Source organism: Albimonas donghaensis (assembly GCF_900106695.1).
GTDB classification, from domain to species: Bacteria; Pseudomonadota; Alphaproteobacteria; order Rhodobacterales; family Rhodobacteraceae; genus Albimonas; species Albimonas donghaensis.
The window spans coordinates 682931-738700 of the sequence record NZ_FNMZ01000001.1; the positions used below are offsets into that span (position 1 = coordinate 682931).

48 protein-coding genes and 1 tRNA gene (1 of these 49 running past the window's edge) are annotated in these 55770 nt (G+C 74.3%); 16 read left to right on the forward strand and 33 right to left on the reverse strand.

All coding sequences use genetic code 11. From position 1 onward, the window contains the following. The 5 genes from BLV24_RS02835 to BLV24_RS02855 all read right to left on the reverse strand — a co-directional run. Positions 1-100 carry the beginning of a thiolase family protein gene (locus tag BLV24_RS02835; protein ID WP_092679607.1) on the reverse strand. 1067 nt of this gene lie to the left of the window's left edge, so the window shows 100 of its 1167 coding nt (coding positions 1-100); it begins with the start codon at positions 98-100; its stop codon lies beyond the left edge, outside the window. Next, the gene (locus BLV24_RS02840) at positions 97-477 is read right to left on the reverse strand and encodes a MaoC family dehydratase (RefSeq protein ID WP_092679608.1); all 381 of its coding nucleotides are present in this window, start codon (positions 475-477) and stop codon (positions 97-99) included. The genes BLV24_RS02835 and BLV24_RS02840 overlap by 4 nt, the downstream gene beginning before the upstream one ends. Positions 478-490: 13 nt before the next feature. Further along, positions 491-907, reverse strand: coding sequence for a hypothetical protein (locus tag BLV24_RS02845; RefSeq protein WP_092679609.1), 417 nt, complete (start codon positions 905-907; stop codon positions 491-493). Continuing rightward, positions 904-3045 carry an acetate--CoA ligase family protein gene (locus tag BLV24_RS02850; RefSeq protein WP_092679610.1) on the reverse strand — a complete coding sequence of 714 codons (2142 nt, stop codon included), beginning with the start codon at positions 3043-3045 and terminating at the stop codon, positions 904-906. Before BLV24_RS02850 ends, BLV24_RS02845 begins: the two co-directional genes overlap by 4 nt. A 114-nt stretch (positions 3046-3159) precedes the next feature. Continuing rightward, positions 3160-3993: an IclR family transcriptional regulator gene (locus BLV24_RS02855; protein WP_092679611.1), complete on the reverse strand. Its 834-nt coding sequence runs from the start codon at positions 3991-3993 to the stop codon at positions 3160-3162. Positions 3994-4153: 160 nt separating this feature from the next. Between BLV24_RS02855 and BLV24_RS02860 the strand changes: the two genes are divergently transcribed. Continuing rightward, a complete protein-coding gene (locus BLV24_RS02860) occupies positions 4154-5032 on the forward strand; it encodes an SMP-30/gluconolactonase/LRE family protein (RefSeq protein WP_176954597.1) in 879 nt (292 codons plus the stop codon). A gap of 16 nt (positions 5033-5048) precedes the next feature. Here BLV24_RS02860 and BLV24_RS02865 read toward each other — a convergent pair whose 3' ends face one another. The 3 genes from BLV24_RS02865 to BLV24_RS02875 all read right to left on the reverse strand — a co-directional run bounded on the left by BLV24_RS02865 (position 5049) and on the right by BLV24_RS02875 (position 7682). Then, positions 5049-5747: a TetR/AcrR family transcriptional regulator gene (locus tag BLV24_RS02865; protein WP_176954598.1), complete on the reverse strand. Its 699-nt coding sequence runs from the start codon at positions 5745-5747 to the stop codon at positions 5049-5051. Positions 5748-6162: 415 nt separating this feature from the next. After that, positions 6163-6939, reverse strand: a complete 777-nt coding sequence (locus BLV24_RS02870) for an SDR family NAD(P)-dependent oxidoreductase (protein WP_092679613.1) — start codon at positions 6937-6939, stop codon at positions 6163-6165. Positions 6940-7076: 137 nt separating this feature from the next. After that, positions 7077-7682 carry a pyridoxamine 5'-phosphate oxidase family protein gene (locus BLV24_RS02875; protein WP_092679614.1) on the reverse strand — a complete coding sequence of 202 codons (606 nt, stop codon included), beginning with the start codon at positions 7680-7682 and terminating at the stop codon, positions 7077-7079. Between the two features lie 180 nt (positions 7683-7862). Here BLV24_RS02875 and clpS point away from each other — a divergent pair, with 180 nt between their 5' ends. Beyond that, positions 7863-8246, forward strand: coding sequence for an ATP-dependent Clp protease adapter ClpS (gene clpS, locus BLV24_RS02880; protein WP_092679615.1), 384 nt, complete (start codon positions 7863-7865; stop codon positions 8244-8246). A 13-nt stretch (positions 8247-8259) separates the two neighbouring features. Here the strand turns inward: clpS and BLV24_RS02885 are convergent, their stop codons facing one another. Then, positions 8260-9339 (reverse strand): DUF2927 domain-containing protein, encoded by a 1080-nt coding sequence (locus BLV24_RS02885; RefSeq protein WP_092679616.1) that lies wholly within the window; start codon positions 9337-9339, stop codon positions 8260-8262. Positions 9340-9450: 111 nt separating this feature from the next. Between BLV24_RS02885 and BLV24_RS02890 the strand changes: the two genes are divergently transcribed. Beyond that, positions 9451-10668, forward strand: a complete 1218-nt coding sequence (locus BLV24_RS02890; protein ID WP_143040195.1) for a ChaN family lipoprotein — start codon at positions 9451-9453, stop codon at positions 10666-10668. A gap of 205 nt (positions 10669-10873) precedes the next feature. Here the strand turns inward: BLV24_RS02890 and BLV24_RS02895 are convergent, their stop codons facing one another. Continuing rightward, positions 10874-13492: a calcium-binding protein gene (locus BLV24_RS02895; protein WP_092679618.1), complete on the reverse strand. Its 2619-nt coding sequence runs from the start codon at positions 13490-13492 to the stop codon at positions 10874-10876. 369 nt (positions 13493-13861) lie between these two features. Next, positions 13862-14131: a sulfurtransferase TusA family protein gene (locus BLV24_RS02900; RefSeq protein WP_092679619.1), complete on the reverse strand. Its 270-nt coding sequence runs from the start codon at positions 14129-14131 to the stop codon at positions 13862-13864. A 228-nt stretch (positions 14132-14359) separates the two neighbouring features. On the opposite strand from BLV24_RS02900, the gene BLV24_RS02905 reads away from it, so the two are divergent. Continuing rightward, positions 14360-15376, forward strand: a complete 1017-nt coding sequence (locus BLV24_RS02905; RefSeq protein ID WP_092679620.1) for a cytochrome c family protein — start codon at positions 14360-14362, stop codon at positions 15374-15376. A gap of 188 nt (positions 15377-15564) precedes the next feature. Further along, entirely contained in the window at positions 15565-16455 is an 891-nt protein-coding gene (locus BLV24_RS02910; protein WP_092679621.1) for a cytochrome c biogenesis CcdA family protein, read from the forward strand. A 474-nt stretch (positions 16456-16929) separates the two neighbouring features. On the opposite strand, the gene alaS is transcribed toward BLV24_RS02910, so the two are convergent. The 3 genes from alaS to BLV24_RS02925 form a co-directional block, all read right to left on the reverse strand. Next, positions 16930-19587 (reverse strand): alanine--tRNA ligase, encoded by a 2658-nt coding sequence (gene alaS / locus BLV24_RS02915; protein WP_092679622.1) that lies wholly within the window; start codon positions 19585-19587, stop codon positions 16930-16932. A gap of 392 nt (positions 19588-19979) precedes the next feature. Beyond that, positions 19980-20552 carry a transglycosylase SLT domain-containing protein gene (locus tag BLV24_RS02920; protein ID WP_092679623.1) on the reverse strand — a complete coding sequence of 191 codons (573 nt, stop codon included), beginning with the start codon at positions 20550-20552 and terminating at the stop codon, positions 19980-19982. 130 nt (positions 20553-20682) lie between these two features. Next, positions 20683-21861 carry a pyridoxal phosphate-dependent aminotransferase gene (locus BLV24_RS02925; RefSeq protein ID WP_092679624.1) on the reverse strand — a complete coding sequence of 393 codons (1179 nt, stop codon included), beginning with the start codon at positions 21859-21861 and terminating at the stop codon, positions 20683-20685. Positions 21862-23048: 1187 nt separating this feature from the next. On the opposite strand from BLV24_RS02925, the gene BLV24_RS02930 reads away from it, so the two are divergent. The 5 genes from BLV24_RS02930 to BLV24_RS02950 all read left to right on the forward strand — a co-directional run bounded on the left by BLV24_RS02930 (position 23049) and on the right by BLV24_RS02950 (position 26490). Further along, the gene (locus BLV24_RS02930) at positions 23049-23594 is read left to right on the forward strand and encodes an urease accessory protein UreE (protein ID WP_245710350.1); all 546 of its coding nucleotides are present in this window, start codon (positions 23049-23051) and stop codon (positions 23592-23594) included. Next, positions 23591-23875, forward strand: coding sequence for a YrhK family protein (locus tag BLV24_RS02935; protein WP_092679626.1), 285 nt, complete (start codon positions 23591-23593; stop codon positions 23873-23875). Before BLV24_RS02930 ends, BLV24_RS02935 begins: the two co-directional genes overlap by 4 nt. Beyond that, positions 23872-24603: an urease accessory protein UreF gene (locus BLV24_RS02940; protein ID WP_092679627.1), complete on the forward strand. Its 732-nt coding sequence runs from the start codon at positions 23872-23874 to the stop codon at positions 24601-24603. Before BLV24_RS02935 ends, BLV24_RS02940 begins: the two co-directional genes overlap by 4 nt. Next, entirely contained in the window at positions 24600-25277 is a 678-nt protein-coding gene (ureG, locus tag BLV24_RS02945) for an urease accessory protein UreG (protein ID WP_245710352.1), read from the forward strand. The genes BLV24_RS02940 and ureG overlap by 4 nt, the downstream gene beginning before the upstream one ends. 433 nt (positions 25278-25710) lie before the next feature. After that, positions 25711-26490: an MBL fold metallo-hydrolase gene (locus tag BLV24_RS02950; protein ID WP_092679628.1), complete on the forward strand. Its 780-nt coding sequence runs from the start codon at positions 25711-25713 to the stop codon at positions 26488-26490. Between the two features lie 126 nt (positions 26491-26616). On the opposite strand, the gene msrA is transcribed toward BLV24_RS02950, so the two are convergent. After that, positions 26617-27303 carry a peptide-methionine (S)-S-oxide reductase MsrA gene (gene msrA / locus BLV24_RS02955; RefSeq protein ID WP_092679629.1) on the reverse strand — a complete coding sequence of 229 codons (687 nt, stop codon included), beginning with the start codon at positions 27301-27303 and terminating at the stop codon, positions 26617-26619. A 276-nt stretch (positions 27304-27579) separates the two neighbouring features. Between msrA and glpK the strand changes: the two genes are divergently transcribed. Continuing rightward, entirely contained in the window at positions 27580-29070 is a 1491-nt protein-coding gene (glpK, locus tag BLV24_RS02960) for a glycerol kinase GlpK (protein WP_092679630.1), read from the forward strand. Between the two features lie 645 nt (positions 29071-29715). Here glpK and BLV24_RS02965 read toward each other — a convergent pair. Continuing rightward, on the reverse strand, positions 29716-30216 hold the full coding sequence (locus tag BLV24_RS02965) for a very short patch repair endonuclease (RefSeq protein ID WP_092679631.1): 501 nt from the start codon (positions 30214-30216) through the stop codon (positions 29716-29718). A gap of 470 nt (positions 30217-30686) precedes the next feature. Between BLV24_RS02965 and BLV24_RS02970 the strand changes: the two genes are divergently transcribed. After that, positions 30687-31949 carry a flavin-dependent oxidoreductase gene (locus tag BLV24_RS02970; protein ID WP_092679632.1) on the forward strand — a complete coding sequence of 421 codons (1263 nt, stop codon included), beginning with the start codon at positions 30687-30689 and terminating at the stop codon, positions 31947-31949. A gap of 61 nt (positions 31950-32010) precedes the next feature. On the opposite strand, the gene BLV24_RS02975 is transcribed toward BLV24_RS02970, so the two are convergent. Beyond that, positions 32011-32907 carry an AEC family transporter gene (locus BLV24_RS02975; protein WP_092679633.1) on the reverse strand — a complete coding sequence of 299 codons (897 nt, stop codon included), beginning with the start codon at positions 32905-32907 and terminating at the stop codon, positions 32011-32013. Positions 32908-33248: 341 nt separating this feature from the next. Between BLV24_RS02975 and hspQ the strand changes: the two genes are divergently transcribed. Then, the gene (gene hspQ / locus BLV24_RS02980; protein ID WP_092679634.1) at positions 33249-33587 is read left to right on the forward strand and encodes a heat shock protein HspQ; all 339 of its coding nucleotides are present in this window, start codon (positions 33249-33251) and stop codon (positions 33585-33587) included. A 577-nt stretch (positions 33588-34164) separates the two neighbouring features. On the opposite strand, the gene BLV24_RS02985 is transcribed toward hspQ, so the two are convergent. Both BLV24_RS02985 and BLV24_RS02990 read right to left on the reverse strand, forming a co-directional pair. Continuing rightward, positions 34165-35217 carry a dipeptidase gene (locus BLV24_RS02985; protein ID WP_092679635.1) on the reverse strand — a complete coding sequence of 351 codons (1053 nt, stop codon included), beginning with the start codon at positions 35215-35217 and terminating at the stop codon, positions 34165-34167. A 32-nt stretch (positions 35218-35249) separates the two neighbouring features. Further along, positions 35250-36320, reverse strand: coding sequence for a DMT family transporter (locus BLV24_RS02990; protein WP_092679636.1), 1071 nt, complete (start codon positions 36318-36320; stop codon positions 35250-35252). 523 nt (positions 36321-36843) lie between these two features. Here BLV24_RS02990 and BLV24_RS02995 point away from each other — a divergent pair. After that, a complete protein-coding gene (locus tag BLV24_RS02995; protein ID WP_092679637.1) occupies positions 36844-37644 on the forward strand; it encodes an aldolase in 801 nt (266 codons plus the stop codon). Positions 37645-38992: 1348 nt separating this feature from the next. Here BLV24_RS02995 and BLV24_RS03000 read toward each other — a convergent pair. The 10 genes from BLV24_RS03000 to infA form a co-directional block, all read right to left on the reverse strand. Further along, positions 38993-39382, reverse strand: coding sequence for a response regulator (locus BLV24_RS03000; RefSeq protein ID WP_092679638.1), 390 nt, complete (start codon positions 39380-39382; stop codon positions 38993-38995). Between the two features lie 137 nt (positions 39383-39519). Continuing rightward, positions 39520-40764 (reverse strand): TIGR03862 family flavoprotein, encoded by a 1245-nt coding sequence (locus BLV24_RS03005; RefSeq protein WP_092679639.1) that lies wholly within the window; start codon positions 40762-40764, stop codon positions 39520-39522. A 385-nt stretch (positions 40765-41149) separates the two neighbouring features. Beyond that, a complete protein-coding gene (locus tag BLV24_RS03010; RefSeq protein ID WP_218133327.1) occupies positions 41150-42310 on the reverse strand; it encodes an amidohydrolase/deacetylase family metallohydrolase in 1161 nt (386 codons plus the stop codon). A 551-nt stretch (positions 42311-42861) separates the two neighbouring features. Further along, the gene (locus tag BLV24_RS03015; protein WP_092679640.1) at positions 42862-43809 is read right to left on the reverse strand and encodes a 2-hydroxyacid dehydrogenase; all 948 of its coding nucleotides are present in this window, start codon (positions 43807-43809) and stop codon (positions 42862-42864) included. Between the two features lie 17 nt (positions 43810-43826). Beyond that, on the reverse strand, positions 43827-44780 hold the full coding sequence (locus BLV24_RS03020; protein WP_092679641.1) for an AEC family transporter: 954 nt from the start codon (positions 44778-44780) through the stop codon (positions 43827-43829). A gap of 312 nt (positions 44781-45092) precedes the next feature. Next, a tRNA-Phe gene (locus BLV24_RS03025) sits at positions 45093-45168 on the reverse strand. A gap of 160 nt (positions 45169-45328) precedes the next feature. Then, positions 45329-45532: a DNA gyrase inhibitor YacG gene (locus tag BLV24_RS03030; protein WP_092679642.1), complete on the reverse strand. Its 204-nt coding sequence runs from the start codon at positions 45530-45532 to the stop codon at positions 45329-45331. Between the two features lie 50 nt (positions 45533-45582). Continuing rightward, the gene (locus BLV24_RS03035; RefSeq protein WP_092679643.1) at positions 45583-46674 is read right to left on the reverse strand and encodes a ribonuclease E/G; all 1092 of its coding nucleotides are present in this window, start codon (positions 46672-46674) and stop codon (positions 45583-45585) included. Continuing rightward, positions 46671-47264: a Maf family protein gene (locus BLV24_RS03040; protein ID WP_092680244.1), complete on the reverse strand. Its 594-nt coding sequence runs from the start codon at positions 47262-47264 to the stop codon at positions 46671-46673. Before BLV24_RS03040 ends, BLV24_RS03035 begins: the two co-directional genes overlap by 4 nt. A gap of 210 nt (positions 47265-47474) precedes the next feature. Next, positions 47475-47693, reverse strand: a complete 219-nt coding sequence (gene infA, locus BLV24_RS03045; RefSeq protein ID WP_092679644.1) for a translation initiation factor IF-1 — start codon at positions 47691-47693, stop codon at positions 47475-47477. A 573-nt stretch (positions 47694-48266) separates the two neighbouring features. Here infA and BLV24_RS03050 point away from each other — a divergent pair. Continuing rightward, on the forward strand, positions 48267-48791 hold the full coding sequence (locus tag BLV24_RS03050; RefSeq protein WP_176954599.1) for a DUF992 domain-containing protein: 525 nt from the start codon (positions 48267-48269) through the stop codon (positions 48789-48791). A 210-nt stretch (positions 48792-49001) separates the two neighbouring features. On the opposite strand, the gene BLV24_RS03055 is transcribed toward BLV24_RS03050, so the two are convergent. The 4 genes from BLV24_RS03055 to BLV24_RS03070 form a co-directional block, all read right to left on the reverse strand. Beyond that, complete coding sequence (locus tag BLV24_RS03055; protein WP_092679646.1) at positions 49002-49688, reverse strand: thiamine diphosphokinase; 687 nt, start codon at positions 49686-49688, stop codon at positions 49002-49004. A gap of 26 nt (positions 49689-49714) precedes the next feature. Then, positions 49715-50398 (reverse strand): glutathione S-transferase family protein, encoded by a 684-nt coding sequence (locus tag BLV24_RS03060; protein WP_218133328.1) that lies wholly within the window; start codon positions 50396-50398, stop codon positions 49715-49717. 424 nt (positions 50399-50822) lie between these two features. Then, positions 50823-51671 carry an RlmE family RNA methyltransferase gene (locus BLV24_RS03065; RefSeq protein ID WP_092679647.1) on the reverse strand — a complete coding sequence of 283 codons (849 nt, stop codon included), beginning with the start codon at positions 51669-51671 and terminating at the stop codon, positions 50823-50825. Between the two features lie 260 nt (positions 51672-51931). Next, entirely contained in the window at positions 51932-53080 is a 1149-nt protein-coding gene (locus tag BLV24_RS03070; protein WP_092679648.1) for a Ppx/GppA phosphatase family protein, read from the reverse strand. A gap of 684 nt (positions 53081-53764) precedes the next feature. Here BLV24_RS03070 and BLV24_RS03075 point away from each other — a divergent pair. After that, entirely contained in the window at positions 53765-55603 is a 1839-nt protein-coding gene (locus tag BLV24_RS03075; protein WP_092679649.1) for a M14 family metallopeptidase, read from the forward strand. The last annotated feature ends 167 nt before the right edge of the window (positions 55604-55770 follow it).

Consider the following 55770-nt stretch of genomic DNA (forward strand, 5'->3'; position numbering starts at 1 on the left):
TCATCAGGGAGACGGTCGACGACCCCTCCAGCTTGCCGAAGGGCGTGACATGGGCGCCGAGCACATGGGACGCGCGGATATGGGAAGCGGGCGCGGTCATGGCGCGGGCTCCGCGGTCAGGGTTCCTTCGGTGGTGCGGGTCCCGTCGGGAAGCTCCACCCACAGCGCGTAGGTCCCGGTGGCGGCGTCGGTCAGCGTGGCGCCGGCGGTCAGCGTCTCGCCCACCGGGGCCGGGCGCGAGAAGCGGATCTTCACGTCCCGCACCGCATAGGCGGGGGCGAGCGCGCGTTCGGCGGCCTCGATGGCGAGGTTCAGGCCCATGGTGCCGTGGCAGATCGCGCGGCCGAAGGGGGATTTCGCGGCGAAATCCGGATCGCAATGGATCGGGTTGAAATCGGCGGTCAGCTCTCCGTAAGCCATGGCGGTGGCGTGGGAGGAGACAAGCGCGAGCGGGCCGAGGGTCTCGGGATAGGTCATGGTCGGGATCTCCTTACGCGGCCCAGATCGACAGGATCTCGCCCGAGAGCGCGGGGCGCGTCCCCTCGAACATCTCGACGCCGAGCGTGATCCAGAAGCGGCCCTTCTTCTCCTCCTTCGCGCGGCAGGCGAAGCGGGCGGTCAGCGTCGCGCCGACGGCGGGCGCGGGGCCGTGGAAGCTCAGCGTCTGGCCGGCATGGACGTTGCCGGGCGGGCGCGGCTGGAGGGCGCGGATATAGGTCTCCATCATCGCGGCGACCATCAGGGCGCGCGGGGCGGGGGCGCCGGCGGCCGGAGTCTCGGCGCCGGAGATGGAGGCCCAGAGCGCGGCTTTCTCCGGGGTCAGGGCGATCTCGACCTCGGCCATGGTCTCGCCGACGGGGAAGTCGGCGAAGGTCCAGGGGGTTTCCTTCAGGGCGGGTCCCATCATGCGGGCGTCTCCTCGGCGGTCAGGGGCGTGAGCAGGGCGTCGAGCGCCACGACCCCGTCGGGGCGGGCGAGCAGGGGGTTGATCTCGAGGCTGTCGAACCCGTCCGGGTTGGCGGCGGCGATGACCGAAAGGCGGGAGATGGCGTCGGCGGCCGCGTCCAGGTCCACCGGCTGCGCGCCGCGGGCGCCGTGCAGCAGGGCCGCGCCGCGCAGGGAATTCAGCGCCGCGCGCGCCTCCGAGCGGGTGACGGGGGCGAGCCGCACGGCCACGTCGCGCAGCACCTCGGTGAACACCCCGCCGAGGCCGATCAGCACCACCGGACCCATCACCGGATCGCGGCGCGCGCCCACGATCAGCTCCACCCCGCCCGAGATCATCGGGCCGACCAGCAGCCCCTCGATCCGGGCGTCGGGGGCGTGGGCGGCGACGGAGGCGAGCATGGCCTGCGCCGCCGCCAGCATCGCCGGGCCGCCGGAGACGTTCAGGGCGACGCCGCCGACCTCGGTCTTGTGGGCGATGTCGGGGGAGACGATCTTCAGCACGCAGGGACCGCCCAGCGCGGCGGCGGCCTCGGCGGCCTGCTCGGGCGTGGCGGCCAGCGTCTCCTGCGGCACGGGGATGCCGGCGGAGGCGATCAGGGCCTTGGCCTCCCGCTCCGACAGGGCGTGGGCGGGAAGCGCGAAGCCCTCGGGCAGCTCGGGCAGGGGCTCGGGGTCGGCCTCCTCCGCCTCGGCGCGGGCGAAGCCCTCGCCCAGCGTCGCCAGCGCGGCCAGCGCGCGGATGGCGCGGGACGGGTCCTCGAAGATCATCATGCCGTCGGGCTCGTAGGCGTCGTTCACTTCCGGCCCGCCCTGGCAGATCATGGCGAAGGGGGTGGTCACGCCGCCGGGCAGCCCCGCGAGAATGGCCGCGCGCAGCTTCGGCCCCACCACCGGCGAGGCGGTCCAGGAGGTGAAGAAGGCCGCGGTCATGTCATAGCCGCCGCCGGCTTCCTCCAGGGCCTGCAACCCCTCGGTGACGATGGGAAAGTCGTTGAGCACGGTGGCGGTCAGGTCCACCGGGTTGCGCGCCGCGGCCAGCGGATTGCGCGCGAGGATCCTGTCCTGCGCGTCCTGGGGGAGCGCCGGCATCTCCAGCCCGTATTCCTCGGCCGCGTCCGACATCAGCACCCCGGCCCCGCCGGAGACGGTAACCACCGCCAGCTTGCGCCCGCGCGGGAGGGGGGAGATGGAGGCGGCGTAGAGCACGTCCAGCATCTCCTCGGTGGTCCTGGCGCGCAGCACGCCGAAGCGGCGCAGGGCGGCGTCGAAACTGGCGTCGGAGCCCGCCAGCGACGCGGTATGCGAGGCCGCGGCCTCCGCCCCGATGGCGGAGGAGCCGACCTTCATCATCACCACCGGCTTGCGCGCGGCGCGGGCGGCGGCGAGCGCGCGGAACAGGGCCTCGCGGTCGTTCACGCCCTCCATGTAGGCGCCGATGACGTCGACGCTGTCGGATTTCACCAGGTACTCGATGCATTCGGGCGCGGTGACGTCGGCCTCGTTGCCGGTGGAGACCCAGACCTTCACCCCGATGCGCCGGTCGCGGGCCATCGACAGAAGATGCGTGCCATAGGCGCCCGATTGCGTGACCAGCCCGACGCGGCCGGGCAGGGGCATGCCGGATTCGAGGCCGGAGGTGAAGGTGGGCGTGTGGCCGACTTCGGTGTTGAACATGCCCAGGCAGTTGGGGCCGAGCAGGCGGATGCCATGCGCCCGCGCGGTGGCGACCAGCTCGGCCTGCATCGCCGCGCCCTCCGCCCCCACTTCGGCGAAGCCGGCGGTGAACAGCACCGCGCCCCGCGCCCCCTTGGCGGCGGCGGCGGCGAGCGCGGCGGGCACGGCTTTCGCCGGGATCGCCAGCAGCACGAAGTCGATCTCATCGGGGATGGCGTCGAGCGAGGGATAGGCCTTCAGCCCCTGGATCTCCTCCCGGTTGGGGTTCACCGGATAGATCCTGCCCTTGAACCCGGCGCGGAGCGCATAGGCGATGGGCCGGCCCCCGATGCGCGACGGGTCGGCGGAGGCGCCGACCACGGCCACCGATTTCGGCTCGAAGATCGCGGAAAGCCCCGGGCGGGGCGCGGATGCGTCGGTCATGGCGGTTTCCTCCGGGGGGGCGCCGGCTGCGGGCCTGCGAAGGCGCGCGCGCGGTCTGGTATGGGGGGTCGGGTCGGGTCGTGCTTGTGCGGTGCGGCGGCGGCGGGCGGTCTCTCAGGCGACGGGCGTCCCGCGGGGCGGGGCGCCGAACAGGGTGGCGGAGATGCGGTCGGCCTCGTCGCGCAGCGCCTCGGCCATGCGCTCGAATTCGGGGGGCGCGATCAGCCCGGCCACGGTGATGCCCGAAAGCCCGTAGCGCGGCCGCCCGCGATGGTCGCGGATCACCGCCGCGGCGATGTCGACGGAGGGGAACAACTGCCCCCGGTCCACCGCCAGCCCGGAGACGCGGGCCGCCTCCACATCCGCCGCGAAATCCTCGAAGGCCGGCGCGCGGTGCCAGCGCAGGGGGGCGAGGCGGGCGCGCAGGGCCTCCCGGTCCAGGTCGAGACAGGCGGCGTAGCAGCGCCCCACCGCGCCCAGGAAGGACGGCAGGCGGGATCCGGGCACGATGTCCACCCGCACCATGTCATGGGCCATGACCCGGTCGGTGGCGACCATGCGTTCCCCCTCGATGAAGCGCCAAAGGGTCATCAGCACGCGATGCTCGTCCGACAGCCGGGTCAGCGCGGGGCGGATCAGGTCGGCCTGGTTGGCGCCGAGCAGGGGGGCGGAAAGCTCCAGCACCCCGAGGCCGAGACGGTAGGTCTTGGCGTCGGGATCGACGGAGACCAGCTCCTCCTTCACCAGCGTGCGCAGGATGTTGAAGGCGGTGGAGGCGTTGATCCCGGTGGCGCGCGCGATGGCGGCGGCCCCTTCGGGCCGGTGCGCGGCGGCGAGATGGCGGAGGATGCGCAGGGCGTTCTCCACGGCGCCCACATATTTGGGGCCGCTGGCTTCGGGCGCCGGCGGGGCCTCGCTCTGTTCTCCTGTGAGAATGCCATTCTGCATGGGGAATGCTTCTAGCGGCTCGGCGCGCGGATGGGAAGGGGGGAATGCGGATGATATGACGCTGGGCGGACCCGGCGCTTGCGCCGCTCGGCGCAAGCGCCGGGAGGGCGCGGGACGGCAAGACCGGGGGTCAGGAACTCAAGAGGCGGGGAGGCCCGGAATGGTCGAGGCGATGCAGGCGGAGCGTCCGCAGGACATGCGGATCGAGGCGGAAGGCTGCGCCTTCGTCGAGGGGCCGGTGGCGCTGCCGGACGGGGCCGTGGCCTTCGTGGACCTGGTGGACGCCTGCGTTCGGGTGACGAAGGACGGCGAAACCCGGGTGCTGGCGGACCTGCCCGGCGCGCCCAACGGGATGCGGCTGGGGCCGGACGGTGCGCTGTGGATCGCCAATAACGGCGGGCTCGGGCTGCTCGCCAAGGGCGCGGTGCATCTGGCCGACCCGCAGATCCCCGGCTGCATCATGCGCCTGGCGCTGGACGGGACCTGGGCGGTGGTCGCCGACAAGCTGCCCGCCCCCGACCGCAACCGGCCCAACGACCTGGTGTTCAGCCCCGAGGGCGACGTGGTCTTCACCAATCCCCGCAACTGGGAGACGGTCGGCCGCGACGACGCCGCCTATGCCGGCGGGCAGCTGGTGCTGGCGAAGCCCGAGGGCGGGGCGACGACGCTGCTGGCCTCTCCGACCTTTCCCAACGGGCTGGCCTTCCATCCCGACGGGTCGCTGCTGGTCGGGCTGACCACCGGGCACAAGGTGGTGCGCTACGCCTGGAAGGGCGGCGCGGCGCTGGGCGAGCCGGAGCTGTTCTGCCAGCTCCACGACATGTTCCATTCCGACGGCATGGTGGTGGAGGGCGAGCGGATCTATGTCGCGGGTTCGGTCTGCAACGAGATCGCGGTGCTGGACCTGTCGGGCGCCTGCCTGCGGCTGATCGATTTCGGCCGCGGCTCGGGGCCGACCAATCTCTGCGTGCGCGGGGATCGGCTGTGGGTGACGCTCGGCAAGGCGGGGCAGGTGGTCTCGATCCCGTTGCCGGAGTGACGGCGCGGGCTCAGCCCTACGGGGACGCGGGCGGCGATGCGGACTGGGATGCGGGGGGGCGCGCGTCGGGCTCGGGGCCGAAGGCCGCGACCAGGTAGTCCAGCAGCTCCGCCCGGGTCCGGGCCGCGTCTTCCTGCGGCGTCTCCCCGGTCGCGAGCCGGGACACCCGGCTCGGCAGGATCGGCTCGACCGTCGCCAGCAGCGCGCTCGACACCATGAAATAGAGCCGCCAGCGCAGGACATCGGCGGACAGATGCGGCGCGGCCTTGCCCAGCGCGCGCAGGAAGGCCTGGGCGAGCTCGTCCAGTTCGTCGCTGACCACCGAGGCGGACCAGGGCGTCGGCCGCCGCTGATGGCGCAGGATCAGCCGCGCCAGCGTCGGGCCGTTCTTCGGGTCGAAATAGGGGACGCAGAAGGCTTCGACGATGGCGCGCAGGGCGGGCGGGCGTCCGGCGGCGTCGGCCTCGCGCTCGACCCGCTTCAGCGCCTCCCGCGTCACCCGGGCCGCGCGGCGCGTGACGACGCGCAGAAGCTCGTTGATCAGGTCCTCCTTCGCGGCGAAGTGCCAGTCGAGCTCGGAGGGGGCGACGCCGGCGCGCTCGGCGATCTCGGTCAGCGGCACGTCGACCCGACCCTGCTGCTCGAAAATCCGCTGGGCCGCGTGCAGGATCCGGTCGCGGGGCGCGTCCGGCACGGGACGCGGTGAGAACCGCATGAGCCTGTCCCCCGACGCGCCGCGCTCCGTGGCGGCGGCGGCGCCGGCCCCGGGCGGGATCCGGGGCGTGGCCACGGGCCTCTCCGCCGTCGGGATCGCGCCCTGAGCCTCCGTGCCCCCGACGTCCGCCGGCGCGTCGGGAGACGGCGCGTTGGGGTGGGGCTCGGCCGCGGCGACGGGCGTCCCTTCCCGCGTGTGTTTGTCGGTGAGGCCTGACATGGTTAACAATTAGCGCGAAGTGAACGTTAAATCAATCTAAAGTTGATATTCACCAAGGGCGAGCTTCGTATGGATTACGAATGTATTTCATGGCTTTGCCGGAATGCGCTGACTTGAAGGTTGAAGCCTGGCGCCCCGACAGTCTCGAAGTTGAGTTGCGAAACGCTATGAACTATGGCCCCCGGGCGCCCGGCCATCACCCCGCGGTGAAGCCGCCATCCACCGGCAGCGCGGCGCCGGTGATGTAGCTCGCCTCGTCCGAGATCAGGAACAGCGCCGCGGCCGCCACCTCCTCGGGCCGGCCCACGCGGCGCATGGGGGTGCCGGCGGCGGCGGTGGCGCGCACCTCGTCCTCGGCGCGCTGGGGCAGGTCGGGGCGGTTGGCGAAGCGGACCATCATCGGGGTCTCGATCGGGCCCGGGCAGACCACGTTGGAGCGGATGCCGTCCCCCGCCAGCTTCAGCGCCAGCGCGCGGGCGAAGCCGACCACCCCGTGCTTCATCGCCGAATAGACCGGTGAATGGCGCGAGCCGACCAGCCCTCCGGTGGAGGCGGTGAACAGGAAGGCCCCGTTCCCGGCGGCGCGCAGATGCGGGATCGCGGCCTCGGTCGTGGCGATGACCGAGCGCAGGTTGAGGTCGATGGCGAGCTCCAGCAGGTCGGGGTCGATCCCCTCCGCCGCGCCGGGGCCGGGATGGCCGAGATGGTTCCACGCGAAGTCGAGCCGCCCGAACGCCTCCGCCGCCTGGTTCGCGACGCGGCGCGCGGCGACGGGATCGCGCAGGTCGGCGACCAGCGGCAGCGCCTCGCCGCCCGCGTCCCGGATGGCGGCGACGACCGCTTCCACGGCCGGGCCGTCATGGTCGCAGACCGCGACCCGCGCGCCCTCGGCCGCGAACATCTCCGCCCCCGCGCGCCCCATGCCCGAGCCCGCGGCGGTGATCAGCCCGGCCTTGCCCTTCAAGCGGTCCATGTCGCGCGTCCTCCCCTGGGCGGCCTCTGGCGGGCCGCGTTTCAGGGGCCTTCATAGCGCGGATGGAGGGGGGCGAGACTTGCGCCGGGCTCGGGCAGGGCTTCTTTCCGGTCAGGCTCGGGAGGCGGGCGGCGGCGTCAGTCCTCGTCCTTCCGCTCCGCCTCGAACACGTCCGACACCCACTCGAAGCTCTTCCAGGGCGGCTCCGGGGGCGTATGGCCGGGGGCGGGAACGTAATCCGAGGTCTCGGCCCCGCCCATGCGGGGGATATAGCGGGGGCAGTTGGGAAAGATGTGCTCCGCGGTCACCCGCACCACGCGCTTGGCGCCGTGATGGCGGGCGGCGGCCTCCGGGCTCTCGTCGATCTCGGCCAGCCCGTTGATCCGCATCCGCGCCGCCGAGCCATCGAACTTCCCCCCCCCGAAGTCGAGGAACAGCAGCCCCACCCGGGCCGAGCGCTTGATGTTGCCCAGCGAGCGATACATGCGGTTGCCGTCGTAGTCGGGAAACTCCACCGTCGCCGGCCCGGTGATCTTCACGAAGCCCGGCGCGCCGCCCTTGAAGGAGCAGTCCACGCTGTCCTCGGAGGCGGTGGCGAGGAAGAAGAACCCCGCCCCCTCGATCAGCGCCCGGTCGGCCTCGGAGAACGCCCGGTGCATGCGGTGGGTTTCCAGCCGGTCGGCGACGGCGCGGCCCTCGTAGCGGTCCTGCAGGGCCCTCATGTCGTCGTGGTAATAGGCCATGGTCTCTCCCCGGGTTCGGGCGGTTGCCCCGCCCTCCTGTTCGCGCGCGTCCGGTGCGCGTCCGGTGCGCGGCGTGATGGACGCGGCGCCATGGACGTGCGCCGCGGGGCATGAGACCCTATATGGGACCGGTTCGCCAGACCTCCGGCTCCTGCCGCCCCTGCCAAGCGGAGCGCCGCCATGCCCCGATCGCCCGACCGCCGCCGCCCTGCGACCCCGCTCCGGGCCGCGGGAGCCGGGACGCCGACCCCCGATGCGCCCACGACCGACGCGCCTGTTCTCAAGCCGGGGACCGAGATCAAGGCCGAGCGGCCCAGGATGTGGAAAGTCGTGCTGCTCAACGACGATTTCACCCCGCGGGAGTTCGTGTCGGCGGTGCTGCGCGCGGTGTTCCGGCTGACCGAGGACCAGGCGCATCGGGTGATGATCACCGCGCATCGCCGCGGGGTCTGCGTGGTGGCGGTGTTCACCCGCGACGTGGCCGAGACCAAGGCCGATGCGGCGACCGAGGCCGGCAAGGCCGCCGGCTACCCCCTGCGCTTCGTCACCGAACCCGAGGAATAGCGCCGCCGCGCGATCAGTCGGCCGGCGCGACCTGCGTCAGGGTGGGCGTCCGGATCGTCGCCGGGGTCGGCGGCGCCAGCGTGGCGCGCGGCGCGGGCGACGGGCCGGGGCCGATCTCGGCCACGATCTCGCGCACGATGGGCATGCCTTCCTCCGCCGTCATGCCCGCGCGCAGCCGCGGATCGTAGAGAATGCGCAGCAGGTATTCGTCATGCCGGGTCAGCAGCGCGAATTCCTGGTCGTCGTTGAAGATCGAGGGCCGCGCGTCGGGATCGTCGTTCAGCAGGCCCAGCGTCTGCACCAGCTCCTCGTGGATGCAGCTCAGGCGCAGGACCCCGCGCAGCTCGTCCTTGATGGCGATGGTGGCCTGGTTCTTCCAGCGCCCGTCGATCTTCGAGCGTCCGACCTGGCCCACGCAGGGGAACACGTCGTTGCGCGCCCATTCCTCGATCAGGCTGATCCGCCCGCCGCCGCCATTGCGCAGCATCTGGGCGACGAACTGGTCGCGCACCCGGCCGCTGGCGATCAGGATGAAGATGTCGGGGTCGGCGCCGACCTCCTGGAACTCCAGCCCGGTGAGGCGGGAGATGCGGGCGGTCAGGTCCCGGTAGGCCTCCAGATCCTGCTCGCGCACCCCGTCGCCGGTGACCTTCCAGCGGATCGGGCCGCGCCACTTGACCAGCTCGACCGCCGTGGCCCTGGAGACCAGCGAGGTGGCGCTTTCGAATTCCATGTGGAAGGCGATGCGCTCGAAGTCGCGGATCAGGTCGGCGTCGCCGAAGGGCGCGTCGGGCGGGTCGATATCGGTGCGCATCAGGCCGGCCGCCTGGTAGTTGGCCAGCGTGCGGGCGTAGCGCGCGTCGGTGGTGTCGGCGCAGCCGGCGAGCAGGGCGAGCCCGGCCAGCCCCGCCGCGGCGACCGCCCGACGGGCTGCGCGACGGGCCGCGAGTCCGGGGGCGCGAAGTCGGGGCGAACCGTCGGACGAGCCGGCTCTGGAAGAGGTGGAGGAGCGCGATCCGCACCGCGGATCGAAGCCGGACGCGAGGGGCGGAGCGGCGCCGCGCGGGCCGGGCAGGGCGGTGTCAGGGGGCATCGGCGCTCGATTCTGCGAAGGCTCTTCGACCGTCAGGATACCCAACCGGCGGCCGCAGCGCCATATTCCCGGCTGCGGCGCCAAGGCGCGGAAGCGAAGGAGATCAAGCGGATGCGATATGGGCGTGATCGGTTGGGGCGCGTCGCCGCGGTCGGACTGGCGGCGGCGGGACTGGCGGCGGGCATGGCGGCGGGACTGGCTGCGGGGGGCGCGGCCCTCGCCCAGGTCGGGGGGGCGGAGGCGCGGTCGGCGACGCCGCGCGCGCTGATCCTCACGCTGCCCGGGGGCGCGCCGGTCCCGGATCTCGACGCGCTGGCGGCGCTGGCGCGAGGGCATGACCTGGTGGTTCTGGGCGAGATCCACGACAACCCTCGCCACCACGCGCTTCAGGCCGAGCTTGTCCGCCGGCTCGCCCCGACCGGGCTGGCCTATGAAATGCTGAAATCCACCGACGCCCCGGCGCTGGCGGCCCTGCGCAGGTCCGGCGCGCCGGAGGCCGAGCTGCGCGCCGCCGCCGAGGCCGGGGGCTGGGCCGCCTATCTGCCCTCGATGCTGGCCGCGCCCGACGCCCCGATCGCCGGCGCCGGCCTGTCGCGCGACATGCTGCGCCTGGCCATCGGCGACAGCGCGGCGGCCGCCATCGGCCCGGCGCTGCGCGAGGCGGGTGAGCCGGGGGAGGCGGGCGCGGTCTACGGGCTCGACGCTCCGCCCGACGCCGCCGCGCAGGCGCAGGTGGAGGCCGAGATGGCCGAGGCCCATTGCGGCGCGCTGCCCGAGGCGATGCTGCCCGGCATGGCCGAGGCGCAGCGCCTGCGCGACGCGGCCTTCGCCGCCGCGCTGCTGCGGGCGCGACGGGCGGGGCTCGCTCTTATGGGCGCGCAAGACGCGCCGCGCGGGGGGGCGCGCGCGGGATCGTCCCCCGCCGGGCATGCCGGCGGGGTTGAGCGTGGGGGCGGCGACGGGACGGGGGACGGGGCGGGGAGCGGCCGCGAACAGGCCGCGCCCGCCCGCGTCTCCGCGGGGCCCGCCGTTCTGGTGACGGGCGATGGTCATGCGCGCCGGGACCGCGGGGTTCCGGCCTATCTCGGCCGGGCGGCGCCGGGTCTGGCCACCCTGTCGGTGGCGATGGTGGAATGGCCCGATGGCGTCTCCTTCGATGCGGACGGATCCGGTCCGGACGGCTCCGAGCCGGACTGGCGCGCGGCGCTCGCGCCCTGGGCGCCGGAGGGCGGTCCGGCCGAGGCCGCGCCCTTCGACATCGTCGTCATCACCGCGCGCGCCGAGCGCGAGGACCCCTGCGCAGGCTTCGCGACGCCCGCGCAGGACTAGGTGCGCCGGCCCGGAATCACAGGGCGCGGCGCGGAGGCCGGGTCCGGCCGGGGACGCTCGGCGGGGCGCGCGGGACGAGGGCCAACGGGGTGGGAGGCCGGTCTCGTCCGCACCCGCTCCGCGCCCCGGCCCCGCCCCTGCGAAAGGGGGCGGCCCGGAAAAGGGGTCGGGTTGGGTCTCGGGGGGTCTGGAATGAGGGGTCGGCTCAGTCGAACAGGAAATCGCCCTCCCCCAGATCGCGGGCGTCGATGCCGTCGAGGATGACCTTGGTCTTGCCGTAGGCCACCATGGCGTCGCCCTTGAAGGTGGAGATCCGCAGGTCGCCCATGTCGTCGGCGCCCGTGAATTCGAGCTGATCCAGGCCGAGCGCGAAGTCCTTGACGGTGTCCTTGCCGTCGCGCGCGCCGAACTGGAAATCGTCGCGGCCGCGGCCGCCCTTGAGCACGTCCGCGCCCCGCCCGCCGATCAGCAGGTCATGGCCGCCGCCGGCGACCAGCTGGTCGCGGCCGCCGCCGCCGATCAGCGCGTCGCGCCCGCCGCCGGCCTTCAGCACGTCCTTGCCGCCGCCGCCGTCGAGCAGGTCGTTCCCGCCATTGCCCTTCAGCAGGTCCTTGCCGCCGCCGCCGAAGACGAAATCGTCGCCGCCCTGGCCGAAGACCTTGTCGGCGCCGCCGCCGCCCTCGACCCGGTCGTTCCCGCCCTGGCCCTTGATCAGGTCGCGCCCGCCGCCGCCCCGGGCCGCGTCGGCGCCGGCGCCGCTCAGCAGGCGGTCGTCGCCGGCGCCGCCGTCCAGCACGTCGTCGCCGGCGTCGCCAAACAGGAAGTCGTCGTCATTCCCGCCCAGAAGCCGGTCGTCGCCGGTCCAGCCGCGCATCACGTCGGCGCCGTCGCCGCCGTCCAGCAGGTCCGCGCCGTCGCCGCCCAGCAGCGCGTCGTCGCCGGCCTCGCCCCAGATCGCGTCGTCGCCGGCCTCTCCCTGCAGGTCGTCGGCATCGTCGCCGCCGCGCAGCGTGTCGTCGCCGTTCCCGCCCAGCAGCCGGTCCGCGCCGGCGCCGCCGGTCAGGTCGTCGGCGCCCTCGCCGCCCATCGCCACGTCGTCGCCCGCGCCGGCGTCGATGGCGTCGGGGGCGTCGCCGCCCTCGATCCGGTCGTCGCCCTCGCCGCCGGAGATGGTGTCGGCGCCGGCGCCGCCGAGGATCGAGTCGCTCCCCGCCCCGCCGTCGATCCGGTCATAGCCGTCGCCGCCGTCCATGTAGTCGTCGCCGGCGTCGCCGGTCATCACGTCGTCGCCCCAGCCGCCCAGCACCCGGTCGGCGCCGTCGCCGCCGTTCAGGGTGTCCGCGTGGCCGCCGCCGTCCAGCGTGTCCGCGCCCGAGCCGCCGAAGAGCTTGTCCATGTCGTCGCCGCCGAACAGCCGGTCGGACCCCTCGCCGCCCCAGATGTTGTCGCGGCCCGCGCCGCCGTCGACGGAGTCGGCGCCCGCCTCGCCGTAGAGCCAGTCGGTCTCGGTCCCGCCCTGGATGCGGTCGGCGCCCTCGCCGCCCCAGATCCGGTCCACGTCGGCGCCGCCGATCAGCAGGTCGTCGCCGCCGTCGCCCCAGATCGAATCCCGGCCGCCGCCGCCGTCGATGGTGTCGTCGCCCTCCTCGAAGGCGAAGGACAGCAGGTCATGCCCGTCGGCGTCGGCCCGCGCCGCCAGCACCAGCGCCCGGTCGCCCGAAGCCGTCACCGACAGCGCCGAGACCTCCGCCCCCCAGCCCACGCGGGTCTCGCGCACCAGGTCGAGGCGGCCGGTTGAGGCGATCTCGTAGACCCGCAGCGTGTCGCCGCCATCGGCGCAGAACAGCAGGTCGCGGCCGTCGAGCGAGACATGCCGGGCCTCGGTCGCGCCCTCGATGGAGGACAGGCGGGTCAGCCGGCCGGTCCCCGACAGGGCGTAGACCACCAGCGCGTCGGGGGCGGCGGCGAAGACCATGGCCCGGCCGTCCACGGCCGCGGCGTCGACCGAGGCGACGCCGGCCAGGTCGAACCGGGTCTCGGCGTCGTCGAAGCCGCGCTTGTCGGTCATGCGCAGGTTGGTCGAGGTGATGTCCCAGACCGAGATCGCGCCCTCGTCCGCCGAAGCCGCGACCGCGAAGCGGCGGCCGCCGACCGTAATGTCCTCCATCGCGTCGATGTCGGAGATCGGGGTCCGCGCGTCGTCCTCGATGCGGGCGACGACCGACAGCCCGGTGGCGGACCAGCGCAGCAGGGTCAGCCCGCCCTCCCAGCCGCCGCCGGCCAGCGCCATCAGCGACCCGCCCGAGACGAAGGCCGCGACCGCGCCCGGATAGATCAGGCCGTCGCCCCAGGCGTGGTCGAGATTGTCCAGCAGCTCCGGCGCGCCGGCGGGGTCGAGGCGCGACAGGCTCACGCCGTGACCGGCGGTGAACAGATAGGTCTGCGAACCCAGCGTGACCGCGTCCAGCGCCGGGGCGCCGGTCAGCAGGTCGTTGACGTCGTAATGCATGGCGGTCTGCGACCAGGCGGCCGAGAGCGTGTCGCCCGCGCCGATGGTCCAGGCGGCGACCCCGCCCGAGCCGGCGGCGGCCCCGGCGGCGTAGAAGCGCAGGGCGCCGTTATGAAGAAGCCCGACGCTGTCGGCGGCGCCCTCGGCGGCCTCGCCCGCCTCCCGGTCGGCGTCGCGAACCACAAGCTGACCGGACGCGCCGTCGAGCCCCTTGTCGCCGCGCAGACGGTCGCCCGCCTCGCCGCCCGTGAGGGTCTGCCCGCCATTGCCGCCGGACAGAGTCCGGGCGATCGCCGCCGTCGCGTCGTTGGTCATTGTCGTCCCCACCCCTGGAGAATTCGCTGTCGTTCGCCGGGGTGTTCTGGGCGATGGCGGGTGTCGCCCAAGTAAAACGCTGTGGTTAGAAAATGTTTTCAACGCCAACGCCGCATGAAGCGACGTGGTTTAGAATTCGTGCGTTCGGTTTATCGAGGGTTTCGCGTCAGCGTTTCGCAATAGTTGATCGGTTAATAGGCGTTTCGCGCGCAGGGTTAGGAAAAGATGTCCCGGTTAATACGGGGTGGCCGGGCAAGGTTTAAGGAACCTTTCCGCGGCGAAGGCGCCGTAGCGCGCGCAAGGAAACGGCCCCTCGCGGCGGGGCCGAAGGGGGCGGATCGAGCGACGGGAGAGGGGGGGAGGTCGGGCTCAGCCGCCCTTGCGGATCACGAAGCGCCGGCCGCCCCGGGGGTCGGGGTCCTGGGCTTCGAGCGCGTGACCCTGCTCGGCGCAGAAATGCGGCATGTCGATCACCGCGGCCGGATCGTCGGAGGTGATCGCCAGACGCGCCCCCGCCGCCAGCCCGGCCAGCCGCTTGCGGGCCTTGAGCACCGGCAGCGGGCAGAGCAGGCCGCGGGCGTCGATCTCCTCGTCCACGGGGCGGGACGGTTCGGGCGGGGAGGCGGGAGGCTGGGACATGACGGCTCCGATCGCGGGGGCGCCCCACGGCTAGCGTCGCGGGGCGGCGGGGGCAAGGGCGGGAAGGGCGCGGCTTGCGCAGGGAACGGGGGGCGCCTAGGTTCGCCGCTCCTATCGACGGAGACCGGGATGCCCGACCCCACCCCCCCCGCCGCCGCGGCCTCTGCGCGCGGAGCGGCCGGACGCCCAGCATGCGGAAGCCCGGCGCCGCGCCTGGCGCTGGCCGCGTTGATCGCGCTCGGGGCCCTGGCCGCGCCGGGGAGCCGGGCGCAGGAGGCGAGCGAGGCCGGGACCGGAACGGGGCCGGCGCCCGCAGCCGAACTTGCAGTCGAACCCGCAGCCGAACCCCTGCGCGACCTGCGCCCGCCCGCGGTCGCCTACGCGGTCACCGACGGCATCGCCATCGAGGCCCCGCTGGCCGGCGCGGTCGGCGACGCGGCGCGGGGCCGGGCGATCTTCCTGTCGGACCTCACCGGCGGCTGCGTCAGCTGCCATGCGGCCCCCGGCGCCCCGCGGCTCGCCGTCGTCCCCCGCATCCTGCGCGACCGCCTGCCGCCGATGCCCGCCGCCATTCTGGCCGAGGACGCGGACGCCGAGGCCGAGCCCGAAGCCGGGGAGGGCGAGCCCGTGGACGGCGACGGCTCGGGAGACGACGCGGAGGAGAGCCGCTCGACCTCGACCTCCCGGCTCGCGCCCGACCGGCTCGCGCCGCCGCCGGCGCGCCCGGCGCAGGGGACGGTCTCCGAGACCGCGGCGATCGACTCGGGGGCGGCGGATTCCGAGGACATCGCCGCGCGCGGACGGATCCGGCGCGGGGTTCCGCCGCTGCTGCCGGTGCCCGCGGGGCCCGACCTCGACGGCATCGCGGCGGAGCTGAGCCTGGGGGAGCTGCGGCTCGCCGTGGTCAATCCGCAGATCAGCCGGCCGGGCTCGCGGATGCCGGCCTATCACCATGTCTCGCTGGCCCTGGCCGACCGCGCGCCGGGACTGCGCCAGCCCTGGCTCTCGGCGCAGGAGGTGGAGGACGTGGTGGCCTATCTCGCCACCCTGACCGAGCCGGCGGAGGCCGCGCCGCCCGCGCCCGAGGGTGCCGAGAGCGCGCCGGCCGTCCCCGACGCGGCCGAAACGGCCGCCGAAGCCGCGACCGAGCCCGAGCAATCCCCGGATGAAGCCCCCGGGCAAGCCCCCGGGGACACCTCCCGCACGGCGCCCCCCGCGGCGCCCGGGCCCGACACGACGAATTGAGCCGGAGTGCGGGGGCGGGAGGGTGACGCCGCCCGCGCCATGCGCTTAAACGGGCCCCGTTCGGGCGCCGGCGCCGCCGCTTCGCGGCGACCGGCCCGGTTGTCGGCCCGACGCCCGAGCCGCACGCTCCGCGCCTGTCCGGGCGCGACCCCGCCGCATCTTCGCCCCACCGGGCGCAGGGAGCCCGCATGACCGATATCGGCCTGGTCACCGCCTTCTTCGGCGGCCTGCTCAGTTTCCTCTCGCCCTGCGTGCTGCCGCTGGCGCCGCCCTATCTGGCCTTCATGGCCGGGGCCTCGCTGGAGCAGTTGTCGGCGCGCGAGACGGTGGACCGGGCGGTGAAGCGCAAGGTCTTCATCAGCTCGCTGTTCTTCGTGGCCGGCCTGGCGACGGTGTTCGTGGCGCTGGGGGCGACGGCCAGCCTGGTGGGGCAGACGCTCAACGCCTGGCGCTACGAATTCGGCATCGCGGCGGGTTTCGTGATCTATGTGCTCGGTCAGCATTTCATCGGCTTCCGCCGGGCGCCGCAGACGGTGGCGGCGCTGCTGGCGCTGCTGGCGGCGGGGGCGTTGCTGACCGGCTCGGACCTGGGCGCGCAGATCTCAGATCACTGGCCGGTGCTGGCGGCGCTGGTCGCGCTGGCGGCGGCGCTGCGCTTTTCGGGCCATGAGGCGCTGCCCTTCCTGATGCGCGAGGCGCGGTTCGATGCGGGCGGCGCGGCGGGAAGCTTCGCGGGCGCCTATGTGATCGGGCTCGCCTTCGCCTTCGGCTGGACGCCCTGCATCGGGCCGGTGCTGAGCTCGATCCTGTTCCTCGCGGCCCAGAAGGAGAGCGTCGGCGAGGGCGTCTGGATGCTCGCGGTCTACGCGCTGGGGCTGGGGGCGCCCTTCATCCTGGCGGCGGCCTTCGTGGGGCCGTTCCTGCGCTGGATGGCCGGGTTCCGCCGGCATCTGGGGCGGGTCGAGGCGGCCATGGGCGGGCTGCTGGTGGTCGTCGGCGCGATGATGATGACCGGCACCTTCGAGACGCTGGCCTTCTGGCTGCTGGAGACCTTCCCCGGCCTCGCCGCCATCGGCTGAGGGAGCCCGGCGGCGCCGCTGCGCGGCATTCCTTCTTCTCCGGCCGCGGGGCGGCCTTCGGGTTGGCGCGGGAGGAGCGGCGTTCCCTCGGGGATTTCACCTGGCGTCTGGTGGAGCGTCGCGTTCGGGTGGCGGCCGGGCGGCGGGCGGCGGGCGCTCCACCTCGCGGAATTCTTCGGGCGAAGTTGCGCTGCTCTTCAGGATCGGACGCGAAGTTTCGACATACCCGGCGTCGGGATATGCGGCGCGGGGCGCGGCCGACGCGCTTCTGGTCGACGCGCCTTTCTTCACTTGGGCCGGGTCGGCTCCAGGCGAAGCAAGCGTCTCATGCCGTCTGCAGGCGACGTCGCCCTCCGAGCGGAGAGACCGTGAAACCGTCGCTGTCGTCCGCAGGCCGCGCCAGCGCGTCCGTCGCCAGAGGCGCGCGGGCGAGGGCGCGGCTCCCTCCCCCGGAGGGGAGGGAACAGGTCTGCGTCAGGCCAGGGCGGCGCGCACCGCTTCGTCCACCGCCTTCAGCGCGGCGGGCACGCCGGCGCCGTCGGGGCCGCCGGTCTGGGCCATGTTGGGCCGCCCGCCGCCGCCCTTGGCGCCCAGCAGCGGCGCCGCGGCGCGCACCAGCGTCACCGCGTCGAGCCGGCCGAGGAAGGCCTCCGACACGCCGATCACGATCGAGCCCTTGCCATCCGACTGCGCCGCCAGCGCCGCCACGCCCGGGGCCTGGGCCAGCAGCTCGTCCACCGCGGCCTTCATCTCCTTGGGGTTCAGCCCCTCGACCTCGCGCAGGGTCAGCGAGATCTCGCCGATCTTCTCCGACACCGCGCCGCCGCCGCCCGTGGCCAGCTTGCGCTTCACGTCGCCCAGCTCGCGCTCCAGCGCCCGACGCTCGGCGACCAGCGCCTCGATGCGGGCCGAGAGCTCGGCGGGGGTGGCGGAGAGCAGCCCGCCGGCTTCGGCCAGGATCGCGCTCTGGCGGGAGACATGCGTCTCCGCCGCCGCATGGCACACGGCTTCGATGCGGCGCACGCCGGCGGCGGCGCCTTCCTCGCGCAGCACCTTGAAGAAACCGATCTGGCCGGTGTTCTTCACATGGGTGCCGCCGCAAAGCTCGATGGACCAGGGATGGTTCTCCCCGTCATCGACGCCGCCCATGGAGACCACGCGCACCTCGTCGCCGTATTTCTCCCCGAACAGCGCCCGGGCGCCGGAGGACCGTGCCTCGTCCAGCCCCATCACGCGGGTCTCGACCGGCGAGCAGGCGCGGATGCGGGCGTTGACCTCGGCCTCGGCGTCGGCCAGCGCCTCCGGGCTGATCGGCCCGTCATGGCTGACGTCGAAGCGCAGGCGGTCGGGGGCCACCAGCGACCCCTTCTGGGCGATCTGGTCGCCGACCCGGCGGCGCAGCGCCTCATGCAGCAGATGCGTGGCGGAGTGATGGGCGCAGAGCGCGTCGCGGCGGTCACGGGCGACGGTCAGCGTCAGGCTCTCGCCCAGGCTGACCACATGCGCGTCCTCGCCCGGGATGCGGGCGGTGTGGACATAGACCCCGTCGGCGCGCTTCTGGGTGTCGGTGATCTCCAGGCGCACGCCCTTGTCGGTCACCGCCTCGCCGGTATCGCCGGTCTGGCCGCCCTGTTCGGCGTAGAAGGGGGTCTGGTTGAACACCACCTCGAACGGATCGGAGCCCGAGACATGGGGAACCTCCGCGCCGTCGCGCACCAGCGCCGTCACCGTGGCGCCGGCGCGGATGTCGGCGTAACCGAGGAATTCCGTCGCGCCCACGCGGTCGCGCACGTCGTACCAGACCTTGGCGTTGCCGGCGTCGCCGGTGCCCGACCACGCGGCGCGGGCCTTGGCCTTCTGCGCCTGCATGGCGGCGTCATAGCCGTCCTGGTCCACCTCGCGCCCGGCGCCGCGCAGGATGTCGGCGGTCAGGTCCACGGGGAAGCCGTAGGTGTCGTAAAGCTTGAAGGCGGTGTCGCCGGGCAGGGGGGCGCCCTCGTCCAGCCCCTCGATCTCGGCGTCCAGCAGCTTGAGGCCGCGGTCCAGCGTGGTCTTGAACCGCTCCTCCTCCGCCCGCAGGGTTTCGCGGATCAGGCCCTGGGCCTCGCGCAGCTCGGTGTAGTGGCCGCCCATCAGGTCGATCAGCGCGGGCGCCAGCCGGTGCATCAGCGGATCCTTCGCGCCCAGCAGGTGGGCGTGGCGCATCCCGCGGCGCATGATCCGGCGCAGCACGTAGCCGCGGCCCTCGTTCGAGGGCAGCACGCCCTCGGCGATCAGGAACGAGGCGCAGCGCAGGTGGTCGGCGATCACCCGGTGCGAGGTCACCATGTCGCCGTCCGGCGCGTGGCCGGTCAGTTCGGCCGAGGCCTGGATGATCGGCTGGAACAGGTCGGTGTCGTAGTTGTTGTGCTTGTTCTGGAGGATGGTCGTCACCCGCTCCAGCCCCATCCCGGTGTCGATGGAGGGCTTGGGCAGCGGCGTCGAGGACCCGTCGGCATGGGTCTCGAACTGCATGAACACGAGGTTCCAGAACTCGATGAAGCGGTCGCCGTCCTCCTCGGGCGAACCCGGAGGGCCGCCCCAGACCTCGGGCCCGTGGTCGTAGAACAGCTCCGAGCACGGCCCGTTCGGCCCGGTGTCGCCCATGCGCCACCAGTTGTCGTCGGAATTGATGCGGATGATGCGCTCGTCCGGCAGGCCGGCGATCTTCTTCCACAGCTCCGCCGCCTCGTCATCGGTGGCGTGGACGGTGACGATGATCTTCTCCTTCGGCAGGCCGAAGACCTGGGTGGAGACGGTCCAGGCCTGCTCGATCGCGACGTCCTTGAAATAGTCGCCGAAGGAGAAATTGCCGAGCATCTCGAAGAAGGTGTGATGCCGCGCGGTGTAGCCCACATTGTCGAGATCGTTGTGCTTGCCCCCGGCGCGCACCGACTTCTGCGAGGTGGTGGCGCGCGAATAGGGCCGCGTCTCCAGTCCGGTGAACACGTCCTTGAACTGGACCATGCCCGAGTTGGTGAACATCAGCGTGGGATCGTTGCGCGGAACGATGGGCGAGGACGGCACGACCTGGTGGTCGCGGCTCTCGAAGAAGCCCAGGAAGTCGGACCGGATCTGGTTGCCGGAAATCATGCGTCGCGCGCCCCGTTTTGTCGGCCTGAAGGTCGTTTCGCGGCCCTTTTCGGGCGCGCAGGGAGGTTTAGGGCGCGGGGCGTGGCGGAGCAAGGGGCGAGTGGGCTGCGGCCTGCGGCGGGGGCGTGCGGCGGGAGCTTGCGACGGGGGCGTTCGGCGGATGGCGGCAAGGGCGCGCGGACGCTTCGCCGGGGCGCTGCGCCGGGCCGCCGTCCGGGCCTCGCCCCGTCGCCCGAGCGGCGCTCGGCCGCCGGAGCATCGTCCCGCCCGCCGTCCCCCGAAGGGCGTCGCAGGCGGAGAGACCGCCGCCAAGGGCGTTCCCGTCGACGCGCCGCGCGGGCGGGGCCTTGCCCCATGCGGGACCGCCGACGCGCGGCCCCCTCCGGTCGGGGTCAGGTGCAGGCGTCGATATGGCGCTTGTATTCGGCGGCCTTGCGGTGGACCTCGCTGGCCACGCGGGTCAGCCAGGCCTTGTTCTTCCAGGTCCCGCGCCGCCAGCCGGCATGGCCTTCGTGATAGGCGAGATACTGATTGTAGGCGTCATGCATGCCGATGCCGATGTCCTGGGACTTGTGCATGTACCAGCCCACGAAATCCGCCGAGTCGACGAAGTCGTCCCGGTCGGCGCCGGAATTGCCCGTCTCTTTCATGTACCAGTCCCAGGTCCCGTCCAGAGCCTGGCTGAACCCGTAGGCGGAGCTGATATGGCCGGTCGGGATGATGCCCAGGAAATAGGTCTTGCGCGGCCGCACCTTGGGCCGGAAGGAGCTTTCCTTCCAGATGATCGCCATCTGCACATTGGCCGGCGCGCCCCATTTCCGCTCGGAGCGGATGATGGCGCGTTCCCAGTGGGGGCGCTCGTCGAAGATCGCGCAGGCGTTCTCGACGTTGGGCGGCTGCGAATTGTTGGCGCAGCCGGCGATCAGCGCCAGCAATGCCAGCGCCGCGAACGGTGAAGCCTTCATGGGCCTGCCTGCGTTGTTATCGTTTGTCTGCTCGTTGTTTGCGCCAGCATAGCGCAAACCGCCCCGGCCGCGAACCCCCGAGGGACGTTTTCGCAGGCGCGAAACGCGACGGCGGGGCGGTTTTTCGCCTTCAGCGCGCGGCGGCGAGCCGGTCGGCGAAGCCCGCGAGCCGGTCGAGCGCGTCGGCCAGCTCCGGCTCGGTCACCGTCAGGGCGATGCGGACATGGCCCGAGGCCGCGTCGCCGAAGCTTTCGCCCGGCATCACCGCGATGCGCTCCTCCTCCAGCAGACGCTCGGCGAAGGTTCGGGCGTCGAGCCCCGTGGCGCGGATGTCGGGCATCACGTACATCCCCCCCTGCGGCGGCGACAGGCGCAGGCCCGGGCGCTGGGACAGGGCCGCGCGGGCGAGATCCCGGCGGGCGCGGAAGGCGGCGCGCAGGTCGTCCTCGATGGCGTCGCCCTCGCGCAGCGCCCATTCGCCGGCATCCTGGATGAAGCGGGGCAGGCCGTAATTGGCGTTGAGCGCGAGGTCCACGATCAGCGCCGCGATCTCCGCCGGCGCCGCCGCCCAGCCGATGCGCGAGCCGGTCATGGCGTGGGACTTGGACAGCGAGCCGATGATCACCGTGCGCTCGGCCATGCCGGGCAGGGCGCGGGGCGACAGGTGCGGCTGGTCCCAGGCCATGCCGTCATAGACCTCGTCGGAGATCAGCCACAGGTCGTGACGGCGCGCGAGTTCGGCCAGCCCCTCGATGGAGGCGGCGGAATAGACCGCGCCGGTGGGGTTGTTGGGGGAGTTGACCAGCAGCGCGCGGGCGCCGGCGCAGGCGATGTCGAGCGCGGCGAGATCCGGCTGGAACCCGTCCTCGGCCCGGGCGGGCACGATGCGGGGGATGCCGCCGGCGGCGCGGATGGTGCCGGGATAGGTGGTGTAGAGCGGGTCGATGGCGACCACCGCGTCGCCGGGATCGATCACCGCGCAGAGCGCCTGGAACAGCGCCGCCTGGCCGCCGGCCGCGACCACGACTTCATCGGGGGCCACCGGGGCGCCGGCGCGCCGGGACGCGCGGGCGGCGATGGCCTCGCGCAGGCCGAGCGAGCCCATGACCGACGAATAGCCCGTGCGCCCGGCGCGCGCGGAGGCGTCCATGGCGTCGAGGATCGGGGCGGGGGTGGGGTTCTCGTGCTCGCCGATGGTGAGCATGGTCACGCGCTCGCCCTTCGCCTGCAGGTCGCGGGCGGCGTAGACGATCTCCCAGCCCGAGGCGCCGCCGTCGAGGATGGAGCGGATGCGGCGGGAGGGGTGCATGGGCGGGCTCCGTGATCGGGGGCGAGGGGCGCCGGGATGCGGCGGCGATGCATGGCGCGCGGGGGCGGGCCGGTCAAGAGGCGGGGGTCGGTCAAGAGGCGGGGGTCGGGGGGAGGCGCCGCGTCACGGTCGCGCGGGTGGGCGCCTTTCGCCCGCGGCGCGCGTCGCGGGCGGCGCCCGGTGGCGCCGGGCCCGCGTGGCGGGCCGGGGAGAGGCGGGCGGCGATCCGGGGCCTTGGTGTCAGCCGGGGCGGCGATGGCCGGGCGACGTGCGAGCGCGGCAGGCGCGGGCGCGGCGAGGATCGGCGGGACCGCGGTCACAACGCGATCACCGAGATGGGGCGTCAAGGGGGTGAGGGCCGAGCGGAGCCTCCGCCGCCGCGGGGTTCGGGGTTTCGGAGGGGGGCGGCGAGCGCGCGGTCTTCGCGCGCTCCCGTCCGGGCCGGGGGGCGGTCCGATCCCAGTCCAGCCTGGTTCCGGTCCCGTCTGACGATGCCACGCGCGGCGCGGGCCGGTGCTTCGCCGCCCCGGTCGCGACGCTCGTCGGGCGGGGCGTTCGCGGATGCGCGCCCTGCGGATCGCGTGCGGTTGGGGCGGGCGCCCCCGAAAGGCATTCGGCGGGCCGCCCCGCGCCGGGCGATGCCGGGCGACGCCATGGCGATTCCGATGGCGCCGGCATCGCCCGCCGTCGCTCCGCCCGCGCCCCGCGACGGCGCCGCCCGCGCAGGCCTCTCGGCGCGCCGCGGGCGGAACCGGGCCACCCCGCGGGCGTTCGACGCGGCGCCCGGCGCCGACCGGCGGCGGGCTCTGCGTCCCGTCGGCGTCGCGCCGGGCGAGGCGGCGGCGCAAAACCCTCTCCTCGGACCCTTGCGGCGCGGCGCGCTTTGCGGCCCCATGCGGAAAATCCAATCACGCCCCCGCCAGGGAGGCCCGGCGCCCGCGCGCCCGCCTTCCCTCCCCGGCGCCGGGCCCTATGCCGGAGCCGCGATGCCTCACGATCATCCCCACCCCAGCGCGCCGGGGCAGGCTCCCAGCCCGCCGCATGACCACGGCCACGGCCACGGTCACGGTCACGGGCATGACCATGACCACGGGCATGGGCACGGCCACGCGCAGGCCCAAGATCCCGCCCCTGGCCCGTCTCATCCCCCGGCGCCCGCGCCTGGCGCTGACCCTGAGGCGCCGCCGGTGCGCGCCCTCGCGCTCGTCCCCGCCGGGGAGGGCGCGGCCCCTGCCGACCGGCTGACGCTGCCCTACGACGCCCGCTGGCGCCGCCGCGGCCGGCTGGTCACCGAGGGTGGCGAGGCGATCCTGCTCGATCTCCCCCGCGCCGAGGAACTGTCCGAAACCCTCGCGCTCGCGCTCGAGGACGGCCGCCGCGTCGCCCTCGCCCCCGCGCCGGAGCCGGTGGCCGAGGTCTCCGCCGCCCCCGCGGCCCTCGCCCGGCTCGCCTGGCATGTGGGCAACCGCCACACCCCGGCCGAGATCCTGGAGGGCCGCCTGCGCATCCTGCGCGACCATGTGCTGGAGGACATGCTGATCCGGCTGGGCGCGGAGATCCGCCATCTGGAGGCCCCGTTCCGCCCCGAGGGCGGCGCCTACGGGATGGGCCGCACCCATGGCCACAGCCATTCGCATGACCCTCATCACGACCCCGACGCCCACATGCGCGACGCCCCCGATCAAGCCCCCGATCCCGCCCCCGACGCCGATCATCCGGAGACCGCCCCATGACCCTGTTTCACCCCGACGCCAAACGCACCGACGCCGGCGCCGCGCGCATCTGGGCCACCTACGAGTTGATCTATACCGGCGTCGATTTCGGCGCGGCGATCTGCTTCGTCATCGGCTCGATCATGTTCTTTTCCGAGGCCTGGATGGTCCCCGGCACCTGGCTGTTCCTCATCGGCTCGGTCCTCTTCGCCGCCAAGCCCAGCCTGCGCCTGGCGCGTGAGATCCAGTTGCTGCGCCGGGGCGGGGCCGAGGCGCTGGCGCAGGGATTCAAGCGAGAATGACGGAGGCCCCCGAAACCGAAGCCCCCGAAACCGAAGCCGTCCCTGCCGCCCCCGAAACCGAAGTTCCCGAAACCGAAGCCGCCCCCGCCGCGCCCTCGGCCGACTGGCTGCAGACGCTGACCCAATGGCTCTCGCCGGCCTATCCGCTGGGAGCCTTCGCCTATTCCCACGGCCTGGAGCAGGCGGTGGAGGCCGGCTGCGTGCGCGATGCCGGAAGCTTCCGGGACTGGCTCGCCGCCCTGCTGGAGCATGGCGCGGGGCGGACCGACGCGATGCTGCTCGCCGCCGCCTGGCGGGTGCCGGACGACCGGGAGCCCGCGGCGCTCGCCCGCGCGCTGACCCCGGCCGCGGAGCGTCGGCTGGAGACCACGGCCCAGGGCGCGGCCTTCGCCGGCGCCGCCGCCGCCATCCGCGGCCATTCCGGGGAGCCCGCGCCCCTGCCGGTGGCGCTCGGCCGCGCCGCGGGGCGGGAGGCGATGCCGCTCGACGTGGTGGCGACGCTGTTTCTGCACGCCTTCGCGGCCAACCTGACCTCCGCCGCGCAACGGCTGGTCCCGCTCGGCCAGACCGAGGCGCAGCGGGCGCTGGATGCGCTCGCGCCCCTCTGCGCCCGGGTGGCGGCCGAGGCGCTGGCCGCCGATCCCGACGATCTCGGGGGCGCTTGCCTGCGGGGGGACCTGTCGGCCATGCTCCACGAAACCCAACGCACGAGGCTGTTCCGATCGTGACCCAGACCCAGATCCCCTCCGCCGTTCCGTCCGTCCCCGCCAAGTCCCCGCACGGCCCTCTGCGCGTGGGCATCGGCGGCCCGGTGGGGGCGGGCAAGACCACGCTGACCGCGGCGCTGTGCCGGGCGCTGGGCGGGCGGCTGTCGATGGCGGTGGTGACCAACGACATCTACACCTCCGAGGACGCCGAATTCCTGATGCGCGCCCAGGTCCTGCCGCTGGAGCGGATCCGCGGGGTGGAGACGGGGGGCTGCCCGCATACCGCGATCCGCGAGGACGCCTCGATCAACCTCGCCGCCATCGCCGAGCTGCGCGCCGCGATCCCGGATCTCGACCTGGTGGTGATCGAGAGCGGGGGCGACAACCTCGCCGCCACCTTCAGCCCGGAGCTCGCCGACCTGACGCTTTACGTCATCGACACCGCGGCGGGGGAGGAGATCCCGCGCAAGGGCGGGCCGGGGATCACGCGGTCCGACCTGCTGGTGATCAACAAGACCGACCTCGCGCCCCATGTGGGCGTGTCGCTGGAGGTGATGGAGCGGGATGCGGAGCGGATGCGCCGGGGCGCGCCCTTCGTCATGGCGGACCTGCGCCATGGGAAGGGGATCGAGGCCATCGCGGCCTTCATCGTGCGCGAAGGCGGCTTGCGGCTGGCCCCGGCGGCCGCGGAGTGATCCCCATGCGCGCGGCGCCGACGCTCTTGCGCTTCGGCCGGGCGCCGGCCGCAGCGTCGCGCGGGCCGGCGCCTGAGGTCGCGCCGGGCGCGCCGGGGCGCCGCGCCGGCCGCTGAACCCTCGTCGCGGGTGGAGAGGGGCGCGGTAGGCGGCGCTCGCCCCCCCTTGGACCGGGGCCATGAGGCGACCGTCGCCGCCGGGCGCCGCGCCCGATCGCCGCCGCGGGCGGAGCGGTCGCGACCCGCGCCCGCGGCGGCGCGGCGGCTCCCTCGTCGGCCGCTCGCGAAACCGTGCGCAGGACGGGCGCTTGATCCGGTGGAAATCGGGTTACCATCCCCGCCGCGGCGCGCGCCCTCGGGGATGCGCCGCCCGGCCGCGGTTCGTCGCCCGGCCGCGCCGCCACGCCCCCGACAGAGACGCCAGGGAGTCCCCCATGACCTTTTCCCGACGCCAGACCCTCGCCGCCGGCGCCGCCGCGCTCGGCGGTCTCGCCGCCGCCCGGCTCGCGCCCTGGGCCGTGCCCGCCGCCCATGCCGGCGCCGCCGACGCCTACGCCTCCGCCTCGGGCGAGATCGTGGTGCACCCGCGCGCGCACGCCTCCTTCGTGATGACCGCGCCCGGCGTCACGATCTACAACGACCCGGTGGGCGAGGCCTCGCTCTACGCCGACCTTCCGCCCGCCGACCTGATCCTGATCACCCATCACCACGGCGACCATTTCAAGCCCGAGACCCTCGCCGCCCTCGTCGGCGAGAACACGGCGCTGGTGGTCAACCCGACGGTGATGGAGGCGCTGCCCGCCGAGCTGAAGGCCATCGCCACGGAGATCGCCAACGGCGGCGAGACCGAGGCCAAGGGCGTCGCCATCTCCGCCATCCCGGCCTACAACACCACCGAGGACCGGCTGAAGTTCCACCCCAAGGGGCGCGACAACGGCTATGTGCTGAGCCTCGACGGGCAGCGCATCTACATCGCCGGCGACACCGAGGACATTCCGGAGATGCGGGCGCTGGACGGCGTGGACATGGCCTTCGTGCCGATGAATCTGCCCTACACGATGACGGTGGAGCAGGCCGCGTCCGGCGTCGCCGCCTTCGCGCCCAAGGTGGTCTATCCCTACCACTACCGGGACTCCGACCCGATGGAGTTCGCCCGCCTGGTCGGCGAGGCCGCCCCCGGCGTCAAGGTCGTCCAGGGCCCCTGGTACGAGTGATCGCGCCCCGCGCCGGTCCCTTGCGGGACCGGCGCCCGCTCGCCCCCGTCGGCCGGCGACGGTCCCGTGTGGAGGGCTTTCGCGCCGGCGGGGATGCCGGCCTGTCTGGCCGGACGCGCGGTTTGCTCAGCCGCCGGCGCCATGGCCGCCCGCGGCCGCGCCCCACAGCGCCTCGACCCGCGCATCCCGGCCGCACCGCCACCGATAGAACTTGTATTGCAACGGGTTGGTCTCGGCGTAGTCCTGATGATAGCCCTCCGCAGGCCAGAACCGCGCGGGCTCGCGCACCGGGGTGACGACCTCGGCCCCCAGGTCGGCCGAGGCCTCCGCCAGCGCCGCCTCCGCCGCCGCGCGCTGGGCGGGGGAGAGCGCGAAGATGGCCGTCGCGTAGCTCGGCCCCCGGTCGCAGAACTGGCCCCCGGCGTCGAGCGGATCGACCGTGCGCAGGAAGATCCGCACCAGCTCCGGATAGGCGATGCGGTCGGGGTCGAAGGTCACTTCCACCGCCTCCAGATGGCCGGTCCCGCCGGCGGAGACCTGTTTGTAGGTCGGGTTCTCCAGCCCGCCGCCGGCATAGCCGGAGACGGCCTCGATCACACCGTCCAGCGCCTCCATGTCCGATTCCACGCACCAGAAGCAGCCGCCTGCGAAGATCGCGGTGTCCGGCTCGGCGGCGACGGCCGGCGGCGCGGGCAGGGCGAGCGCCAGCGCCAGCGCGAGGGCCGGGCGCGCGGAGAGCGTCGCCGCGCGGCGGGACGACAGGCGGGCGGAGAGGCGGGCGATGCGGCCGGTGAAGAGGCGGGGGCGGGACATGACGGCTCCTGCAAGGGTGACGGGCTTCATTCTGGCGCCTGCGGCGACGCCCGCCATGCACGTCCGATCACGTCCGCGGGACAGGCGCGGGACAGGCGCGCGGCGGGCGCGGGGGCGGAAGCCCGAGCGCCCGCAGGCGCCCCGGCCGCCCCCCGACCTCTCCCCCGACCGCTCCCCATGCCCGCACATATCGCCGCGCGGGGTTGCCCCTGCGCAGGCCCTCATGCTGCACTCGCCCCCAGACAAGAGACGCTGAGTCCGACCGGGAGGCGACCCATGACCCATGTGCTGGCCATCGACCAGGGCACCACCTCGACCCGAGCGCTGCTGTTCGACGGGGACGCCCGCGTGGTCGCCCGTGGGCAGGAGGAGTTCGCCCAGCACTTCCCCCAGCCCGGCTGGGTCGAGCACGATCCCGCCGACCTGTGGTCGACCACCGCCGCCACCTGCCGTGAGGCGATGGAGCGCGCCGGCGTCCGCGCCACCGACATCGCCGCCATCGGCATCACCAACCAGCGCGAGACGGTGGTGCTCTGGGACCGGACCACCGGCCGCCCTGTGCACAACGCGATCGTCTGGCAGGACCGCCGCACCGCCGCCTTCTGCGCCGAACTGCGCGAGGCCGGCCATGAGGATGGCGTGCGCGCCCGCACCGGGCTGCTGCTGGACCCGTATTTCTCCTCGACCAAGCTGGCCTGGCTGCTCGACAACGTGGAGGGCGTCCGGGCGCGGGCCGAGGCCGGGGAGCTCGCCTTCGGCACGGTGGACTGCTGGCTGATCTGGAACCTGACGGGTGGCGCGGTCCATGCCACCGACGCCACCAACGCCGCGCGCACCATGCTCTACGATATCCATCGCGGCGAATGGGACGCGGAGATGCTGCGCCTCCTGCGCATCCCCGAGAGCCTGCTGCCGGAGGTGCGGGATTCGGACGGCGATTTCGGCATGGCGCGCGCAGATCTCTTCGGGGCCGAGATTCCGATCCGCGGGGTGGCCGGCGACCAGCAGGCGGCCACCGTCGGGCAGGCCTGCTTCAAGCCGGGGATGCTGAAATCCACCTACGGCACCGGCTGCTTCGCGCTGCTCAACACCGGGAGCCGGGCGGTGACGTCGGAGAACCGGCTGCTGACCACCATCGCCTACCGGATCGGGGGGGAGACGACCTACGCGCTGGAGGGCTCGATCTTCATCGCCGGCGCCGTGGTGCAGTGGCTGCGCGACGGGCTCAGGATCATCCGCGACGCGAGCGAGACCCAGGCCCTGGCGGAGCGTTCGGACCCCGACCAGCCGGTCTATGTGGTGCCCGCCTTCGCGGGGCTGGGCGCGCCCTGGTGGGACCCGGAGGCGCGGGGCGCGATCTACGGGCTGACCCGCGGCTCGGGGCCCGCCGAGATCGCGCGGGCGGCGCTGGAGAGCGTCGGCTACCAGACCTTCGATTTGCTGGAGGCGATGCGGCGCGACTGGCCCGATGGGGCGGAGGCGACGGTCTTGCGCGTGGACGGGGGGATGACCGCCTCGGACTGGACCCTGCAATTCCTGGCGGACATGCTGGACGCGCCGGTGGACCGCCCGAAGATCCTGGAGACGACGGCCCTGGGCGCCGCCTGGCTGGCGGCGAGCCGGGCGGGCGTGTGGCCCGGACGCGAGGAATTCGCCGCCGGCTGGGCGCTGGAGCGTCGCTTCGAGCCCACGATGGCCCCCGAGCGGCGGGCCGAGAAGCTGGAGGGCTGGCGCGACGCTGTGCGCCGGACGCTGTCGGCGGACTGAAGCGGTGGGCTGAAGCGATGGGCTGAAGCGGCGGGCCGCGCGGGGCCCGCGCGCGGATCGCCGCCGGCCCGCGCGGAGCGGGGCTCCGCGCCCCGCCCGCTGCGCGTCCGGGAGGCTTCCTGCGGAAGCCGGGGCCGGCTCGGCGCCCGGGCCGGAACCGTGGCGTGGGCGGATAGGGCGCGGGGCGCTTGCGGCGCGCGCCGGGCGCAGGTCCGGCGAGGCGTCCGGCTGACACGGGCCTTCGGCGTCATCCTCCGAGACGGCGGGTGTTCGGGTGGATGACAGGCGCTTCTTCCCAGCGGGGGCGGATCCCTTCGCCGCGGGCGGCTTTCGGCCCGAAGCGGCGCAGCGCGGCGAGCCGCTGGCGCGCAGGCGGCGGGGGCAGTGACTACGAAGCGAACGGCGCGCCCTCCAAGACCCGCTCTCGCCCGCGGCGGCGCCGCGTGCCGGGCCGGAGGCCCCTGGAGCGTCTCACCTCAGCGCTACGCCGCATAGACGCCGGAACCGGGCGCCTGTCCCTGCTGGGGTTCCCGCGCGCCGCGCTTCGTTTCACGTCAAGGGCCGGGGCGTCCGGGCGCGCCGTTCGTCCATTCTCCGCGGCGCCGGCTCGGGGCGCCGCTCTCAAGCCGGCGGTCATGCCAGGGACTATCGGCGAGGGGCGCCGGGCTCCGACGGCGCCTCGCGCTCGGCGGAGGGCGCGGCGGGGGCGGGCAGTTCCAGCCACGCCGCCTCCCCGCGCAGCCAGTCCGCGCAGGCCTGCGCGGTGGCGGGCGTCTCGCGGACCCGCAGCGCGCATTCCCAGACCACGCCGACCCGCCAGCCCTGCGCGAGGAGCGCGGCCTGGACCTCGGCGTCCCGGGCGATGTTGCGGGCGAATTTCGGGGCCCAGTAGTCGGTGCGGGTGGCGGGGGTCGTGGCGCGCGGACAGCCCGCATGGCGATGCCAGAAGCAGCCATGCACGAAGACCGCCGCCCGCCGCCCCGGGAACACCAGGTCCGGCCGCCCGGGCAGCCCGCGTCCGCCCAGGCGGTGACGCAGGCCCAGCGCATGCAGCGCCCGGCGCAGGCGCAGCTCGGGCGTCGTGTTCCGCCCTTTGACCGCCGCCATGGTCCGCGACCGCGTCGCCGCGTCGTAGACATCCGCCATGCGCGTCCGCTCCGTTGCCTGCGCCTCGCCCCGCCCCGTCTCGCCTCGCCCCGCCCCGTCTCGCCCCGCCCCGTCCCGTCTCGCCGGCCGACCTCGCCCGCTCCCGCGCCATGGGTCAAGCCCGTGTAGGGCGGGGGGCGCCCATGGGCGTCCCGGCCACGTGCGGAGCCTCCCGCGGAAAGCTCCGATCGTCCCGACCCGCGTCCTCCCGCCCGACGACGGCGGCCGCGCGTCACCCGCCCGGCAATTCCAACCGCCGTCGCCATCCCGAAACGGTCCCACGAGGCGCCGACCCCGCCACGCGCCGCGGGCGGGCGCGCGCCGGCAGCGCGACCGGGACGCGGCGCGCCCGTCCCCCGCCATCTTGCGCCCCGCCCCCCCCATCGCGCAGGATCGCGGCCGCCGATGCGCCCCCCCGCCGCTCCCACACCGGAGCGCGCGGGCCGCGCGGGCCGCAGGGAGGGACGACCATGACCGTGCTCATCGCCGGCGCCGGCATCGCCGGGCTCACGCTCGCGCTCACCTGTCACCAGATCGGCCTGCGCGCCCGGGTCTTCGAAGCCGCCCGGGAGCTCCGCCCCCTGGGCGTGGGCATCAACCTCCAGCCCAACGCGGTGCGGGAGCTGGAAGCGCTGGGCCTCGGCCCCGACCTCGCCCGCATCGGGGTCGAGACCCGCGACTGGGGCCTGCATTCGAAGACCGGGCGCGAGATCTGGACCGAGCCCCGGGGCCGCGCCGCCGGCTATCGCTGGCCGCAGTTCTCCGTGCATCGGGGCGCGTTGCAGATGGCCCTGCTGCGCGAAGTCCGCGCCCGGCTGGGCGAGCATGCCGTCACGCCCGGCGCCCGCGCCGCCGGCTTCGCCACGCAGGGGGAGGAGGCGGTCCTGCGACTCGACGACGGAGGCGAGGCGCGGGGCCGCGCGCTGGTCGCCGCCGACGGCCTGCACTCCGCGATCCGCGCCGCCATGCATCCCGGCGAGGGCCGCCCGATCTGGTCCGGGGCCGTGCTCTGGCGCGGCGCGACGCGGGCGAAGCCGTTCCTGTCGGGCGCCTCCATGGCGCTGGTCGGCACGATGGCGCAGCGCTTCGTCGCCTACCCGATCTCCGCCCCCGATCCCGACACCGGCGAGGCGCTGATCAACTGGATCGCCGAGCTGAAATTCGACCCCTCCGGCGGCTGGACCCGCTCGGACTGGAACCGCCGGGCCGAGGCCTCGGAGTTCCTCCCCCGCTTCGAGGGCTGGCGCTTCGGCTGGATCGACGCCCCCGCCCTGATCCGCGCCACCGACGAGATCTTCGAATATCCCATGGTCGACCGCGACCCGGCGCCGTTCTGGACCGTGGGCCGGACCACGCTGATCGGGGACGCGGCGCATGTGATGTATCCGGTCGGCTCCAACGGGGCGAGCCAGGCGGTGATGGACGCGCGGGCGCTGGGCCGGGCGTTCCTCGACCACGGCGTCGGGCCGGCGGCGCTCGCGGCCTATGAGGCGCAACAGCGCCCGGCCACGTCGCGCATGATCCTCGCCACCCGCGGATCGGGGCCGGACGCCCTGCTGGGCGTGGTCGAGGACCGCTGCGGCGGCGACTTCGATCGGATCGAGGACGTGATCCCCCGCGCCGAGATGGACGCCTTTCAGGCGCGCTGGAAAGGCATCGCCGGGTTGGCGCGGGAGGCGCTGAACGACGCCCCCCCGATCATCCCCGAGGGCGCGCTTGCGCCGGCGGGCTGAGCGCCCGCCCGCCTCTCACGGCCCCGTCTCTCGCGGCCGCGCCCCCGCCTCTCGCCGCCTCTCAGGGCAGCCAGCCCTCCAGGATCGCGGCCAGCGTCAGCGGGATCGCGGCCACCGAGACGAGGGTGGAGACCACGACCAGCCCCGCGACCTCCGACGGCTCGGCCTTGTAGCGCTCGGCCAGCAGGTAGGAGGTCACCGCCACCGGCATGGTCAGCTGCAGGATCAGCGCGTCGCGCCCGATATCCGACAGTCCGAAGATCCGCGCCGCCCCCCAGGCCGCCGCCCCGCACAGGATCACGCGCAGCACCGACATGGCGATGGCCCGCCCCGCGCCCTTCACCGACAGCCGCGCCACCGACACGCCCAGCGTCAGCAGCATCAGCGGAATCGCCATCTGTCCGGCGAGGTCGAGCCCCCGCATCAGGAAGCTCGGCAATTCCCAATCCATGAGCGCGAAAAGCAGGCCCAGCGCCGCGCCGTAGAAGATCGGCTGCTTGGCCGCCTCGGCCGGAGATCCCCCGCCGGAGACCAGCCACACCCCCACCGTGAAGCTCAGACAGGCCATCACCGCGAAGATCACCGCCGCCAGAGCCAGCCCCTCGTCCCCGAAGGCGAACATGGCCACCGGCAGGCCGACATTGCCGGTATTGCCGAAGACCAGCGGCGCCAGCCAGACCCGGACCGACAGCTTGCCGAGCCGGATCGCGACCCATAGCGCCAGGGCCGCGAGCATGTAGGCCGCGAAAGCCGCGCCGGCGAGCGAGGCGAAGAAGGCCGGGTCAAGCTCGGCCCGCGCCAGCGCCGTGAACAGCAGCGCGGGGACCGAGATGGTGAAGCAGATGCGGGTGACGAAATCGACCCGGAACTCCGCCCCGCGTTTCACCCAGGTCCAACCCGCCAGCCCCAGCATGAACACGGGGGCGACGATCTCGAGCACGGTGAGGGCGAGCAGCATGGGCGGACGGTCCGGTTCGACGGGAAGGGGCGGAGCCGGAGGCGGCCCGCGCCGGAAAAGGGAAAGGGGCGGCGGGCCGGCCCGGATCGTCAGTAACATGCGCGTCAGGGAGCGTCGATGCGGCGACGGGCTCCGACGGGCCGCGCGGCGCGCGGCGCCGGGTTTTCGCGCGGATCGCGGCCCGGAGACGGGCGCCGCCGGGCCGAAGAGGCCTTCCGCCACGGCCGCCGCAGACGTCTCGCGCGTGCTGCGGCGCAGCGGCGCGCGGGTGGACAGTCCGGGAACGATTCCCTAAGTTTTGGATGCAAGACTGTTTTCACGGATGGACTGAGACGCGGAACATGGCGACGGGCGCGATCGACAGACAGGCGAAGTTCAGCATCGGGCAGGTGGTGCGCCATCGCATCCACCCGTTCCGCGGCGTGGTCTTCGACGTCGACCCGGAATTCGCCAATTCCGAGGAATGGTGGCAGGCGATCCCGGAGGAGAACCGCCCCCGCAAGGACCAGCCCTTCTATCACCTGCTGGCCGAGAACGAGACGAGCTACTATCACGCCTATGTCTCGGAGCAGAACCTGGTCGTCGACGACTCGGGCCCGGTGGAGCATCCGCAGGTCGGCGAGCTCTTCGGGGACCTGGAAGGCGATCGCTACCGCCTCGCCTCGATCCAGACCCACTGACAACGGTCCTTTGATGCCGGCCCGCTGATCTGGCCCGCTGATCCAGACCCGCTGTTACCGGCCCCTCCGGCCGGGTCTCAGCGGGGCGGTTGCGCCGCGATCCGCGCGAAATCCCCCCGATCCTGACCCCCGATCCTGTCCGCCGTCGCGCCCTGATCGCAGGCTTGCGCGCGCCGATCCGTGCGGGAGCGGCGCCTGCGCCCGCCCGCCGACTGCACCCGATCGCCGGCGCCGCGCGCGCCCGATGCGCCAGGCGGCGCCGTTTCCAGCCGAACCGGAAGCGCCCGCCGCACCGCCGCTGCGCCCGGCCGAGCGCGTTAGGGGAACGCTCACCCCGTCGTCATCGCCGCGCCGCGGTCGCCATGGCCGGCCGGACCGCACCTTGTCGGGCGCTGCGCCTCACGGGGGCGGCGGCGTCCCCCGCTCTCCCATGATGCCGGGGCGCCCGCCCTCCGCCGGGCCCCGCCCGAAATGACAGACCGGACCGCAGAACGCGCCGCGGGCGCGCCGGCGCCTTCGCCACGCCCTCGACGCGGCGCCTGCGGAACCGCGGAACCCGCGCGCCCGTCGCCGCGCCTCACGCGCCCCAGGTCTCGCCCAGCACCCGCGCCCAGTTCTTCCAGCACAGCTTCTCCAGCACCGCGCCGTCGAACCCCGCGCCCCGCAGCGCCGCCCGCAACGCCGGCAGCCCCGCCACGTCCTTGATCGGCGTCGGGATCCGCGCCCCGTCGAAGTCCGAGCCCAGGCCCACGCAATCCTCGCCCATCCGCTCCACCAGATAGACGAAATGCGCCGCCACCGCGTCCAGCGTCTCCTCCGCGTCCATCTTGCCGTCGGCGCGCAGGAAGGCGGTGGCGAGGTTCACGCCGACCATCCCGCCCCGTTCCTTCACCGCGTCGAGCTGGCGGTCGGTCAGGTTGCGCGCATGGGGGCAGAGCGCATGGACGTTGGAATGGGTGGCGACCAGCGGGCGCCCGGAGACCTCGGCCACGTCCCAGAACCCGGCCTCGGTCAGGTGGCTGAGGTCGATCATGATCCGGCGCGCGTCGCATTGGCGGACCAGCTCGCGCCCCGCCTCGGTCAGCCCCGGCCCGGTGTCGGGCGAGGACGGGAAGCGGAACGGCGCGCCATGCGCCCAGATGTTGTCGCGGCTCCACACCGGGCCGAGCGAGCGCAGCCCGGCCCCCTGCAGCACGTCGAGCGCGCGGAACTCGGGGTCGATGCAGTCCGCCCCCTCCAGGTGCAGGATGGCGGCGACCTCGCCGGCCTCGATGGCCGCGGGCAGGTCGGCGGCGCGGCGCAGGATGCGCAGATGGCCCAGCCGCTCCAGCCGCAGCAGGATGCCCGCCTGGGCGATGTTGGCGGCCAGCGCCTCGTCCCGCGCCATCAGGGGGGGCAGGGGCAGGTCGTAGCTGTCGCCGGACATGTCCATGGACATGCCGGCCGAGGGCGCGAACAGCGCGAAGAACCCCCCGCAGAAGCCGCCCGCCTTCATCCGCGGCAGGTCGAGATGCCCATGCGCGCCGTCGCGGAACAGCGCCTCGGGCGACCGCCCCTCCTGCTCCGCCCGCCACAGCTTGAGCAGGATGTCGTTGTGGCCGTCGAAGATCGGGGGGGTGAGATCGGTCATGGCGCGCTCCGGCAGAAGGAATGCGCGCGAGCCTAGGAGGGTTCGCCGGACTTGGAAACCGGGGACGCCGCGGGGTCGGCCCCATCCCCAGCCCCCGCCCCGGCTCCCGCCGCCGCCGCCGCCGCCGCCGCGAGCGCGTCGGCGCGGATCTGGGCCCGCTGCTCCCGATGCAGGACATAGAGACCCGAGCCCGCCACCACCGCGATCCCGACCCAGGTGAGCGCATCGGGGAACTCGCGGAACACGAGCCAGGAATAGAGCGCGGCGAAGACGATCTCCAGATACTGCACCGGCGCCGCGACCGAGGCCGGCGCGTGGCGCAGCGCCATCACGATCAGCAGATGCGAGAGCGTGGCGAAGACCCCGACCCCGGCCAGCAGCGCCCATTCGAGCCCCTGCGGCCAGACCGGATCGAAATGCGCGGAGCCCGAGCCCGCCCCGGCCCACAGCGCCAGCCCCACCACGATCCCGCCCGAAAGCCCGGCCAGCGCCTGCATCGGCAGCACGCCCCCCTGCTGGCCCAGCCGGCGGGTGAGGATCATGTAGAAGGCGAAGGCTGCGGCGGTGCCGAGCGGGTAGAGCGCGGGGACGCCGACCTCCTCGAAACTCGGCTGGATGATCAGCAGCGACCCCGCGAAGCCGATGGCGCAGCCCGCATAGCGCCGCCAGCCCACCTGTTCGCGCAGGAGCGCCGCGCCGAGCAGGGTGAGCATCATCGGCTCCACGAAGAAGATCGCCATGGCGTCGGGGACGGGCATGTGGCGCAGCGCGGCGAAGAAGAACAGCGTGGCGACGGCGATCAGGGCGCCGCGGGCGAAATGGGCGGGCAGGGCGCGCAGGGGGGGCATCGGCTCGGGCCGGATCAGCAGCAGCGCGCCGAGCAGCGTGGTCTGGGTGACGAAGCGGGCCAGCCCGATGACGCCGACGGGCAGGGTGGCGGCGGCGAGCTTGGCGGTGATGTCGATGCCGGGCCCGGCGACGCAGAAGCCGAACATGTAGAGCACGCCGAGCACCGCGCCCGTCGGGGCCGCGCGCCGCCGGACCGGGGCGGCGGAGGCGGCCGAGGGCCGGGATGCGGGGGAGGGGCGGGGCGCGTCGGTCATGCATCGGGCCTATCCGCGCGCAGGGCCGACGTCCAGCTTTCAGGGGGGCGGCTTGCCGGCGGCCCGCATCAGGGAGGGCGGAGCGCTGTCGGACGGACGCTCGGCCTCGCGGCCGTCGCCCCGCCCGCCATCCCTCCGCGCATCGCGGTTGGGCCAACGGTTCGGCGCATGCCCGCGTCGCCCCGCGAGGCCCTTGATCCGGCGTGCCGGGCGACGGCGCCGGGCGTCTCTCGGGCGGGGAGCGGGACACCTGCGGCGCGCGCCGGATCGGCTTTCCCCCGACTGCCGCCCGGCGCAGGAAGGCCGCGCCTCACAGGTTTCGCGCAGGCCTCGGAAGGGGCGCGCCGTCGAGGGGGTCGCGGCGGCCGGACGCCTCGACGCCGCCGCGCGTCAGGCGTTCGCCCCCCCGCCCCCCGCTCATCCGCCCCGCCGCATTGACGCGCCCCGGCCGCTGCGACGACACTCCGCCCCGATCCCTCGCGCCCCCCGGCGCCGCCCCTTCCCCCGCATCCAGGAGCGCCCCATGGCCCACGCCTTCTCCCCGCGCCGCGCCCCCGACGCCTCCGGCCCCGGCGCCAACCGCCCCGACCTCGCCTCGCCCGAGATCCGCGCCGCGCGCGAAGACCTCGCCGCCTGTTTCCGCATGGCCGCCCGCCTGGGCTTCGAGGAGGGGATCTGCAACCACTTCTCGGCCCTCGTGCCCGGCCATGAGGACCTGTTCCTGGTGAACCCCTACGGCTACGCCTTCCGCGAGATCACCGCTTCCTCCCTGCTGATCTGCGATTTCGACGGCGCGGTCATCGAGGGCGAGGGCGCGCCCGAAGCCACCGCCTTCCACATCCACGCCCGCCTGCACGCCGCCCGGCCCTCGGCCCGCGTCGCCTTCCACACCCACATGCCCTACGCCACCGCCCTGTCGATGACCGAGGGCGAGCCGCTGATCTTCGCCGGCCAGACCGCGCTGAAGTTCTATGGGCGCACGGCGGTGGACCGGGACTATAACGGCCTTGCGCTGGATGCGGCCGAGGGCGACCGGATCGCCGCGGCGGCGGGGGAGGCGGATATCGTCTTCATGAAGCATCACGGTGTGATGGTGCTGGCCCCGACCATCGCCGAGGCCTGGGACGACCTCTATTACCTCGAACGCGCCTGCGAGGTGCAGACCCTGGCCCTGTCCACGGGGCGCGAGGTTCGGCCCGTCGCCCCCGAGATCGCCGCCGAGGCCGCGCGTCAGATGCGCGAGGGCGACGCCGAGTCGGCGCGTCTGCACCTGCTGTCCCTGCGCCGGACGCTTGATGCGGAGGAGCCGGGTTACCGCGACTGAGCGGAGGCGAAAGCGCCGCGGGGGCGGGGGGCGGCCCCGACTGCCGAAACGAGGCGGAAGGCGGGTTCTCTTGGCTGTCGCGGGGGGTGTCGGCGCTTCCGGCCGAAGACATGGGGGCCGGAGCCCCCTTCAACATGCCGCGTGAGGCCGACGTCCGAAGGAAGACGCCAGGCCCCCCGCCCATATCAGACAGGCCGAAGGCCGCGTCGCCCGTCCGTCTCCGTCGCCCCGTCGCCCTGGGGCAGTCCGCGGGCGCGACGGCTGTCGCGTGATCCGCCGCATCGGCTTGGCTCCGCGCATTGGCTGCCCCTGGAAGGACGCGCCGGCGTGCTGCGCCCCGCGCCGGAGGCGCCGAGGGTCGAGGCGAGGCATCCGAGCGCGCATCGCCCGGCGATCGGCGGAAAAGGGGGGGCGAAGTTCAGGCCATCGCCCGTTTCCGCGTCCCGGTCATCGCGGCGAGACGCCGGCGTTGGGGATGCGGAGCGCGACGGGACCGCCCTGCGCCGTAGCCCGGTCGCAGGCGGCTCGCCGTCCAGGATGGTCGGCGCTTCGAGCCGCAGGCGCGAACATTTCTTTCAAACCCCGCATCTGTAGGGGGCGGAAGGTCATCGAACGCGGCTGCTACCGGCTCGGGGACCGGCGACGTGCCGCCGCCTCCTTGCGGGGCGCGAGGCCCGGCCTCAGGGCGCCCGGCGTCGGGGCGATCTGCCTGCGGCGGGCTTCGGTTCGAGCCCTGGGGACCGGCGTCGATCACCATGCGCGCCCGTCGCGAGGATTTTCCGCCGGCTCGCCGCGGCACGCATCCGGGGAGGGGCGGGCGGAGAGGGTAGGCGCACGACCCGCCGTCGCCGCCGAGGCCGTGTCGCGACCGGGCAGGCTTGCCCGTCCACGCCGGTCGCGTCCTGCCCGCGACTGCGGATCGCTAGGTGCGCGCGTTGCCGCATGTTTTTCGGCGCGCGGTCATCTCTGGGTGAGCTTGACTGCGGTCAAGCAGGGCTGCGCCGTTGGGGCTGGCGGTTGTGGGGCACATGCCGAGCCCGCAGGCACGACTTCCGCCTGGGCCGCTTTTGACGCAGCCGCCGCGCAGTCGCCTCGGTCCGCTGCTCGGGCCGCCGCCGCTGCCGCGCGTCCGGAAGCCGGGGACCGGAGATGCGCCGGGGGTCTCGGCCCGTCTGGATTGATTTGCCGTGCGCCGGACGGTTTGCCCTGCGCCGAAAGCTTATCCCGTGACCCGGGCGGTTCGCCCTGAGCGGGGCGAATGACCGTGCGCAGGGGGAATGACCGCGCGCAGGGAGGCGCCCCGGCTTGCGTCCGGCCCATCCCCACCGGGCCACCGCGGCCGGGAGGTTCAGGCCAGGGGAGGGCCGCCCGGCGATGCCGAACGCAGGCGGTAGTGATCGACCAGGGCCGCCACTTCCTCGAAGTTTTCGGACTTGTGGAAGAAGGCGGTGACGTTGTCGTTCCGGCTGAACAGGTCCGAAAGCGCCAGGTTGGTGCGCCCGCTGACCACCACCACCGGCAGCGACGGATCGCGGGTCGCGGCCAGGGCGATCAGGTCGAGCCCGTCGCCATCCGGCAGGCCGAGATCCGCCAGCATCAGGCCGAACCGCTCCGAGTTCAGGGACAACTCCCCCTCCGCCTGGCTGTAGGCGAGCGTCGTCTCCATCCCCAGGTCCCCAAGCACCTGTCGCCAACGTTCGGCGACGAGCTGGTCATCCTCCACGATCAGGCAACGCATCTCACGATCCCCTTCGGCTGGCCCCTCCGGCTGGTGAAGCGGAGATCATTTTCCGACGGAAACCTTTCCAGATCGTTATGCGAACCGGTTAAGCCCCGCGGACCGGCGCGCCCGCCGCGCCCGCCGCGACCCGGAGTTCAGGCCTCCAGCCGGGCCGCCGCGGCCGCCCCGGCATGGCGGCCGGTGGCGAGGCAGGCGGTCAGCAACTGGCCGCCGGTCGGCGCCTCCCAGTCCAGCATCTCGCCCGCGCAGAACACGCCGGGAACCGCGCGCAGCATCAGGCCTTCGTCCAGCGCCGCGCGCCGCACGCCTCCCGCCACCGAAATCGCCTCGTCCAGCGGCCGCGGGCCGTCATGGGGCACGGGCAGCGCCTTGAGCAGGCGGGCCAGCGCCAGCGGGTCGGCGGGCGGCGGCTCGCCCCCCGGACCGCGGCCGAATTCCAGCGCCAGCCCGCGCCGCGCCGGGTCCATCTTCAGCGTCTTGCGCAACCGGTTGACCAGGCTCTCGCCCCGGCGGGCGTTGGCGAGGCGGCGGGCGATCTCGGGCGGTTCCAGATCGGGGAAAAGGTCCAGCGCCAGCGGCGCGCCCTCCCGCAAGGCGCGGGCGACGGCGTAGATCCCGCCCCCCTCGATCCCGCGGGCGGATATGGCGAATTCCCCGCGCGCGCGAACCCCGCCGGCGATCAGGCGCACGTTCTTGACCGGGGCGCCGAACAGCGGCGCCATCCGGTCGGACCACGCCACCCGGAACCCCATGTTGGCGGGCTGGAAGGGCGCCAGCGCCACCCCCCGCGCCGCCAGCCAGGGCGCCCAGGCCCCGTCGGAGCCGAGCCGCGCCCAGCTCGCCCCCCCCAGCGCCAGAACGGTGACGGAGGGGGCGCGGGTCGCGGGGCCTTCGGGGGTGGCGAAGCGCAGGGCCCCGGCCTCGGCCCCATCCTCGGCCCAGCCCTCCCAGCGCCAGCCGGTGCGCAGGACCGTCCCCGCCGCGCCCAGCCGCGCCAGCCAGGCCCGCAGCAGGGGAGAGGCCTTCATCGCCCGCGGGAACACCCGGCCGGAGCTGCCCTCGAACGTCTCCTGGCCGAGCCCCTCGGCCCAGGCGCGGATCTCGGCCGGTCCGAAGGCGTCGAGCATGGGGGCGAGCCAGGGCGCCGCCTCCGCATAGGTTTCGCGCAGGCGATCCGCGGGCGCGGCGTTGGTGAGGTTGAGGCCGGAGCGCCCGGCCATCAGCAGTTTGCGCCCGGCGGAGGGCTTGGCCTCGACGATCTCGACCCGGTGGCCGCGGGCGCAGAGCGTCTCGGCCGCCATCAGCCCGGCGGGGCCGGCGCCGACGATCAGCGCGGGGGCGGGATCGGAATCGGGAGAAGGGGTCGCGAGGTCGGTCATGGGGCGCGGGCTCCGGCTGGGACGGGTCCGTCCTCGCACCGGCGGCGGCGGCGGGCAAGGGTGGCGCGCAACGCAGGCCGCCCCGATCCGCCGGCGATCCCCGATCGCCGCGATGTCGAGGGGGCGCAGGCCGGGGGGCGTCTCGTCACAGGCGGCGTCGAGCAGGGGGCGGGGCGTCGCCGCCCCGCGATCCCGACCACGATCAACCGCGGGACCGGCGATCCGGCGTCGGGCTGACGGCGGGTCGGCTCCGGAACAGGATTGTCCGCATCGCTTTCCGCCGTCTCGCCCCGCCATCTTGTTCACGCCGGGTCTGAAGCGTCACGCGGCGGGGCCGGGTTTCCGTCTTGCGGGGAGGGCGCCGCCCGCTCCCGCGCGCGCCGTTTCAGTCCCCGTGCCACCAGCGGCCGGCGATCACCACCCCGGCGGGGCGCAGCATCCGGTCCCCGGTCTCCACCGCCCCGCGCACGTCGGCGAGCGGGAACGCCCCGGCCTCGACCGTGAGGATCGAGGCGTCGCCCGCCGCGCCCTCCCGGAAGGTCCCCAGATCCTCGCGCCCCAGGGCCTTCGCGGGTTCGAGGGTCGACCGCGCGATGACCTCCGGCACGTCCATGCCCAGCACCAGGAACTTGGACATGGTGACCAGCTGATCGTAGGCGGGCCCGTTGATGCAGAAGGCGTGCACGTCGGAGGAGATTACGTCCGGCGGGAACCCCGCCGCCATCATCCCCCGCGCGGTCTTCCAGCCGAATGAGCCCATGCCGTGGCCGATGTCGAAGATCACCCCGCGCTCCCGCGCCGCCAGCACGGCGGGCTTGACCCGGCCCCGGCCGTCGATGGGGGCGTTGGGGAAGGGGCGGTAGCAGTGGGTCAGCACGTCGCCCGGACGCAGGCGGGCGATGACATCCTCGTAGGAGGGCGGCGGCTCGTCGATATGGCACATGATCGGCACGTCGATCTCGTTCGCCACTTCCAGCGCCACGATCAGCGGATCGATCCCCGACGGTCCCGACGCGTGCCGCCCGATCCGCACCTTCACCCCCACGATCACGTCGCGGTTGGCCTCGATCACCGCCGCGCATTCCCGCGCCGCCATCAGGCGCATGTCATGGCTCTCGCCCACCATGATGCCGGTGTCGAAGCCGTAGATGCCGGCGAAGGAGACATGCAGATAGGCGAGGATGCGGGTCTGAGACGGCGCGATCACATGTTTGCGGAAGCCCGCGAAATTGCCCGGCCCGGCGCTGCCGGTGTCGATGCAGGTGGTGACGGCGCATTGGCGGGCATAGGCCTCGGCGTCGACCCCCAGCGAGGTGCCGCCCCAGTAGACATGGGTATGCAGGTCGATGAGGCCCGGGCACACGATCCGGCCGGCCATGTCGCGGATCTCCGATCCCGTCAGCCCGTCGCCGAGCCCGGAGACGCGCCCGCCCGAGAAGGCGACGTCGGTCACCCGGTCGATCCCCTGCGAAGGGTCAATGACGCGGCCGCCCTTGAGCACGAGGTCATGGGTCGCGGTTTCGGCGCTCATGGGGGCCTGGGTCATGGGCGCGCCTCGCGGGCGGAGCGGGGGGCGTGGGCGGTCGGTTCGGGCATCGGGGCGGCTCCTGGCGGGGGCGGCCGGAGCGGCGCGGGCGGGGCGGCGTCCGGATGGCGGCGGAGAGGGATCGGCGTCCGGACGGCGGCGGAGAGGGATCGGCGTCCGGACGGCGGCGGAGAGGGATCGGCGTCCGGAGGCAGAGTGTCCGCCGGCGCAGCGCGACGCAAGCGGGAGGGCCGGCCGGCTGGCGGGGCTCGCGCTCTCGGATCGCGATGACGGCGCCCGCGCCTCCATCCGAAAATTCGCGGAGCGGGCCGAGGTTTTCGACCCCGCCGTCATCCGCTTTCGCCGGGCGCCGGGCTGCGCGAGTTCAAGCCGGCCTCGCTCATGTCCGGGCAAGCAGGGGTCCATGTTCCCCGACCCGACCCGGCGCGACGTCCATGCCGACGGCGGACCCAGCGCATGGCGGCCGCGCCGCCGCGGGCAGCATGGCGCCCCCCGCACACGCCCCGCCGCGCCTCACGCGGCGCAGGGGCGGCTCGCAAGGCGCGCCGGGGTCAGGCGACGGGGGAGATCAGCGGCGCGCCGTTGAAATGGGCGACGAGATTGTCGACCACCATCCGGGCCATGGCGTCCCGCGTCTCCACCGTGCCGCTGCCATGATGGGGCGAGAGCGCGACATTGGGCAGGGCGAGCAGGGCCGGGTCGGGCGCGGGCTCGGCCGCGAAAACGTCGAGCCCGGCGGCGCCGAGCGCGCCGCTCGCCAGCGCCTCGATCATGGCGGGCTCGTCCACCACGCTGCCGCGGGAGATGTTGACCAGCGTGCCTCCGGGCCCCAGCGCGCGGATGACGGGCGCGGAGACGAGGCCCCGCGTCCCCGCCCCGCCCGGCGTCGCCACCACCAGCGCGTCGGCCCAGCCGGCCAGCGCCTCGGCGTCGGGGAGGCGGGCGTAGGGGACGTCGCGCGGAGCGCGGGCGACATAGCCGATCTCCATCCGGAACGCCTCGGCCCGCGCGGCGATGGCCTGGCCGATGCGCCCGAGGCCGAGAATGCCGAGCCGCTTGCCGGTCAGCGTCGGGGTCAGCGGAAACATCCCCTCCCGCGCCCAGGCGCCGGAGCGGACATGGGCGTCGCCCTCCACCAGCCGCCGCCGCGCCATCAGCAGCAGGGCCATCGCCATGTCCGCCACGTCGTCGGTCAGCACGTCGGGCGTGTTGGTCACCGCGATCCCCCGCGCCCGGCAGGCGGCGAGGTCGAGCTTCTCGGTCCCGACCGCGGAGCAGGCCACGATCTCCAGCCCCGGCAGGCGGTCGATGATATCGCGCCCCAGGCCCCGGCCGCCGGTGGTGACCACGGCGCGGATGCGCGGGGCTATGGCGTCGAGCAGGGCGTCCGGGTCCTCGGCCCGGTCATGGCGGTGGAGGGCGAACAGCGTCTCCAGCCGCGCCATCTGGCCGGGGCGCAGGGCGGAGACCACAAGCACGTCGGGGCGGGGTTCGGTCATCGTGTTCTCCTGCGGGATCAGCCGAAGATCGCCTGCGCGGCCAGCATGGCCAGCGGCACGGTCAGGGCGGCGACGACGGTCTGGGTGGCGACGAGGCTGGCCATGAGCGGCGCGTCGCCCCCCATCTGGCGCGCCATGACATAGGAGGAGGAGGCGGTGGGCAGCGCATTGAACAGCACCGCCAGCAGCGCCACCTCGCCGTCGAGCCCGGCGATCAGGCAGGCTCCGGCGGTCAGGGTGGGCATGGCCGCGAACTTGGCGAGGGAGGCGATGGCGAAGAGCCGGGGCGCGCGGCCCAGCGTCTCCCGGTCCAGGGCCGCGCCGACGCAGAGCAGCCCCAGCGGCAGCGCCGCCTGGCCGAGCGCCCTGGCGAAGCCCTCGATCCCCGGCGGCAGGCCCAGGTGAAAGGCGTGCAGGGTGATGCCCAGGACGCAGGCGAGGATCAGCGGATTGCGGGCCAGCGCCTTCAGCGCGTGGGTCAGCCCGGCGCCGGTCCCGCCCTCGGGTCCGGTCCCGGCGGGGACGTAGCGGGCGAAGACCAGCACGCAGAGCACGTTGGCGGTGGGCACGATGGTGGCGATGGCGATGGCCGAGAGCGCGGCGGCCTGCGGGCCGAACAGCGCCAGCGCCGCGGTGACGCCCACATAGTTGTTGAACCGCACCCCGGCCTGGAAGACCGAGGTGAAGGCCCGGGGCTCGATCCCCAGCGGGCGGCGCAACAGGGCCAGCGCCGCGCCGGTGACCAGGATCGGCCCGGCCAGCGCGAAGACCAGTCCGCCGATCGCGACCTCGGACAGGTCGGCCATGGCCAGCCCGTGCACGATCAGCGCGGGGAGCAGCACGAAATAGGCGAGCTTCTCCGCCGGGCCCCAGAATTCCGCCGGCAGAAGGCCGGTGCGGTGGCGCAGGACATGGCCCAGCCCGATCAGCAGCGCCGTGGGCGCCAGCGCGATCAGCAGCGCGCCGATCATGCCGGGCGCGCGGGCGCGGCGCGGAACTCGGGCGCGGTCATGCAGGCGTCCCCCGGAAAGGGCTGTCGCGGCCTTGGCGGCGCGCGGAACGGCGCGTCGCGCCGCTTGAAACGGGCGTGCAGGCTTGATGGCCCCGCGGCGGGGCGATTGCAAGCATCGGGCGCGGGGAACGGGAAGGCCGCGCCCGCCCGCCTGCCGCGCGGACCCGCGCCGCGTCGCGCGAAACGGCGACGCATCACCCCGCTGATCTTCTTCAGCGAAGCGCGGATGTCAGGTCAGGGACGACCGGGAGCGGCGTAGGGGAGGGGGGCGTGGTGCCCGGGGGCGGATTCGAACCACCGACACGCGAATTTTCAATCCGCTGCTCTACCAACTGAGCTACCCGGGCGAAGCGCCGTCGACCGGCGCTGGGGGGTTATTATTGGAACCGCGCGGGGCTGACAAGAGGGGGCCGCGCGGGTTTTTCGCCTGACCTAGCGACCCGCGCGCGCAGGCCGGTCGAGGGCGGCGGCGAGGCGGGCTCGGCCCTCTCCGCGCCCGCCGCTTCTTCAATCGCTTTCCCGGCCGCTGTCCCGGCCGCTGTCCCGGCTCGGATCCCGCGCGTAGTCCTCGGCGTCGGGGGCGTCGTCCTCTTCCGCCGGGATCGCGTATTTGCCGTTGAGCCAGTTGCCGAGATCGAGATCCGCGCAGCGCTTGGAGCAGAACGGACGGTAGGCGGTCACGGTCGGGCGCTTGCACATCGGGCAGGGCATGGCGCTTTTCTCCTGTCGCGGCGACGGCGGGGGATGGGCGGGGGGGCCGCTCAGGGCGCGGGGATGCCGCGGGGCAGAAGCTCGGTCAGCGGCCGACGCTCCCGCCGGCGGGTGAGCTCCATATGGCCGAGGCCCGTCCAGCCGACCATCTGGGTGTCGATCGGGTCTTCCTTCAGCGCCTTGCGCAGCGCCGCCTCCGCCTGCTTGCGGTCGCGTTTCGACAGCGGCGCGAAGTCCACGACCACCTGGCCGGCGAGGCCCCGAAGGCGCAGCTGGCGGGGCAGGTCGGCGATGGCGGCGAGATTGGCCTTCAGCCCGGTCGCGGTGGTGAAGTCGCCGGCGGTGTTCACGTCCACCGCCACCAGGGCCGATGTCGCCTCGACCATCATCCACGCCTCTCCGACCAGGGGCACGCGGGGGGAGAACAGCGCCTCCACCTGCTCCAGCACGCCGAGATCGTCCCACAGCTTCAGGTCGCCGCGCTGCACGTCGTCGGGCTCGGGCTCCACCCAGTCGCGCCAGGCGCGGGTCTCGGCGTCGGGGGCGGCCACGACTTCGCCCGGCGGGCCGCCCTCGGCCTCCGCCGCGCGGGCGGCGTTGAGCAGGGCGGCGAGCGCGGCCACGTCCTCGGCCACCGCATCCGGGTCCACGAAGGCGGCGGCGGAGCGCAGGATGGCGCCGGGCGCGTGCTCGCCGGTCAGCCCGGCTTCGTCCAGCGCGTCGCGGGCGATGACGCGCAGGCGCGCGGCCTCGTCCTCGTCGCGGACCTTGCGGGCGACGTTGATGCCCGGCGCATGGGGGGTGAGGATGGCGTAGCGGCCCTTGAACAGCGGCTCGTCGGTCACCGGCGTGGCCTTGCCGGGCTCCGCATGGCGGGCGACCTGGACCAGCAGCCGGTCGCCCGCTTTGGTCTTGCGCGGCGACTTCAGAAAGCCCTCGCGCCCGTCGCCGAGGTCGAGGAAGGAGGCGCCCAGCGCATCCACCCGCCGGTCCACGCGGGCGTAATGCACCGCCTCCAGCCGCGGCGAGGCGTCGGCCTCGGGCGCGTCGACCAGCAGGTCGGTCAGCCGCCCGTCATCGAGGCAGGCGGCCATGGAGGGCATCCCCTCCTGCTCCAGCAGCGCGATCAGGCGGCCTTTCATGCGGGCGATCCTTCATAGGTCACGGTGAGGCCGGCGCCGGCGAGCAGCCCGGCGGTCTCGGTCAGGGGCAGGCCCACGACATTGGTGTAGCTGCCGTTGATGGCGGGCACGAAGGCGGCGCCGATGCCCTGGATGGCGTAGCCGCCGGCCTTGCCCCGCCATTCGCCGGAGCGGAGATAGGCCGAGATCTCGGCGTCCGACAGGCGCTTGAAGCGAACCTGCGTCTCCACCAGCCGGGTCCATTCCCGGTCGCCGAGCCTGAGCGCGACCCCGGTGGCGACCCGGTGACGGCGCCCGGAAAGCAGGGTGAGGAAGGCATGCGCCTCGGCCTCGTTCTCCGGCTTGCCGAGGATGCGGCGCCCGGCCGCGACCACCGTGTCGGCGGCGAGCACCAGGGCGCCCGTCGCCTCGGGCCGGGCGGCGACCGCGGCGGCCTTCTCACGGGCGAGCCGCTGGGCGTAGGGGCGCGGCAGCTCGGTCCGGCGCGGGGTCTCGTCGATATCGGCGGGCAGGACCGCGTCGGGGACAACGCCGATCGAGGCCAGCAGATCGCGGCGGCGCGGCGAGGCGGAGGCGAGCACGAGGCGCAGGGTCATGACCGGGCCTCGGCGCGGGGGTCCGCGCGCCTGTCCGAAAGGAGGGGAGGAAGGCGGTCCTGCGCGCGCGGCCTTGCGGAGCGCGCGCGCGGGATGATTCGGCCGGGCAGGGCGACTGACCCGCACGCCGGAAGGGCGGCGGGGCGGGCTCTGCGCGCCGGCCGCATGGCGCGCGCCGGGGCGTTGAGGCGCGCCATGGCGGGGTTACTTGAACCGGTAGGTGATGCGGCCCTTGGTCAGGTCGTAGGGCGTCATCTCGACCTGAACCTTGTCGCCGGCCAGCACGCGGATGCGGTTCTTGCGCATCTTGCCTGCCGTATGGGCGATGATCTCATGGCCGTTCTCGAGCTTCACCCGAAAGGTCGCGTTGGGCAGAAGTTCGACAACGACCCCGGGGAACTCGAGAGTCTCTTCCTTGGCCATGCTGTCTCCGGCGCGTGGAATAGGGGGCGTCGCGGCGTGCGGAGGCGCGTCGCGTGGCGGGGGGTATGGCGCGAATGCGCGCGGGATTCAAGGCGCAGCGCGCAGGGCGCGGCCCCATGGCCGTTCGGGCCCTGTCGGCGGGGGCGGCGAAAGCCGGCCCGGGGCGGCGCGCCGGAGCCGGGGTAGAGGGCGGGGGGAGAGGGCGGCGGCCGGCGTTTCCGCGGGCGCGCGGGTCAGCCCGCCAGGCGCGCCTGGGTTTCGGCGACGGCGACAGGCCGGGCGGTCCGGGCCGCCCGTCCGGGGGCGTCCGGCGGCCGCCGCGCGGGGCGCTCGGGGCGGGGCGGCGAATTGTGGCGAAGTCCCGCGCCGCCACCGCCGGCGCATCCCCTTGATCGCGTGCGCCAATCCTGCCGGAGGCGGAGGGGCGGCCCGCCGCAATTGGGGCAAAGTCATGATTTGTCACCGGTTTCCATTGACCGGAACCGGTTCCGCGCCAATTTTCAGGTCACGATCCCGATGCCGAAGCGCCGCGGAAAACCCTGCGGCCGGCTTCGATGACGAAGGAGAATGAGAATGAAAAAGTTCGCCGGTATTTCCGCCGCCGCCGCCGCCGCTCTGATGGCCGTGTCCGCGCCCGCCTTCGCCCAGACCGCCTCCACCACCGCCGACAAGGCGACCGGAGAGGCCCAGTCCAAGATCGAGGTCGGCATGCTGCGCTGCGACCTGACGGGCAAGAGCAACTACGTGGTTCTGTCCAAGAGCGAATACGCCTGCACGCTCGAATCCGAGAACGAGGCCGAGGACGCGGTCTACGTCGCCAAGATCGACAAGATCGGCGTGGATCTCAACCTGACCGAGCAGCAGAAGCTCTACTGGGCGGTGATGTCGTCGACCGACAAGTTCACCACCGACATGATGGACGGCGAGTATGTGGGCGTCAGCGCCGACGCCGCGCTGGGCCTCGGCGCCGGGGTGAAGGTGCTGGTCGGCGGCGAGTCGGACCGGATTTCGCTGCAGCCGGTCTCGGCCAACACTTCCGCCGGCATCGGCGTCGCCGCCGGGCTGGAGAACATGGAGCTGCGCCGCGTCACCGAGTGACCCGGCCGGCCTGACGCCCCGCGGGGCGCGGCCTGACAGCCTGATGAAAGAGGGCGCGTCGCGGGAGCGGCGCGCCCTTTTCGCGTCGCCCCGGCCCCTTCGCCTCCGGCGCGGCGCGGTTCCGCCCGCCTCGTTCAGCGAGACGATGCTTCAACCCGCCTCGTCCAGCGCGGTGATCCTTCAGGCCCCCTCGTCCAGCGAGGCGATGGTTCAGGCCGCCTCGTCAAGCGAGGCGAGGATCTCCCGCAGGAACCGTCGCTCGACCACGATCAGGGCGCCGCGGGCCGAAAGGTCCAGCCCCACCTCGGCCGCCGAAGCGCGGTTGGAGGTTCCGATCCGCGTCCCCGGCCCCAGCGGGAGGCTCTCCAGCGGCCATTCCAGCCCGGTGGAGGCCAGCCCCACGCAGTCGGCCAGCGGATAGATCGAGACCCGCGCCCCCGCCTCCAGCCGCGCCCGCCAGCGCAGGGGCGCGAGAAACGCCAGGTCCTCGCGCCCCGCCAGCAGGATGCGCCGCTCGGGATGCATCAGCAGGGTGTGCAGCGCGGCGAGCGAATGGTCGATGCGCCCGCCGAGAAACCCGACCCCGAGATAGAGCGGCGCGCGCGTCAGGCGCAGGCATTTCTCCAGGTCGGTGGAGTCCTGCTCGGCCACCGGGATCAGCCGGTCGCCCAGCCGGGCGCGCCAGTGGTCGGGGTCCTCGAGACTGTCCATGTCGCCGATCACGGCATCGGGGGCGGGGCCCGCGTCGCGCAGCCGGTTGGCCCCGCCATCCGCCGCGATCACCGCCCCGCAAAGCGGCGCCAGCGCCGCGATCAGGCCCGAGGGCGCGGGGCCTCCGCCCAGCAGCAGGGCCGGGCGGTCGAAGATCAGCGGCGGCGGCGGGGGGGCGTCCGTCATGCGGGCTCCTTGGGGACGGCGGGGGGTCAGCCGCGTTTGGGTCGGGCGCAGGAGGGGCGGGCGGCCAGCTCGGCCATCCAGCGCAGGGTGCCGGTATGGCTGTCATCCGGGCGGACCTTGGCGACCTTGGCGAAATCCAGCGTGGTGTAGGCCACGATGTCGGCGATGGTGAAGCGGTCGCCGGCGATATAGGCGCTCGCGGTCAGGCGCCGGTTCAGCAGGTCCAGCCCGTCGGCCAGCCGCGGGCGATGCGCCTCGGCCAGCGCGGGGACCTGGGCCTCCAGCGTCGCCATGGCGGGATGGGTGTGGCGGAACACGTAGAACAGCGGCATGGCCACCAGCATCTCGGTCCGGCGCACCCATTGCTCGATCTTGGCGGCCTCGAACCCGTCGCGGCCCATCAGGTTGGGCTCGGGGTGCAGGGCCTCGAAATAGCGGCAGATGGCGAGGGTCTCGGTCAGGGTCTCGCCGTCGGTCAGCTCCAGCGCGGGCAGGTGATGGGTGCCGAAGCGGGCCAGGTGCTCGGGCGCGTAATGGGCGCGGGTGGCCAGCTCGATCTCGGTGCGGGGCACGTCCACGCCCTTCTCGGCGAGGAAGATGTCGACCCGGCGCGGATTGGGCGCGGTGGAGCAGGTGATCATGCGCACCGGCCGGGGCAGGGCGGATGCGGGGGCGGATGCGGGGGTGGCGGGCGTGGGGGCGTCGGTCATCGGGCGGTCTCCTCCGGTTTTCTGTGTTGCGGCGCAGAGTGGCGCGGGCGAGGCGGAAAGGAAAGCCGCGACGCGACGACGGGGCGCTGCGGCGGCGTCCGGTTGCGGGCGGGCGGATGTTCTCTTGATGTTCCTGGTCTGCGGCGCGGAGGGCGCGCGGCTCGGCGGAGGATGCCATGACCCTTCGGGGAAGCCGCCTGCGCGGCGCGGCGCGGTTCGAGCTGGCGTCACCGCCCGCCGGTCTCCGGGCCATCCCGAGACGGGCTGGCCGGGCGGCCTGACAGGGCGGGCGGAGCGGGAGCGCCGGGGCGGCTGAGGTTCGGCGGGCTTCGGGTGGACCGAAGCCGCGCGTCGACCCGGGCGAGGGTGGCGCCGCGGCGCCCGCGCGGCCCGTCCGGTCGAAGGGGGAGGACGCCGGCCCCGGTCAGCCCAGCGGGCCGGCCTCGGGGTCTTCGCCGTGATCGTCGCGCTCGCCGGTCTCGCTCGGGCGGCGGCCGCGGAAGCCGGTGGCGAGCACATACATCTCGGCCGAGTCCTTGCGGCTCGCCGGCGGCTTGATGTGGCGCACATGGGTGAAGTCGCGCTTGAGCATCGCCACCAGCTCGCGCTCCGACCCGCCCTGAAGGGTCTTGGCGAGGAAGGTCCCGCCTTCCTTCAGCACTTCGGCCGCGAACCAGGCCGCGGCCTCGCACAGCGCGATGATGCGCAGGTGGTCCGTCGCCCGGTGGCCCGAGGACGAGGCCGCCATGTCCGAGAGCACCGCGTCGGCCTCGCCGCCCAGGGCCGCCTTCACCGCTTCGTCCGCGCCCTCGTCGAGGAAGTCCATCTGCATCAATTCGCAGCCGTCGAGCGGCGTGACCTCCTGCAGGTCCACGCCCAGCACGCGGCCGCGGGGGCGGTTGGGCTTGGCGCCGTCGGCATTGGTCCGCCGCGCCGCCACCTGCAGCCAGCCGCCCGGCGCGCAGCCGAGATCGACCACGCAATGCCCGGTCTTGAGGAACGGGTGGCGGTCGTCGATTTCCGACAGCTTGTAGGCGGCGCGCCCGCGGAACCCGTCGCGTCCGGCCCGCTGCACATAGGGATCGTTGAGCTGGCGCTCGAGCCAGAGGGTCGAGGACAGTTTCCGGCCCTTGGCGGTTTTCACCCGGGTGCGGAGCTCCCGCGCGCCGCGGCCCGAGCCGCCGCCCGTGGCCCCGCCCGCGGGGCCGCCGGCGCCCGAGCTTCCGCCCGACCGCTTGCCGCCGCCCTTGCCGCTTTTCGAGGGTCCGCTCATGCCGTCGCCGCCTGTCTTCCGTTCCGTGGGCGGCCGGATCCGGCCGCCGTCCCGCCCCCCTTCGCGCCGGTCACGCGCCGGGTCAAGCCCCGCGAGGGATCGGGCGGCGCGCGTTTCCCGTCCGCTGCGGGCGAATCCGGGCGCGTTCGGCCCCGGTCGCCCCCCTTCGGCTCCCCCACCGTCGGCTCCGCCCCGTCGGCTCCCCCCATCGGCTGCTCTGGGGGCGGCCTTCCGGTCAGCGCCCGGCGGGCCCCCCCGGGTCAGCCTCGGTCAGCCCCGGCCCGGGCCGGGCCGGCGCAGGGGCCGCCGGGACGCTCGGCCCACATCAGCGAATGCAGCATCCCCTCACGCAATCCGCGGTCGGCGACGCGGATGCGCTCGGCCGGCCACAGGCGCAGGATGGTGTGCAGGATGGCGGCGCCGGCGACGATCAGTTCCGCCCGGTCCGCGCCCACGCCGGGATGCGCCTGCCGCCCGCCGGGGCCGAGGTCGATCAGGTGGCGCGAGATCCGGGTCGCCGCCGCGCGTTCCAGCCACATGCCGTCGACCCGAGCGCGGTCGTAGCGCTCCAGCCCCAGCCGCAGCGCGCCCAGCGTGGTCACCGTGCCCGAGGCGCCGATGATCTGCAGCCCGCCCAGCTTGGCGGCGGCGAGATCCTCCTCATAGGGCAGGAACCCGGCGATATGGTCCTCGAAATGGCAGGCCATGAGCGCGTAGCGGTCGCGGTCCTCGGCCACGTCGGCGAAGCGGTCATGCAGCGTGGCCACCCCCACCGGCGCCGAGATCCAGTCCACGATGCGCGCGCGCGCCGCCCGGCGCAGCTCGGAGCGGTCCGGCCCGCCGCGCCCGGGCGCGAGCGCCAGGATCATGTCCTGCCGCTGGTCGGGGGCGACGCCGACGAGGTCGATCCAGATCAGCTCGGTCGAGCCGCCGCCGATGTCGAAGACCATCAGGCTTTCGGCGCTTTCCTCCAGCAGGGGCGCGCAGCCGGCCAGCGCGAGGCGGGCCTCCTGCTCGGGCGTGATGACCTCGATGTCGAGCCCGGTTTCGCGGCGCACCCGGCGCAGGAAGCCGCGGGCGTTGGCGGCGCGGCGGCAGGCCTCTGTGGCGACGATGCGGGCGCGGGCGACGTCGTGGCGGCGGATCTTGGCGGCGCAGATGCGCAGGGCGTCGACGGTGCGGTTCATGGCCTCGCGCGACAGCTCTCCGCGCGCCTCGACGCCCTCGCCGAGGCGGACGTTGCGGGAAAAGGCGTCGAGCACGCGGAAGCCGCCATGGATGCCGGCGGGCCCGGGCTCGGCGATCAGCAGGCGGCAGTTGTTGGTGCCCAGATCGAGCGCGGCGTAGCGGGACGGCGCCCGGGCCGGGGCGGCCTGGGCGTCGATGCGGGCGGGCCTGCGGGCCTGCATGTGGGCATCGGGCGCCGACGTCACGAAAACACCTCCGCGGCCAAGCGCCGCGCATTTCCCAATGGGTAAACAAGGTTGGGCGGCGGGACAAGGGCGCGAAGCGGCGGCGGGCGCCGAACGTGGCGTAGCGTGGGGCGTAGTGTCGGGCGTAGGGCGGCGCGCAGTGCGGGCGGCCCAGCCGATGGAGCGGTCAGCGCGGGCGGGGCGTCGCCGCGACCGCAGCCGCCGGCATGCGGAGCGGTGAAGCGGCGCCATGCGGTCGGGGCGGGCGGGGCGGACGGGGCGGACGGGGCGGCGGAGATCCGCGAGGCGCGGAGCCGGCGACCGCGTCGGACAGGGTCGCCGGACGAAGGGCCCGGCGCCGCCTCGCGAGGTTCCGCCCGGACCGGGCGCCGGATCCACCGGAGAAGGGGAGGGCGCGCGGCGGCTGCGGGACGTCGACGGGCGATGGCCGCGCGGTCTGCTTTCCGGTCGCCGCTTTCCGCGCACCTGCCGAAACCCGCGCCGCTTCGCCCGCCACCCGCCCCCACGTCTCGACGCCGCGCGGGGCGGGCCGGCGCCGGTCGCGCCACCTCGCCCGCGCGGCCCCCTCTTGGCCTATCGCGCGGCGTCTGGCCTCCGCGCGCCGCTACGGTCTAGCCTTCATGCGGCGGGCGCGGGGCTCGTCGGCAACGGGAGCGGCCCATGGCGGTGATCCTCGAACGACGCTTCGGCCCGCCGCTGGGCGAGGCCCTCCGCGGGCTCGCCGCCGCCCATCCCGGCGCCCGGCTGGAGGTCTGGTGCTTCGAGCCCGCCGCCGCCCGCCGCGCGGCCGAGGCCGCGCTGGCCGCCGAGGGCGTCCGGCTCCGCCTGCGCGCCGCCTGGAAACCCGCCCTGCATGCGCTGCTGGAAGATCCGCCGGCGCCGGGCGAGAGGCTGGACCTCGCGCCCCCCGCGCCGGCCGATCTCGGGCCCGCGCGCTTCGTGCAGGAGCCCTGGCCCGCGCCGGCGCTGTTCGGCCGGGCGCTGCGGCTCGCGCCGCCCGTCCCCTGCGCCCCGGTCGCCGAGGCCGCCGCGGAATGGCGACTGCGCCGCGTCGGCCCGGAGGGATCGGCGCGGGAGACCCGGATCCTCGCGCCGCTGCGCCGGCGCCCGGCGCCGGGCGGCGGCCCGGACGTCCTCGCCGCCTGCGGCTGGGTCCGGGCGACGGCGCGGGACGGCGCGATCCTGCGCGACGGCCCGTGGGAGACGCCGCTGGAGACCGCCCTCGCCGCCGCTTTCGAGGCGCTTGGCGGGCTGGCGGAAGCGGAGGCGTCGCGTCCGGACCGCGACGCGGGGCCGGGCCTCGATATCGTGTTGCGGCTTGAAGGGGCCTTCGAGGCGCTTGAGATGCACGGCTTCCGGGATGACCCGAGCGTCGATCTCGCGGAAATCCTGCATGAGGAGCTGCATTTCGCCGGGCTGGAGATCTTCGCCCGGGCCTTCGGCCTCGCCCCGGGCGACCGGACGCTGCGGGCCGGGCGGATCGTGCCGGTGGTGGTTCCGGCTTCGGGCGAGGCGGGCGTCCGGCTGCGCGTCACGGCCCGACGCCAGCGCCCCGCCGCCGCGCGGACGCGCCGCGCGCCCGGCGCGGCCGCGGGGCCGGGCGAGCGGCCTTGGACGGCGGCGGAGATCCGGGCCGGGCTGGGTGCGCTGGACGGCCTTGGCGGCGCCGCGCGGCGCGAGACCTCGCTGCGCGGGCGGCCGATCGAGGGGCGGGTCTTCGCGGGCGATGGCGCGGGCGTTCTGGTCACCGCGGGCCAGCATGCCAACGAGCCCTCGGGTCCGCCCGCGGCGCTGGCCATCGCCGCCGCGCTGGCGGGCGAGCGCGCGGCCTGCGCGGTCTGCCCGATGGAGAACCCCGACGGTCATGCGCTCTACGCCCGGCTGCGGCGGCTGGCGCCCCGGCACATGCATCATGCCGCGCGCTACACCGCGCTGGGGGCCGATCTGACGCATCTGCCGCCGCAGGCCGGGGAACGGGCGATGCGCGACGGCCTGGCGGCGGAACTGGCGGGCGCGGGGGAAACGGCGGGGGGCGGGGCGGTCCTGCATCTGAGCCTGCACGGCTATCCGGCGCATGAGTGGATCCGGCCCTTCACAGGCTATCTTCCGCGGGGATTCGAGGGCTGGTCCCTGCCGCGCGGCATGCATCTGATCCTGCGCTACCGGGCGGAGGCGGAGGGCCGGGCCCGCGCCGCGCTGGCGGCGGCCGCGGCGGCGCTGGCCGGGGATGGCGAGATCGCGGCGTTCAACGCCCGCCAGCTGGACGCGCTCGCGCTGCATGCGCCGGAAGCGGCCGCGGCCCAGGCGCGGATCGGGCCGGTGGGCGTGGCGGCTTCGGTCGTCGCGGACCTGCCGGTGTCGGCCATGCTGATCACCGAGGCGCCGGACGAGACGGTCGAGGGGCCGGGCTTCACGATGCTGGTCCGGGCGCAGGTCATGGCCGGGCTCGCCGCCGCGCGCGCCTGGCGCTCGACGGTGCGAACCCCGACGGAAGCGTGAACCTCGACGGGAGGGAGGCCGCGCGATCCGCCGATGCGCAGGCGGCGGCCGGGCGCCCGCGCGGCGGGGCGAGGCCGGCGCCCGGCGGAACGCGGCGCGGGTCGCCGGGGCCGCGGCCGGGGCCGGATGCGGGGAGGGTGCTGCGGGGGGGGGCCGCAGGGGGGGCG

Excerpts from the sequence above, each read along its gene's own strand:
- BLV24_RS02995 (WP_092679637.1), top strand. The coding sequence starts at position 36,844 with ATGGCCCACGCCTTCTCCCCGCGCCGCGCCCCCGACGCCTCCGGCCCC.
- BLV24_RS02895 (WP_092679618.1), bottom strand. The coding sequence starts at position 13,492 with ATGACCAACGACGCGACGGCGGCGATCGCCCGGACTCTGTCCGGCGGC.
- BLV24_RS03075 (WP_092679649.1), top strand. The coding sequence starts at position 53,765 with ATGGCGGTGATCCTCGAACGACGCTTCGGCCCGCCGCTGGGCGAGGCC.
- BLV24_RS03050 (WP_176954599.1), top strand. The coding sequence starts at position 48,267 with ATGAAAAAGTTCGCCGGTATTTCCGCCGCCGCCGCCGCCGCTCTGATG.
- BLV24_RS02850 (WP_092679610.1), bottom strand. The coding sequence starts at position 3,045 with ATGACCGACGCATCCGCGCCCCGCCCGGGGCTTTCCGCGATCTTCGAG.
- BLV24_RS02890 (WP_143040195.1), top strand. The coding sequence starts at position 9,451 with ATGCGATATGGGCGTGATCGGTTGGGGCGCGTCGCCGCGGTCGGACTG.
- msrA (WP_092679629.1), bottom strand. The coding sequence starts at position 27,303 with ATGTCCCGCCCCCGCCTCTTCACCGGCCGCATCGCCCGCCTCTCCGCC.
- clpS (WP_092679615.1), top strand. The coding sequence starts at position 7,863 with ATGCCCCGATCGCCCGACCGCCGCCGCCCTGCGACCCCGCTCCGGGCC.
- BLV24_RS02940 (WP_092679627.1), top strand. The coding sequence starts at position 23,872 with ATGACGGAGGCCCCCGAAACCGAAGCCCCCGAAACCGAAGCCGTCCCT.
- glpK (WP_092679630.1), top strand. The coding sequence starts at position 27,580 with ATGACCCATGTGCTGGCCATCGACCAGGGCACCACCTCGACCCGAGCG.
- BLV24_RS03055 (WP_092679646.1), bottom strand. The coding sequence starts at position 49,688 with ATGACGGACGCCCCCCCGCCGCCGCCGCTGATCTTCGACCGCCCGGCC.
- BLV24_RS02975 (WP_092679633.1), bottom strand. The coding sequence starts at position 32,907 with ATGCTGCTCGCCCTCACCGTGCTCGAGATCGTCGCCCCCGTGTTCATG.
- BLV24_RS03015 (WP_092679640.1), bottom strand. The coding sequence starts at position 43,809 with ATGACCGAACCCCGCCCCGACGTGCTTGTGGTCTCCGCCCTGCGCCCC.
- BLV24_RS02855 (WP_092679611.1), bottom strand. The coding sequence starts at position 3,993 with ATGCAGAATGGCATTCTCACAGGAGAACAGAGCGAGGCCCCGCCGGCG.
- BLV24_RS03000 (WP_092679638.1), bottom strand. The coding sequence starts at position 39,382 with ATGCGTTGCCTGATCGTGGAGGATGACCAGCTCGTCGCCGAACGTTGG.
- BLV24_RS03070 (WP_092679648.1), bottom strand. The coding sequence starts at position 53,080 with ATGCAGGCCCGCAGGCCCGCCCGCATCGACGCCCAGGCCGCCCCGGCC.
- infA (WP_092679644.1), bottom strand. The coding sequence starts at position 47,693 with ATGGCCAAGGAAGAGACTCTCGAGTTCCCCGGGGTCGTTGTCGAACTT.
- BLV24_RS02925 (WP_092679624.1), bottom strand. The coding sequence starts at position 21,861 with ATGCACCCCTCCCGCCGCATCCGCTCCATCCTCGACGGCGGCGCCTCG.
- BLV24_RS03020 (WP_092679641.1), bottom strand. The coding sequence starts at position 44,780 with ATGATCGGCGCGCTGCTGATCGCGCTGGCGCCCACGGCGCTGCTGATC.
- BLV24_RS02870 (WP_092679613.1), bottom strand. The coding sequence starts at position 6,939 with ATGGACCGCTTGAAGGGCAAGGCCGGGCTGATCACCGCCGCGGGCTCG.
- alaS (WP_092679622.1), bottom strand. The coding sequence starts at position 19,587 with ATGATTTCCGGCAACCAGATCCGGTCCGACTTCCTGGGCTTCTTCGAG.
- BLV24_RS03060 (WP_218133328.1), bottom strand. The coding sequence starts at position 50,398 with ATGACCGACGCCCCCACGCCCGCCACCCCCGCATCCGCCCCCGCATCC.
- hspQ (WP_092679634.1), top strand. The coding sequence starts at position 33,249 with ATGGCGACGGGCGCGATCGACAGACAGGCGAAGTTCAGCATCGGGCAG.
- BLV24_RS02840 (WP_092679608.1), bottom strand. The coding sequence starts at position 477 with ATGACCTATCCCGAGACCCTCGGCCCGCTCGCGCTTGTCTCCTCCCAC.
- BLV24_RS02970 (WP_092679632.1), top strand. The coding sequence starts at position 30,687 with ATGACCGTGCTCATCGCCGGCGCCGGCATCGCCGGGCTCACGCTCGCG.
- BLV24_RS02920 (WP_092679623.1), bottom strand. The coding sequence starts at position 20,552 with ATGAAGGCTTCACCGTTCGCGGCGCTGGCATTGCTGGCGCTGATCGCC.
- BLV24_RS02845 (WP_092679609.1), bottom strand. The coding sequence starts at position 907 with ATGATGGGACCCGCCCTGAAGGAAACCCCCTGGACCTTCGCCGACTTC.
- BLV24_RS03065 (WP_092679647.1), bottom strand. The coding sequence starts at position 51,671 with ATGAGCGGACCCTCGAAAAGCGGCAAGGGCGGCGGCAAGCGGTCGGGC.
- BLV24_RS02950 (WP_092679628.1), top strand. The coding sequence starts at position 25,711 with ATGACCTTTTCCCGACGCCAGACCCTCGCCGCCGGCGCCGCCGCGCTC.
- BLV24_RS03010 (WP_218133327.1), bottom strand. The coding sequence starts at position 42,310 with ATGACCCAGGCCCCCATGAGCGCCGAAACCGCGACCCATGACCTCGTG.
- BLV24_RS03030 (WP_092679642.1), bottom strand. The coding sequence starts at position 45,532 with ATGCCCTGCCCGATGTGCAAGCGCCCGACCGTGACCGCCTACCGTCCG.
- BLV24_RS02935 (WP_092679626.1), top strand. The coding sequence starts at position 23,591 with ATGACCCTGTTTCACCCCGACGCCAAACGCACCGACGCCGGCGCCGCG.
- BLV24_RS02900 (WP_092679619.1), bottom strand. The coding sequence starts at position 14,131 with ATGTCCCAGCCTCCCGCCTCCCCGCCCGAACCGTCCCGCCCCGTGGAC.
- BLV24_RS02885 (WP_092679616.1), bottom strand. The coding sequence starts at position 9,339 with ATGCCCCCTGACACCGCCCTGCCCGGCCCGCGCGGCGCCGCTCCGCCC.
- BLV24_RS02965 (WP_092679631.1), bottom strand. The coding sequence starts at position 30,216 with ATGGCGGATGTCTACGACGCGGCGACGCGGTCGCGGACCATGGCGGCG.
- BLV24_RS02865 (WP_176954598.1), bottom strand. The coding sequence starts at position 5,747 with ATGCGGTTCTCACCGCGTCCCGTGCCGGACGCGCCCCGCGACCGGATC.
- BLV24_RS02990 (WP_092679636.1), bottom strand. The coding sequence starts at position 36,320 with ATGACCGACGCGCCCCGCCCCTCCCCCGCATCCCGGCCCTCGGCCGCC.
- BLV24_RS03035 (WP_092679643.1), bottom strand. The coding sequence starts at position 46,674 with ATGAAAGGCCGCCTGATCGCGCTGCTGGAGCAGGAGGGGATGCCCTCC.
- BLV24_RS02910 (WP_092679621.1), top strand. The coding sequence starts at position 15,565 with ATGACCGATATCGGCCTGGTCACCGCCTTCTTCGGCGGCCTGCTCAGT.
- BLV24_RS02875 (WP_092679614.1), bottom strand. The coding sequence starts at position 7,682 with ATGGCCTATTACCACGACGACATGAGGGCCCTGCAGGACCGCTACGAG.
- BLV24_RS02860 (WP_176954597.1), top strand. The coding sequence starts at position 4,154 with ATGGTCGAGGCGATGCAGGCGGAGCGTCCGCAGGACATGCGGATCGAG.
- BLV24_RS02985 (WP_092679635.1), bottom strand. The coding sequence starts at position 35,217 with ATGACCGATCTCACCCCCCCGATCTTCGACGGCCACAACGACATCCTG.
- BLV24_RS03005 (WP_092679639.1), bottom strand. The coding sequence starts at position 40,764 with ATGACCGACCTCGCGACCCCTTCTCCCGATTCCGATCCCGCCCCCGCG.